The following is a 57671-nucleotide window of genomic DNA, read 5'->3' on the forward strand; positions in this document are numbered from 1 at the left end:
CGCCCGGGTCCGCGAGCTCGACAAGATGCTGGGCACCGCGGGACGCGGCCAGTACGGCATCAAGGGGGCCCAGATCATCGCCATAGGAGCGGCCCAGGGCTTCTCCTGGACGGTCACCATCGACCTCGGCAGCAACGACGGCATCAAGCGCGACATGACCGTCCTCAACGGCGACGGCCTCGTCGGCCGCGTCACCACCGTCGGCCCGTCCACCGCGACCGTCCTGCTCCTCACCGACCCCAAGTTCACCGTCGGCACCCGCCTGGAGAAGACCGGCGAGATCGGCTTCGCGGGCGGGCAGGGCGACAGCACCCTGCGCGTCGAACTCCTCAACGGCAAGGCCGCCGTCCGCAAGGGCGACCGCCTCGTCACCTTCGGCTCCAGCAAGGACAAGCCCTTCGTCCCCGGCGTCCCCGTCGGCGAGGTCGTCCGCGTCGAGCCCTCCGGCGGCCGGCTCACCCGCACCCTCCAGGTGCGCCCGTTCGTCGGCTTCAGCAAGCTCGACCTCGTCGGCGTCGTCGTCCAGCCGCCCCGGACGGACCCGCGCGACAGCGTGCTGCCGCCCAAGCCGGAGGCCCCCAAGCCCACGCCCACGGTGACCGTCACGGCCACCCCGACCGCGAGCGCCGACCCCAGGGACTGACCCCATGCCCATGCGCCTGAACCGGATCCTGCTCTCGACCGCGCTGGTGGTGGTGGCCCTCGTCCTCCAGGTGAGCGTCTTCGCCCGGCTCCACCTCCCCGGTGCCGTCCCCGACCTGCTGCTCCTTGTCGTCGTGGCCCTCGCCCTGGTCTACGGACACACGGGCGGCGCCCTCGTCGGCTTCGGCGCGGGCCTCCTCGCCGACCTCGCCCCGCCCGCCGACCACGCCACCGGCCGCTACGCGCTGGTGCTCTGCGTCGTCGGCTACCTGGTCGGTCTCGCCAGACCCGAGACCGGACGGCTCCGTTCCGCCACCGTCCCGATGCTCGTCGTCCTGGGCGCAGCCGTCGTCTCCACCCTGCTGTACGCGGGCGTCGGCGCCCTCGTCGGGGACACCGCCGCCCGGCACGTCGGCCTGACCGGCCTGCTGCTCACCGCCGCCCTCTACGACCTGCTGCTCGCCCCCTTCACCGTGCCGCTGATCATGGCGCTGGCCCGGCGCGGCGAGAACGACCCGCTCACCGGCGAGGGCTCCGCGGCCGTCGCGGGCGCCGACGGCTCGTACGGCCGGGTGTCCGGTATGAGCCTGCGCGGCCGGGGCAAGGGCCTGGGCGGACAGCGGGGCGGCCTGCTGTCGCGGGGGACGACGCGGAGCGCCTGGCGCAAGGGAGGCAAGCGACTGTGAGCCGCCACCTGACGGACCGGCCGCGGGAGGCGGCGCGGTGAGCAACATCCCCGAGACCGGGCGCACGTCCCGGATCACCATCCGGCTGATCGTCATTCAGATCCTCGTCGTCTCCCTGCTGCTCACCCTCGGCGGCCGCCTCTGGTACCTCCAGATCCGCAACGGCGACGAGTACACCGCCGAGGCCGCCGACAACCACATCCAGCAGGTCATCGTCCCCGCCACCCGCGGCTCGATCCTGGACGCGCGCGGCATCCCGCTCGCCGACAACCAGACGCGGCTCGTCGTCTCGGCCGACCGCACCGACCTGATGAAGATGAAGGACAAGGGCAAGCGGGTCCTCACCCGGCTGGCCGGGGTGCTCGGGCTCAAGCCGGAGGACGTGGCCGCCAAGGTGCGGCTGTGCGACGCGAAGACGCCCAAGCCCTGCTGGGCCGGCTCGCCGTACCAGCCCATCCCCATCACCGACGAGGCCACCACCCAGCAGGCCCTGCAGATCCGCGAGCGCGCCGAGGACTTCCCCGGCATCACGGCCGAGCCGATGGCCGTCCGCCGCTACCCCGCGCCCGGCGGCTCCAACACCGCCCAGGTGCTGGGCTATCTGTCGCCCGTCACCGACGACGAGATCACCAAGGCCAAGGACTCCCGCACCCCGCTGATGCGCTCCGACGAGATCGGCCGCAACGGCCTGGAGCGGCAGTACGACAGCGCGCTGCGCGGCCGGGCCGGCGTCACCCGCTACGAGGTCGACAACCTCGGCCGTGTCATCGGCAAGGCCAAAAGCGACCGGGCGGAACCCGGCTCCAACGTCGTCACCAGCATCGACGCCCGGGTGCAGGCCATAGCGGAACGGGAGCTCGACCAGGCGATGAAGGACGCCCGCCAGGAGGTCGACCGGAACACCGGCACCACCTACAAGGCCGACGCGGGCGCCGTCGTCGTCATGGAGTCGAAGACCGGCCGCGTCGTGGCCATGGCCTCCAACCCCACCTACGACCCCAACGTCTGGGTGGGCGGCATCTCCGCCAAGGACTACCAGGCCCTCACCGGCAAGGACTCCGACTACCCGCTGCTCAACCGGGCGATCCAGGGCCAGGCGGCCCCCGGCTCGGTGTTCAAGGTCATCTCCGCCACGGCATCCGTCAACGCGGGCTACTCCTTCCGCGACAAGTACAACTGTTCCAGCTCGTACAGCATCGGCCACCAGGTCTTCAAGAACTTCGAGTCCAAGGGGTACGGCCCCATCGACCTGGGCCGGGCGCTGGAGGTCTCCTGCGACACCGTCTTCTACGACCTGGCCTACCGGCAGTGGCAGAAGGACGGCGGCAACAACCCCAAGAACCCCAAGGACTGGTTCTACCGGACCGCCCACCAGTTCGGCCTCGGCAAGCCCACCGGGGTCGACCTCCCCAACGAGGTCCGCGGCCGGGTCCCGGACCGGGACTGGAAGAAGCGGTACTGGGAGGCCAACAAGGACACCTGGTGCAAGCAGGGCCGCGCGGCCGACAAGGGGGACTACGCGGCCCAGATCGCCAAGGAGAACTGCGAGTCCTTCGCCCGGATGCGCGCCGGTGACTCCGTCAACTACTCGATCGGACAGGGCGACACCCTCGTCACCCCGATCCAGATGGCCACCATCTACTCCGCCATCAGCAACGGCGGCACCCTGTACGACCCGACCGTCGGCAAGGCGGTCATCAGCCCCGACGGCAAGCGGATCCGGGAGATCGCGCCCAAGGCGCACGGCAAGCTGCCCTTCGACGGGAAGACCCGCGACCAGCTCGACTCCGCCCTGGCCGGCGTCGCCACCCAGGGCAGCGCGGCCTGGCGCTTCCAGGGCTGGCCGCAGAACGAGATCCCCATGCACGCCAAGACCGGTACCGCGGAGGTCGCCGGCAAGCAGACGACGTCCTGGTTCGCCACGTACACCAAGGACTTCACGATCGTCATGACGATCTCCCAGGGCGGTACCGGCTCCGGTGCCTCGGGACCGGCCGTCCGGAAGATCTACAACGCCCTGTACGGCGTGGACGACAAGGGCAAGGTCGACGCCAGGAAGGCGCTGCTGCCCCGGCCCGAGGCCGGCCTGCCGAAGATCGACAAGGACGGCAGCATCGTCGCCCCGCACATCGACCCGCCGCCGTCCGCACCGGCACGCAAGGAAGAGGCGCAGGAAGAATGAGCGGAATGAGCGCCGACGGCTTCCGCATCCGCCGCTTCGCCCCCCAGCGCTCGGCCTGGGCCAGGCTCCTCGACCGCGACTCGGTCGTCCGGCGCCTCGACTGGGTGATGCTGCTGGCCGCGCTGGCCCTGTCCGGCATCAGCACCCTGCTCGTCTACTCGGCCACCCGCGGCCGCACCGAGCTCACCCACGGCGACCCCTACTACTTCCTGCTCCGCAACATCCTCAACACCGGCATAGGGCTCGCCCTCGCCGCCGGGGCCGTCTGGGCGGGCCACCGGGCGCTGCGCGGCGCGGTCCCCGTGCTCTACGTGGTGTCCGTGCTCGGCACGCTGTCCGTGCTCACCCCGCTCGGCGCGACCATCAACGGTGCCCGGTCCTGGATCCAGCTCGGCGGCGGATTCTCCATCCAGCCCTCCGAGTTCACCAAGATCACCATCACTCTGGGCATGGCGATGCTGCTGGCCCAGGCGGTGGACGCGGGCGACCGGCCGCACCCCGACCACCGCACCGTCCTCCAGGCGCTGGGCATCGCCGCCCTGCCGACCCTGGTCATCCTGCTGATGCCGGACCTCGGCTCGGTGATGGTCCTCGTCGTCATCGTGCTCGCCGTGCTGCTCGCCTCCGGCGCCTCCAACCGCTGGATCGCCGGCCTGCTGGGCGCGGGCCTCCTCGGCTGCGTCCTGGTCTGGCAGCTCGGGATACTGGACGAGTACCAGATCAACCGCTTCGCCGCGTTCGCCAACCCCGCCTTCGACCCCGCGGGCGTCGGCTACAACACCAAGCAGGCCCGGATCGCGATCGGCTCCGGCGGGCTGACCGGCTCCGGCCTCTTCCACGGCTCCCAGACCACCGGCCAGTTCGTCCCCGAACAGCAGACGGACTTCATCTTCACCGTCGCCGGCGAGGAGCTGGGCTTCGTGGGCGCGGGCACGATCATCTTCCTGATCGGCGTCATCCTCTGGCGCGCCTGCCGCATCGCCCGCGAGACCACCGAGCTGTACGGGACGATCGTGGCGGCCGGGATCATCGCCTGGTTCGCCTTCCAGTCCTTCGAGAACATCGGTATGACGCTGGGCATCATGCCCGTGACCGGACTGCCGCTGCCCTTCGTCTCCTACGGCGGCTCCTCGATGTTCGCCGCCTGGATCGCCGTGGGACTCCTCCAGTCGATCAAGGTGCAACGGCCGCTGGCGTCCGCCTGACGTCTGCCCGGCGTCTGCCGGATGTCCGCCCGGCGACTGCCTGACGTCTGCCCGGCATCTGTCGCCCGGTCCGTCCGCCGACTAGATTCGTGGTATGGACCGGGACCTGGGCGTCACCGTGCGGGAGATCGAACGGAAGTACGAGGCCGCGGATCCGGCGAGAACGGCCGGCCTCCCCGACCTGAGCCGCGCCGCACCCGTCGCCCGCGTCGTCGACCGGGGCACCGCCGGACTCGACGCGATCTACTACGACACGGCCGACCGCCGGCTCCACGCCGCCGGCATCACCCTGCGCCGCCGCACCGGCGGCCACGACGCCGGCTGGCACCTCAAGCTGCCGGTCGCCCCCGGGGTACGGGACGAGGTCCGAGCCCCGCTGACCGTCGGCATCCCGCGCCCGATCGCCGCCCTCGTCCGCTCCCGCACCCGCGGCGCCCGCCTCGTACCGCTGATGCGCATCACCTCGCAGCGCGAGACGCGCCACCTCCTCGACGCCGACGGCACCCTGCTGGCCGAGGTCAGCGCCGACTCCGTCACCGCCGACCGGCCGGGCGCCGCCCGCGCCGCCACGGCCGCCTGGACCGAGGTCGAGGTCGAACTCGCCGACGGCGCCGACCCCGGCCTGCTCGACGCCCTCGAACCCCACCTCCACGAGGCCGGGCTGCGGCCCTCGACGGCGAAGAGCAAGCTGGCGCGGGCGCTCGCCGAGACCGGGCACGACGGGGACGCCCCCGCCGCACCGGAACCCGCCCCCGCGCCGGCCGACTCCGGCGGACACGTCCTCGCCCACCTGCGGGAACAGGTCGAGGCCATCGTCACCCTCGACCCCGGCGCCCGCCGCGGCACGGAGGACGCCGTCCACCGGATGCGCGTCGCCACCCGACGCCTCCGCAGCGCCTTCCGCACGTACCGGAAGGTCCTCGACCGGCGGGTCACCGACCCCCTCGGCGACGAACTCAAGTGGCTCGCCGCCGAACTGGGCGTCGAACGCGACCGCGAGGTCCTCACCGACCGGCTCCGCGAACGCCTCGACGAACTGCCGCGCCCCCTCGTCCGCGGCCCCGTCCGCGCCCGGCTGCGCATCTGGTCCAACCGCAACCGCGTCGAGGCCCGGCGCCGCCTGGCCACCGTCCTCGACAGCAGGCGCTACCTGACGCTCCTCGACCGCCTCGACGCCCTCGTCACCGACCCGCCGCTCCGCCCCGCGGCCGCCCGGCCCCCGGACAAGGTCCTGGCCCAGGCGGTGCGCCGGGACTACGAACGGCTGGCCGCCCGCGTCCGGCACGCCCTGGACACCGAGCCGGGCGCCGCCCGCGACACCGCCCTCCACGACGCCCGCAAGGCCGCCAAACGGGCCCGCTACGCGGCCGAGGCGGCCGAACCCGCCCTGGGCAAGGCCGCCAAGCGCCTCGCCAAGCGCATGAAGGCCGTGCAGACCGTGCTCGGCGACCACCAGGACAGCGTCCTCCTCCGGGACACCCTGCGCACGATCACCGCCCAGGCGGAGGGCGCGGGGGAGGCCACGTTCACGTACGGCCTGCTGTACGGGCGCGAGGAGGCCCGGGCGGCGGAGGACGAGCGGGCGCTGGAGGGGGCGTGGGAGCGGGCCGCCGGGGTCGGGGCGGGGGTGTGAGGACGGCCTCCCGGGAGGAGGCCGGGGCGGCACCGTTCCTGGCACGTTACTCTTGAGGGTCACCCCTGCCCGCTCATGAGAGACATCGTGATGCCTGTCGAGTCGGTCTTCCCGCGCCTGGAAGCGCTTCTCCCGCACGTCCAGAAGCCCATCCAGTACGTCGGTGGGGAACTCAACTCCACCGTCAAGCCTTGGGACGAATGCGACGTCCGCTGGGCGCTCATGTACCCCGACGCCTACGAGGTCGGGCTGCCCAACCAGGGCGTCATGATCCTGTACGAGGTCCTCAACGAGCGCGAGGGCGTTCTCGCCGAGCGCACGTACAGCGTCTGGCCGGACCTCGAAGCGCTTATGCGCGAGCACGGCGTGCCGCAGTTCACCGTGGACGGCCACCGGCCCGTGGGCGCCTTCGACCTCTACGGCCTGAGCTTCTCGACCGAGCTCGGCTACACGAACATGCTCACCGCGCTGGACCTCGCGGGCATCCCGCTGGAGGCCGCGGACCGTACGGTGGACCACCCGATCGTCGTCGCGGGCGGGCACGCCGCCTTCAACCCCGAGCCGATCGCCGAGTTCATCGACTGCGCCGTCATCGGCGACGGCGAGCAGGCCGTCCTGGAGATGACGGAGATCGTCCGGGCGTGGAAGGCCGAGGGCCGCCCCGGCGGGCGCGACGAGGTGCTGTTCCGCCTGGCGAGGACGGGCGGCGTGTACGTCCCCAGGTTCTACGACGTCGAGTACCTGCCCGACGGCCGTATCGCCCGCGTCGTCCCCAACCGCTCCGGCGTGCCGTGGCGCGTGTCCAAGCACACCGTCATGGACCTCGACGAGTGGCCGTACCCGAAGAAGCCGCTGGTCCCGCTGGCCGAGACCGTGCACGAGCGGATGTCCGTCGAGATCTTCCGCGGCTGTACGCGCGGCTGCCGCTTCTGCCAGGCCGGCATGATCACGCGTCCCGTGCGGGAGCGGTCGATCACCGGCATCGGCGAGATGGTGGACCAGGGCCTGAAGGCGACCGGTTTCGAGGAGGTCGGCCTGCTCTCGCTGTCCTCCGCCGACCACACCGAGATCGGTGACATCGCCAAGGGCCTCGCCGACCGCTACGAAGAGGACAAGATCGGCCTCTCGCTGCCGTCGACCCGCGTGGACGCCTTCAACGTCGACCTCGCGAACGAGCTGACCCGCAACGGCCGCCGTTCCGGTCTGACCTTCGCCCCCGAGGGCGGCTCCGAGCGCATGCGCAAGGTCATCAACAAGATGGTCTCGGAGGAGGACCTGATCCGGACCGTTGCCACCGCCTACGGCAACGGCTGGCGCCAGGTGAAGCTGTACTTCATGTGCGGCCTGCCGACGGAGACGGACGACGACGTGCTCCAGATCGGCGACATGGCGGTCAACGTGATCGCCAAGGGCCGCGAGGTCTCCGGCTCCAACGACATCCGCTGCACCGTCTCCATCGGCGGGTTCGTGCCCAAGCCGCACACCCCGTTCCAGTGGGCCCCGCAGCTGTCCGCCGAGGACACCGACGCCCGCCTGGCGAAGCTCCGCGACAAGATCCGCGGCGACAAGAAGTACGGCCGCTCCATCGGCTTCCGCTACCACGATGGCAAGCCCGGCATCGTCGAGGGCCTGCTCTCCCGCGGCGACCGCCGCGTCGGCGCCGTGATCCGCGCCGTCTACGAGTCCGGCGGCCGCTTCGACGGCTGGCGCGAACACTTCAGCTACGACCAGTGGATGAAGTGCGCCGAGGAGACGCTGCCCCCGCAGGGCGTGGACGTCGACTGGTACACCACGCGCGAGCGCACCTACGAGGAGGTCCTGCCCTGGGACCACCTGGACTCCGGTCTCGACAAGGACTGGCTCTGGGAGGACTGGCAGGACGCGCTCGACGAGACCGAGGTCGAGGACTGCCGCTGGACGCCGTGCTTCGACTGCGGGGTGTGTCCGCAAATGGACACGAGTATCCAAATCGGGCCGACGGGCAAGAAGCTGCTGCCGCTGTCCGTCAAGAATTAGGGTCTGACTGGGTTGATACAGCCCACCGACGCGAGAGGGCGTCTGCCGGTGACCGGCAGACGCCCTCTCGCGTCCGGGCCTGGGGCTCCCTCGCGGTCGCGCCGTACGGTCGGGGCGGTCGCCCGGCACCTGCGCCGACCGGGGTCAGGTGCCGCAGCACGCGGCCGGGGCTCCTTCGGTGCTTCCGCCGAGGCTGTCGGCGTCGGCCTTGACGACGTACACCTCCCAGGGCTCGCTGCCGGGGCCGTGGACCCAGACCTTGTCCTGGAGCGCGTAGCAGCAGGAGGTGTCGTTCTCCTCGAAGGTGGCCAGACCGGCCGCCTTCAGGCGCCCGGCGGTGGCCGCGACCACCTCGGTGCTCCCGACCTCGACGCCCAGGTGGTCCAGGCGGGTTTCCTGGCCGGGCTCGCCCTCAATGAGGACGAGCTTCAGCGGCGGCTCGGCGATGGCGAAGTTCGCGTAGCCGGGCCGGCGCTTGGCCGGCTCGACGCCGAAGAGCTTGGAGTAGAAGGTCACCGACGCTTCGAGGTCGGCGACGTTGAGGGCCAGCTGAACACGGGACATGGCGATCTCCTCGGTCTCCCTGATCTCTTGGAGCTTCTTGTATCGATTGACTTCGATACAAGGTTGCGCCTTGAATCGACAGACGTCAACATAGAGGCATGTCGAATCAAGGATTCGTGGTGCTCGGACAGGACGGCCCCGACGGCTGCTGCCCCGGCCTGCTGACCGCACCGCTCGCCGAGGACCAGGCCGTTGAGCTGGCGAAGGTCTTCAAGGCGCTGGGCGACCCGGTGCGGCTGCGGCTGCTGTCGATGATCGCCTCGCGGGCGGGCGGCGAGGTGTGCGTCTGCGATCTGACGCCCGCGTTCGACCTGTCGCAGCCGACGATCTCCCACCACCTCAAGCTCCTGCGCGAAGCCGGCTTGATCGCCTCCGAGCGGCGCGGGACGTGGGTGTACTACCGGCTGTTGCCGGAGATGACCGACCGCCTCGCCGGCATCCTCACCCGCCCTGCCGGGCAGCCCCTTCCCGAGCCCGCCGAGGCCCCTTCGTGACGCGCCCGGCCACTGCCCCGGTGGCGGCCCGGCTGTCCTTCCTCGACCGCTGCCTCGCGGTGTGGATCCTCGCCGCGATGGGTATCGGCCTCGGCCTGGGCCGCCTCGTCCCCGGACTGGGGGACGCGCTGGCGAAGGTCACCGTCACCGGCGTCTCCCTGCCGATCGCGCTCGGCCTGCTGGTGATGATGTACCCGGTCCTGGCCAAGGTCCGCTACGACCGCCTCGACACCGTCACCCGCGACCGCCGCCTCCTGATCCCGTCGCTGGTGATCAACTGGGTGCTCGGCCCGGCGGTGATGTTCGCGCTCGCCTGGCTGTTCCTGCCGGACCTGCCCGAGTACCGCACGGGCCTGATCATCGTGGGCCTCGCCCGGTGCATCGCCATGGTGATCATCTGGAACGACCTGGCCTGCGGCGACCGTGAGGCCGCCGCCGTCCTGGTGGCGCTGAACAGCGTCTTCCAGGTGATCGCGTTCTCCGCGCTCGGCTGGTTCTACCTCTCCGTCCTGCCCGGCCTGCTGGGCCTGGAGACCACCGGCCTGAACGTGTCCGTAGGGGAGATCGCCCGCAGTGTGCTGATCTTCCTCGGCATTCCGCTCGCCGCCGGGTTCCTCACCCGCCGCCTGGGCGAGAAGGCCAAGGGCCGCGCCTGGTACGAGGCGAAGCTGATCCCGCGCATCGGGCCGTTCGCCCTGTACGGCCTACTGTTCACGATCGTCGTGCTGTTCGCCCTCCAGGGTGAGGCGATCACCTCCCGCCCGTTCGACGTCGCCCGGATCGCGCTGCCGCTGCTGGTCTACTTCGCCCTCATGTGGGCCGGGTCCATGGCCCTCGGCCGCGCCGTCGGCCTGGACTACCCGCGCACGACGACGCTCGCCTTCACCGCCGCGGGCAACAACTTCGAACTCGCCATCGCGGTCGCCATCGCCACTTTCGGAGCCTCCTCCGGGCAGGCCCTCGCCGGAGTCGTCGGCCCCCTCATCGAAGTCCCCGTCCTCATCGGCCTCGTCCACGTCGCCCTGGCCGCCCGCCGCTACTTCCCCTCACCCACCGCCGGCCCGCCGGCCACCGCCCCGGAAGGCTCCGCCCATGTCTGAGACCAAGCCCTCCGTCCTGTTCGTATGCGTCCACAACGCCGGACGCTCCCAGATGGGCGCCGCCTTCCTGGCCCACCTCGGCGGCGACCGTGTCGAAGTCCGCTCCGCCGGCTCCGCCCCGGCCGGGACGGTCAACCCGGCCGTCGTCGAGGCCATGCGGGAGATCGGCGTCGACATCTCCGCCGAGACCCCGAAGATCCTCACGACGGAGGCGGTGCAGTCCTCGGACGTGGTGATCACCATGGGCTGCGGAGACGCCTGCCCCGTCCTCCCCGGCAAGCGATACCTCGACTGGAAGCTGAACGACCCCGCCGGTCAGGACGTCGCCGCCGTCCGCACGACCCGTGACGAGATCGAACGACGCGTCCGCGGCCTGCTCGCCGATCTCGGCGTCGAAGTGCGCGCGTGAAGACGGTCGTTGCCGCCCGCGCCGACGGATCGCGCGCGACCGGGGGGGGCGTCGGATCCGCGTCGCGGGGACGTGGTGACGCACCGCAGCAGATCGCGAGCGCGAGACGCCGTCGTCCCGGCGTGAGCTCTTGTCCACGAGTCCGTTCGGTCATGCCCGGCCACCCGTGGTCGCGGTTCGTCGGAGAACGGACCGAGGGTCGGCACTTCCGCGGGAGGCGGCCGTTGCGTCCGGAGCGGCCGGGTTCCCGTCGACGAGCCAGGTCGGCGCCGGTGCCCTCATCGACGAAGAGTCCCGACCCCGGGGCGCGCCCCCGGGTGGGGCACGTACTCTAGGTAGCAGTACGACCGCTCTCACGAAGGAACAGACCACTGGGCAAGCGACAGCCCGAAGGCCCGCCGCCCGCACCCGCGGTGCAGCGCATTCGCCTGCGTTACACCAAGCGCGGCCGCCTCCGGTTCACCAGCCACCGCGATTTCCAGCGCGCCTTCGAGCGGGCGCTGCGCCGGGCCGAGGTGCCGATGGCGTACTCGGCCGGTTTCACCCCGCACCCCAAGGTGTCGTACGCCAATGCCGCACCCACCGGCACGGGCAGCGAGGCCGAATACCTGGAGATCCAGCTCGCGGAGGCGCGCGAACCCGCGCGGCTGCGCGAACTGCTCGACGAGTCGCTGCCCGCAGGGCTGGACATCGTCGACGCGGTGGAGGCGCGGACGTCCTCGTTCGCGGACCGGCTGGAGGCTTCCGTGTGGGAGCTGCGGCTGGACGGCGTGGAGGTCGCCGAGGCCGAGCGGGCCGTGGCGGCGTTCCTGGCGGCGGAGACCGTGGAGGTCGAGCGCCGTACCAAGAACGGCGTGCGGGCCTTCGACGCGCGCGGCGCCGTGTGCCGACTCGAGGCCTCGGCCGTTCCGGCCGATAGGCCCGGTGTCGGTGCCTGTGCGATACTGCGGCTGGTTGTTCGGCATTCGACACCTGCCGTTCGACCCGACGACGTCCTGTCCGGGCTCCGCGCCACGGCCGACCTGGCGCCGCCGGTCCCCGCAGCGGTGACCAGGCTGGCGCAGGGGCTGCTCGACGCTGGGACCGGAACGGTGACCGACCCGCTCGCGCCCGATCGCGACGCTGCCACGGCCGTCTCATCAACGACCGCCGGCGCGGCGATGGCGCCGGGCGGACCAGCGTAAGGACGCGTCGCGCGCCGCCGGTGCACCAGGGAGCCACCCCGGTCCGGCAGGCGCACTGACCAGGAGACTTTCGCCGGTGCCACCCATTGGACCCGGCGAGCGAGACGACAGCTCCCGTGCGGCGACCGCGCCCCGGACGACGGTACCGCGCTCATCACGCGGACCGACGGGCCGGAATCCGGCGCGGCGCCCGGGAGCGTGACGGGAGAACCGCCCGCATGCTCGAACCCATTGAGCCCACGGAATCCGGGACCGCGCACGACGCGCCCGGCAACAACGCAGACACTTCCCCCGCCGCCGGCGGGGACAACTCGGGCCCCGGCGACACGCTGCCGCCGCGCCGCCGCCGCCGGGTGGCCTCGCGTCCGGCGGGACCGCCGGTGGCACCGGCCGCGGAGCCCTCGGTGGCCTCCGCCGACGCCCTGACGGCGCCCGATGTGGTGCCGCCCGTCGCGCACGAGCCGCTGGAGGAGCCCGTCGTCGAGGGCGCCCCGCCGGTCGTGGCGGCTGAGACCGCCGGAGCCGCGGCCCCGGCGCGTCCGCGCCGCCGTGCGACACGCTCCGTGACGGCGCCCGCCGCCGACACCGCCGCCGAGGCGGCCGCGGAGACCACCCCCGCCGCCGAAGAGGCCCCCGCCACCCCGGCGCGTCCGCGCCGCCGCGCGGTCCGCAAGGCCGGCGGTCCGGCGGAGACCGCCGCGCGGCCCTCCGGGGCCGAGGTGGCCGCCGAGGAGCCCGCGGAGGCGCCTGCGGAGACCGAGGCCGCCGCCCCGGCACGTTCGCGCCGCCGTGCCACGCGCAAGGTGGCCACGCCCGTCGCCGAGGCCGTCGAGCCGTCCGCGGAGACCACCCCTGCCGTCGAGGAGACGGCCCCCGAGGAGCCCGTGGAGCCCGCGGAGGCCGAGGCCGCCGCTCCGGCGCGGTCGCGTCGTCGTGCGGTCCGCCGGGCCGGTGCTCCGACCGGTGCCCCGCGGGCGGCGGCCGAGGCCGAGGCGGCCGTGACCGCCGAGCCCGCCGCTGTCGCCGCCGAGCCGGTCGTGGCCGACGAGGACGAGAGCCCGGCGCCCGCCGCCCCGGCGCGGTCGCGCCGTCGTGCGACCCGGCAGGCGGCCGCCCCGGCCGCCGAGGCCCCGGCCGAGGCCGCCCCGAGTGCTGAGGCCGCTCCGAGTGCCGAGGCCGCCGAGGTCGTCGAGGCCGAGGAGGAGCCGGCGAAGCCCGCGCGGACCCGTCGCCGGGTCACCCGCAAGGCCGGCAGTGCCGCCGCCGAGGAGCGGGCCGGGCAGCCGGAGACGGATGGGCCCGCCCGCGCGGAGGAGCCCGCCGCAGCCGAGGCCGCGGCCGAGGAGCCCCGTGCCCGTCGCGGCCGCCGTCGTGCGGTGAGCGCCGAGGCCGAGCAGCAGCCTGCCGCCGAGGCCGCGCCCGCCGAGGAGCCCGCGGGCCCCGGGCGCACGCGGCGCCGGGCGGTGCGTCCGCCGACGGCCGTGTTCCAGGCGCCGGTGTTCACCGAGCCGATGTTCCAGACGCCGGAGTCCGCTGCCGCCGCCTACGCGGCCGTGGAGCAGCCGGCCGCCCCCGAGGCCGCCGCCGAGGAGACCGAGCAGCCCGCCGGCCGCCGTCGTCGCCGCCGTCGCGGTGAGCCCGCCGAGCCGGTCGTGGCCGTTGAGCCGGTTGTGACCGCCGAGGTGCCGGAGGCCGAGGAGCCCGAGGAGACCGAGGAGCCGGAGGCCGCCGAGGGTGCCCTGGCGGAGGACGAGGAGCAGGGCGAGCGCCCGTCCCGTCGCCGCCGCCGGGGTGGCCGCCGTCGCCGTCGCGGCGAGACCGCGGAGTCCGAGGACGAGGGTGCCGAGGAGGCCGAAGAGGCCGAGGAAGCCGAGGCCGAAGCCGAGGACGAGGGTGCCCTGGAGACCGAGGGCGAGGAGGACCGCGGTTCCACCGCGGGCAGCCGTCGTCGCCGTCGCCGTCGCCGCCGGTCCGGCGAGGCGATGGAGGACGGGCAGGCCGCCGTCGACGACCCGGAGCGCACCGTCGTCAAGGTCCGCGAGCCGCGCGACCGGCTCAAGGAGGGCGGCACCGGCTTCGACGAGGTTCAGTCCATCAAGGGCTCGACCCGTATGGAGGCCAAGAAGCAGCGCCGCCGCGAGGGGCGCGAGCAGGGCCGCCGCCGGGTGCCGATCATCACCGAGGCCGAGTTCCTGGCGCGCCGCGAGGCCGTCGAGCGCGTGATGGTCGTCCGCCAGAACGGCGACCGGACGCAGATCGGCGTGCTGGAGGACAACGTCCTCGTCGAGCACTTCGTCAACAAGGAGCAGGCGACCAGCTACGTCGGCAACGTCTACCTGGGCAAGGTCCAGAACGTGCTGCCGTCGATGGAGGCCGCGTTCGTCGACATCGGCAAGGGCCGCAACGCCGTGCTCTACGCCGGTGAGGTCAACTTCGACGCGCTCGGCATGGGCAACGGCCCGCGCCGCATCGAGAGCGCGCTGAAGTCCGGCCAGTCCGTGCTCGTGCAGGTCACCAAGGACCCGATCGGCCACAAGGGCGCCCGCCTGACCAGCCAGGTCTCGCTGCCCGGCCGCTACCTGGTCTATGTGCCCGAGGGCTCGATGACCGGCATCAGCCGCAAGCTGCCCGACACCGAGCGGGCGCGTCTGAAGCAGATCCTCAAGAAGATCGTCCCCGAGGACGCGGGCGTCATCGTGCGCACCGCGGCGGAGGGCGCGAGCGAGGACGAGCTGCGTCGTGACGTCGAGCGGCTGCAGGCGCAGTGGGAGGACATCCAGAAGAAGTCCAAGATGATCTCCACCAGCTCGCCGAGCCTGCTGTACGGCGAGCCGGACATGACCGTCCGGGTCGTCCGCGACATCTTCAACGAGGACTTCTCCAAGGTCATCGTCAGCGGCGAGGGCGCCTGGGAGACCATCCACGGCTACGTCTCGCACGTCGCCCCCGACCTGGTGGACCGGCTGCAGAAGTGGACGTCGGACGTCGACGTCTTCGCCACGTACCGGATCGACGAGCAGCTGATGAAGGCGCTGGACCGCAAGGTCTGGCTGCCGAGCGGCGGTTCGCTCGTCATCGACCGGACCGAGGCGATGGTCGTCGTCGACGTCAACACCGGCAAGTTCACCGGCCAGGGCGGCAACCTGGAGGAGACGGTCACCAGGAACAACCTGGAGGCGGCCGAGGAGATCGTGCGCCAGCTGCGGCTGCGCGACCTCGGCGGCATCATCGTGATCGACTTCATCGACATGGTGCTGGAGTCCAACCGGGACCTGGTGCTGCGGCGCCTGCTGGAGTGCCTGGGCCGGGACCGGACGAAGCACCAGGTCGCCGAGGTGACCTCGCTGGGTCTGGTCCAGATGACCCGCAAGCGGGTCGGCCAGGGCCTGCTGGAGTCCTTCTCCGAGTCCTGTGTGCACTGCAACGGCCGCGGTGTCATCGTCCACATGGACCAGCCGTCCACGGTCGGCGGTGGCGGTGGCGGCGGTGGCAAGCGCGGCAAGAAGCGCGGGGGTGGCAAGGCGGCGGCCGAGGCTGTCGAGACGGCTGCGGCTGTCGAGCCGGCCGAGGAGACGCTGGAGGCTCCTGAGGCCCCCGAGGCTCCTGAGCTGGAGCCCGTCGCGACGACCGAGGCGGAGCTGGTGCCGTCGGTCGGCGGGGGCGAGGACGAGTGGTTCTCCAGCCCCGCCGAGGCGGAGGCGGCGGCCCGCGCGGCCGGCCGCGGTGGCCGTACGCGGCGCCGGGCGACCCGCAAGGCGACGGCTCCCGCCGGTGCGCCGAAGGCGGCGGAGCCGGAGGTGCCGGAGGTCGTGGTCGAGGCGGCTCCGGTCGCGGAGCCCGTGGTCGAGCCGGAGCCCGAGCCCGCGCCTGCGCCGGTTGTCGAGGCCGCTCCGGTGGCGGAGCCCGTCGCGGAGGCCGAGCCGGCCGTGGAGCCGGCCCCGGCCGCTCCCGCCCGTCCGCGCCGCCGCGTGACCCGGAAGGCGACCGCTCCGGCGGGCTCGCCCGCGGGTGCGGAGGAGGCCGCCGTGGTCGTCGTCAGTGCGCCGCCGGTCGCGGAGGCTCCGGCTGCCGAGGTCCCGGCTGCCGAGGCTCCGGCCGTCGAGGCGGAGGAGCAGCCCGCGGAGGCTGCTCCGGCCAAGAAGACGGCCCGTAAGACGGCCGCCAAGAAGGCCCCGGCCAAGAAGACGGCGACTGCCAAGAAGGCGACGACCGCGAAGAAGGCGGCGGCGAAGAAGACGACGACCGCCAAGAAGGCGACGACGGCGAAGAAGGCTGCCGGGTCGGCGACGAAGAAGGTGGCGGCCAAGAAGGTGGCCAAGAAGGCCGCGGCTTCTTCGGAGGAGTAAGGGTCCGCCCTGCGGGGGCGGGGCCGGGGACCCGCCCTGCGGGGGCGGGGCCGGGGAGTTTCTGCCCCGGCCCCGCCCTTTCACCGTTTCTTGCGGGGGTGGGCCCCGCGCCCCCCGAGCCGCGCTGCGCGCGGCGTCCTCAAACGCCGGACGGGCTGGGTGCGGCCCGGTTTGACCCCCCGGGCCACGCCCCGTAACCTTGCCATTCGGCGTCTGTACGCCTACCCCTGAGCAAATCCCTCCCGGCCCGCCGGGAGAGGCCGCTCGTCCACTCGGACAGCACGGGCTGCGCCCGTCTGAGCGGCTGGCATCAGAGGTCCCGATTACTAGCGAGAGTGAGATCCGCGTGTACGCAGTCGTGCGTAGCGGTGGTCGTCAGCACAAGGTTGCTGTCGGCGACATCGTCGAGGTTGACAAGGTTTCCGACGGCAAGGTGGGCGACGCGGTCGAGCTCTCGACGCTGCTCGTCGTCGACGGCGAGTCCGTCACCAGCGACCCGTGGGTCCTGGCGGGCATCAAGGTTCAGGCCGAGATCGTGGACCACCACAAGGGTGCCAAGATCGACATCCTGAAGTACAAGAACAAGACCGGTTACCGCAAGCGGATTGGTCACCGCCAGCAGTACACCGCGCTGAAGATCACCGGCATCCCGACGGCCGCGAAGTAAGGGACTGAGGAGACATGGCACACAAGAAGGGCGCATCGTCCACCCGGAACGGTCGCGACTCCAACGCTCAGCGGCTCGGCGTGAAGCGCTTCGGCGGTCAGCTCGTCAACGCCGGTGAGATCCTGGTCCGCCAGCGCGGCACCCACTTCCACCCGGGCGCCGGTGTCGGCCGCGGTGGCGACGACACCCTGTTCGCGCTGAACGCCGGTGCGGTGCAGTTCGGCACCCACCGTGGCCGCAAGGTCGTCAACATCGTTCCGGTCGCCTGATCTTCTGATCACGGTTCCGTAGAGCGATAAACGAGGGCGGACCTCCCTTCCCCTGCGGGGAAGCGGGTCCGCCCTCGCTGCGTTACAACAGAGACACCCCCACCTACGTATCGGAGGCACCCCGCTATGACCACCTTCGTGGACCGCGTCGAGCTGCATGTCGCCGCGGGTAACGGAGGCCATGGCTGCGCCTCCGTGCACCGTGAGAAGTTCAAGCCGCTCGGCGGCCCGGACGGCGGCAACGGCGGCCGCGGCGGTGATGTGATCCTGGTCGTCGACCAGTCCGTCACCACGCTCCTCGACTACCACCACAGCCCGCACCGCAAGGCGACGAACGGCAAGCCCGGCGAGGGCGGCAACCGCTCCGGCAAGGACGGCCAGGACCTCGTCCTGCCCGTGCCGGACGGCACCGTCGTCCTCGACGGGAAGGGGAACGTCCTCGCCGACCTCGTCGGCCAGGGCACCACCTACATCGCCGCCCAGGGCGGCCGCGGCGGCCTCGGCAACGCGGCGCTGGCCTCGGCCCGCCGCAAGGCGCCCGGCTTCGCGCTGCTCGGTGTGCCCGGGGACCTCCAGGACATCGTCCTGGAGCTCAAGACCGTCGCCGACGTGGCGCTGGTCGGCTACCCGAGCGCCGGCAAGTCCTCGCTGATCTCCGTGCTCTCCGCCGCGAAGCCGAAGATCGCCGACTACCCGTTCACCACGCTCGTCCCCAACCTCGGCGTCGTGACGGCCGGTTCGACCGTCTACACCATCGCCGACGTGCCCGGCCTGATCCCCGGCGCCAGCCAGGGCAAGGGCCTCGGCCTGGAGTTCCTGCGGCACGTCGAGCGCTGCTCGGTGCTGGTGCATGTGCTGGACACCGCGACGCTGGAGTCCGAGCGCGACCCGCTGACCGACCTCGACGTCATCGAGGCGGAGCTGAGGGAGTACGGCGGCCTGGAAGACCGGCCGCGCATCGTCGTCCTCAACAAGGTCGACATCCCCGACGGCCAGGACCTCGCCGACATGATCCGCCCCGACCTGGAGGCCCGCGGCTACCGCGTCCTGGAGGTCTCGGCCGTCTCCCGGCAGGGGCTCAAGGAGCTCTCCTTCGCCCTGGCGGGCATCGTCGCCGAGGCGCGTGCCGCCAAGCCGAAGGAGGAGGCGACCCGCATCGTCATCCGGCCCAAGGCCGTGGACGACGCCGGCTTCACCGTCACCCTGGAGGAGGACGGCATGTACCGGGTGCGCGGCGAGAAGCCGGAGCGCTGGGTGCGGCAGACCGACTTCAACAACGACGAGGCCGTCGGCTACCTCGCCGACCGCCTCAACCGTCTCGGTGTCGAGGACGAGCTCCTCAAGGCGGGTGCCCGGGGTGGCGACGGCGTCGCGATCGGGCCCGAGGAGAACGCCGTCGTCTTCGACTGGGAGCCGTCGATGGCCGCCGGTGCGGAGATGCTCGGGCGTCGTGGTGAGGACCATCGGATGGACGCGCCGCGGCCGGCGGCTCAGCGGCGGCGGGACCGGCAGGCGGAGCGGGACGAGGCGGAGCAGGAGTATCAGGGGTTCGATCCGTTCGCGTGACGGTGCGGCGGGGGCGCCTGCGGCGGGCGGTGCCCCCTCGGGGAGTTTGAGGACAGCGCGCGCAGCGCGCTTCGGGGCCCCCACACACGACGAAGGCCCGGGAGGCGAACCTCCCGGGCCTTCGTCACACCCGCGCTCCGCGCGGAAACCGCCTCAGCGGCCCTGTGCGGGGCTGAACCAGTCGCCCCCACCCCCGGCGGCGGGAGCGGCCTCGTCGCCCGGGAGAACGGCGGCAGCCTCGCGCTGGCCGGGGATCTCGGACGCGGCGGCCCGGGCGGCGGCGCGGGCGGCGCGCTCGTCGGCCTCGTGGGCCAGGTCGAGGGCGGCCTGGTTGAAGCGGACGAGGGACGGCGGGTCGGAGGGGCCGAGGAGCTGGACCTTGAGCTCGGAGCGGGCCTGGGCGAGGCGGTCCAGGCGCGGGTCGCGGACCGAGGCGAGGAGGCCGGCGACGCCGGACCCGTCGGGGGTCAGGATGGTGGCGGCGGTGACGGTGGGGAAGTTCGCGAGGAACTCCTCCTCGGTCATGCCGCTGGTGTTGGCGACGGCGTACGGCTTCTCGCTGATCAGGTAGTCGGAGACGACGCTGGACACGTCGCTGATCAGCACGTCCGCCAGGTTGAAGCAGGCGTAGAGGGCCGGCCGCGGGCCGGTGACGATCTGGTGCTCCCACTCGGGCAGGGAGGCCCAGTAGGCGGCCTCCCAGGCGGCGGTGGCGGCCTCGACGGCGGCGGCGCGGCCGGGCTCCGGGGCGGTCTGGAGCAGCATGCGCTCGGCCTCGTCCACGCTGGGACGGAAGGTGCTGGTGGTGAGCGCCTGGAGCTCGGCGGTGCGGCGCTCCAGCTCGGCGGCGGCCTCGGGGCCGGGGCGTTGGCCGTCGCGCCGGGCGTTGGCCGCGACGATCATTTCCTTGATGCGCCGGTTCGCCTCGCCCGCGCGGGGGTCGACGGAGCCGGTCATCGGGTGCGGCTTGTAGAGCAGCCGGACGGCGGGGTCGGCGAGCAGTTCGCGGACGATGTTCTCGCCGGCGAGCATGACCGAGGTGTTGCCCGGGTTGCCGTCCCAGCCCTCCCAGGTGGGGGCGTAGAGCACGGTGGTGAACGGACGGGCCGGCGGGCCCGCGTACGGCTGGATCGGGGCCAGCTGCGGACGGCCGACCTCGACGACGTCCTTGTCCTCGACGCCGATGTCGGCGAGCTGGTAGCGCTCGCGCGCGGCCGGACCGGCGACCCAGATCTCGTCGTACGCCTTGGAGTACGGGTTGCAGCTGGAGAGCTTGTCGCTCTCGCCGTGGTTGATGAACGCGTGCTTGATCGACGGCATGCGCAGGACCTGCGAGGTCTTGCCGGAGTTCGACGGGTGCAGCAGCACCTTGAGGGTGGACTGCTCCAGGGCCATCAGGTGGTGGACCTTGGGGATGCAGACGATCGGGACGTCCGTGGCGTCGATCTTCTTCACCATGAAGCGCTCGCGCAGCACGATGACCGGGTTGCCGTCGAGCCGGGCGAGGGTGGAGAGCCACATGTTCGCCTGGTACGCGGAGCTGGTGCCGCCGGAGAAGTACATGCCGACGGTCGGCTTGTAGTCGGCCAGCCAGCGGTCGAGCCACTCTATGGCCTGCTGCTCGTTCGCGATCCGCTTGGCCGGGCGCAGCCAGCTCGCCAGGTACAGGGCGCCGCCGAGGGCCAGGATCAGGGCGATGCCGACGCCGGCCATGGCGCCCGCGGCCTTTCCGGAGCCCACGGTGATCAGGAGGCCGGCTGTCGCCGGGACGGCGAAGCGGACCAGGCGGCGGCCGTGCTGGCGGGCCAGGATGCGCGGCGGCGCGGCGGTCAGGTGCAGCCCCGACGCGTCGATGTTGCGCGTCACGAACGGGAGGGTCCGCGAGCGGCGGACGAGGATGGCGACGGCCTGGCAGCCGAGGTGGGCCGCGTAGAAGAGGACGACGCCGACGAAGACCGGCGCGTAGTCGCGCAGCGAGCCGTCGTCGTGCAGCCGCAGCAGCCCCAGCATGATCACCATGTCGCGCAGCAGCTGCCGCACCATGACGTCGAACCGGACCTTGCCGAGCAGGGCGAGCAGACCGGGGTCGCGGTGCTGCAGATAGAGATCGAGCGCGAGGCCCGCCGCCGAGGTGGCGATCAAGAGCGGCACGTTGGGCAGCAGCGCGCCCACGAGCTGGAGTACGAAGGACACCAGCATCGTGAGTAGCGCCGCGGCCTGTACGGCTCGGCGGGGGACTGTTCCGGCAGGCACTGGGCGGGCTCCTGGCAGGAGGGCTGAAGGATCGGGATGGACCGGGTCGGACACGTCATGGGGCAACGGTCGGGACAACGGTCGCAACCGACCGTATGACGGCCGCTGGGCCAGGAGCAATCTTCGGTCACGGCAACCATCACAAAATAGGGTCGAACGACCACAATCGTCAGACGGTAGATTGGCCGGTCCGGGCAGGTGCGCGGCACGAGGGCGCGCGAGGGCGAAGGGGCGGAGATCACGGTGCGGGCAGGTACGGCGCGGGAAACGACGGCCGCGACGGGCGGAGGGATCCGGCCGGAGGTCACCGGGGCCCGCCGGATCGTGGTCAAGGTGGGCTCGTCCTCTCTCACCACCGCGGGCGGGGGACTGGACGCCGACCGGGTTGACGCGCTCGTCGACGTCCTGGCCCGCGTCCTCGGCGACACGACGGGCGCGGAGGAAGGCGCCCAGGAGATCGTCCTCGTCTCCTCCGGCGCCATCGCCGCCGGCCTGGCCCCGCTGGGGCTCGACCGGCGCCCGAAGGACCTGGCCCGGCAGCAGGCCGCGGCCAGCGTGGGCCAGGGCCTGCTGGTCGCCCGCTACACCGCCTCCTTCGCGCGCTACGGCCGCCGCGTCGGCCAGGTGCTGCTGACCACCGACGACACCAGCCGCCGCGCGCACTACCGCAACGCCCGCCGCACCCTGGACCAGCTCCTGGCCATGGGCGCGGTCCCGGTCGTCAACGAGAACGACACAGTCGCCACGGACGAGATCCGCTTCGGCGACAACGACCGGCTGGCCGCCCTCGTCGCCCACCTCGTCCGCGCCGACCTGCTCGTCCTCCTCTCCGACGTGGACGGCCTCTACGACGGGGACCCCAGCACCCCGGGCACCTCGCGGATCGCCGAGGTCACCGGGCCGAAGGACCTGGCGGGCATCTCCATCGGCAGCGCGGGCAAGGCCGGCGTCGGCACCGGCGGCATGGTGACCAAGGTCGAGGCGGCCCGGATCGCCGCCGCCGCCGGGATCCCCGTCGTCCTCACCTCCGCCAGCCACGCCGCCGACGCCCTCCTCGGCCGCCCCACCGGCACCCTCTTCCACCGCACCGGGCGGCGCTCCGCCGACCGGCTGCTGTGGCTGGCGCACGCCTCCACCCCGCGCGGCGCGCTGACGCTGGACGACGGCGCCGTCCACGCCGTGGTCCGGGGCACCGGCTCGCTGCTGCCGGCGGGCATCGCCGCCGTCGAGGGCGAGTTCAGCGCGGGCGACCCGGTCGAGCTGCGCGACGGCACCGGCCGGGCGGTGGCCCGGGGGCTGGTCGCCTACGACGCGGGGGAGATCCCCCAGCTGCTCGGCCGCTCCACCCGGGACCTGGCCCGCGATCTCGGGCCGGGCTACGAGCGCGAGGTCGTGCACCGCGACGATCTCGTCGTGCTGCACTCCTCCTGACGGCTCCCGGGGCCGCTCGGCGGTCCTCGGCGGGCGGGCCGTCGATCCGGCTTGACGAAGGAAAGCCCTGGACGGGGCAAGTGACGAGGTAAGTCCAGCCTTTCCTTGGACCTTTCGGCAAAACCGCCCCGCGTCCGTCCTCGGGCTGGTCAACTCTTAAGGGCCGGGTCCTCGCGGACCGGGGCCGTCGCGGGCGGGCGGCGCTCCGGGCGGGGGACCGGCACGCGGGAGAACCAGCACGACACGGCTCCGCGCACGCGCGCGCACGGGGCCGGCCAGACAGGGAGGCCGCCGGTGAGACGAGGGCGCCCAGGGGCCCCGCCCCGAGGCGGGGGAGGCGTCTCCCGCATCCCGAGGGCTGCGGGGGAGGAACGCACCCTGACGAGCGTCGGGGCACGCGGTACGGGGGAGGACACCGGGGCGGACGGGCCCGAGGGCTCCGACGGCGGGGGCGGGAACGGCTCCCGCCTGTGGCACATCACCCTCAGCGTCTCGGGGGCCGAGGCGCCGCTGGGCGAGGTGCGGCGGGCGCTGGAGCAGCTCGCGCACGACCACCCCTTCCTCCTGACCAGCCGCTACGCCAACGACCACGCGGAGATCCGCTATTGGGAGGAGGCGCGCGACCTGCACGACGCGGCGGCCGTCGCGCTGCGGCTGTGGGGCGAGCACCGCTCGACGGCCAGGCTGCCGCCGTGGGAGATCGTGGGGCTGGAGGTCATCGACCGTGAGACGTACCACCAGCGGGTGGCGGAGGGCCATGGACCGCTGCCGGCGACGCCGGTGGGGGTGCACCCCTTCTGAAGCCGCGGATTCCGAAGCCGCGGAGCAGCAGAGAATCCGGGACGCCCTTCCGGCCGCGCGCAACTAAGCTGCGTCCCCATGAGCAGCGAAACCCCCACCACCAGCCCCGAGTCCCCCGTGCTCCGCGCGGCGGCCCGCGCCCGTACCGCCGCCTCCGCCCTGGCGCCGCTGCCACGCGCGAAGAAGGACGAGGCGCTGCTCGCCGTCGCCGACGCGCTGGAGGCCCGCACCGGGGACATCGTCGTGGCCAACGCCGAGGACGTCGCCAGGGCCCGGGCCGCCGGCACCGACGAGGGCATCGTCGACCGGCTGACCCTCACCCCGGAGCGGGTCCGGGCCATCGCGTCGGACGTCCGCGACGTGGCGGGGCTGCCCGACCCGGTGGGCGAGGTGGTGCGCGGCTCCACGCTGCCCAACGGCATCGACCTGCGCCAGGTCCGGGTGCCGCTCGGCGTCGTCGGGATCATCTACGAGGCCCGGCCGAACGTGACGGTGGACGCCGCCGCGCTCTGCCTGAAGTCCGGCAACGCGGTCCTGCTGCGCGGCTCCTCCTCGGCGTACGCGTCGAACACCGCGCTGGTGGGCGTCCTGCGCGACGCCGTGGCCGCCGCGGGGCTGCCCGCGGACGCCGTGCAGCTGGTGCCGGGGGAGAGCCGGGACTCCGTCCGCGAACTGATGCGCGCCCGCGGCCTGGTGGACGTGCTCATCCCGCGCGGCGGCGCCTCGCTGATCCGCACCGTCGTCGAGGAGTCCACGGTTCCCGTCATCGAGACGGGCACCGGCAACTGCCATGTGTACGTGGACGCCGACGCCGACCTCGACACGGCCGTCCGGGTGCTCGTCAACTCCAAGGCGCAGCGCCCCAGCGTGTGCAACGCCGCCGAGACCCTCCTCGTCCACCGGGACATCGCGCCGCGCCTGCTGCCGGCCGCGCTGGACGCCCTGGCGGAGGCCGGGGTGACGGTCCACGGCGACGAGCGGGTCCTGGCGCTGGCCGGGGGGACGAAGGCGACCGTGGTGCCCGCGACGGAGACGGACTGGGAGACCGAGTACCTCTCCTACGACATCGCGGCCGCGGTGGTGGACTCGCTGGACGACGCCGTGGGGCACATCCGGCGGTGGTCCTCCGGACACACCGAGGCGATCGTCACCACCTCGCAGCAGGCCGCCCGCCGCTTCACGCAGCTGGTGGACTCCACGACGGTCGCGGTCAACGCCTCGACGCGGTTCACCGACGGCAGCCAGTTCGGCTTCGGCGCCGAGATCGGCATCTCGACGCAGAAGCTGCACGCGCGCGGTCCGATGGGGCTGCCGGAGCTCACCTCGACCAAGTACATCGTCACGGGCGACGGGCACGTGCGGGGCTAGCGGCCCGGCCGGAGGTCCGTTTCGGGGTCCGGCTCGGGGTCCGGCTCCGGGTTTTCCCCGGCGGTACCCCGAATTCCCGTACCGCCCGCGCGGATTGGCCGCTTCGGGTCTACGCTGGACGCGTGCCGGACGACGTGGGGGGCAGGCCGTTCCCGGACGGCGAGGAGCCCGACAACCGCGGCCACGGAGGCGAGGACGAGTTCGCCGCCGTGGTCTTCGACGAGGAGTTCGTGCGGGCCGCCGTGGTGCACGAGCCCAGCGCGGCGGAACGGATGCTCGCCGCGCGGACCCGGTCGGGCGGCGGACCCGGCGAGGACGACGGATACGAGGCGGCCGACGGGTACGACTCCGCCCGCGGGGGCCGGCGCACGAGCGGCCCGGGCGCGTGGCGGACGCTCACGCACGACCTGGACCCGGACGACGCCTACGGGCCGTACGGCCGCTACGGCAGCCGGCGCAGGCCCTACCGGGGCCGGCCGCGCTGGTACCGGCCGGTGGCCTGGGTGCTCTGCGTGCTGCTGGGCGTGGGCGCGGTGGCCCTGGCCTTCGCCGCCGTCTACCGGGGGGCGTCCTCCGGCGACCGCCGGGACCCGGCGCCGCCGACCGCCACGACCGGGGTGGACGCCCCGGCCCCGGGGCGGCAGGGGGCCCTGCCGCCCGGCGCCCGGCCCAGCGTCTCGGCGGATTCCCAGGCGCCCGTGGCCTCGGCCGTGCCCCGCCGTGGCTGACCGGGATCGCTCATCACGCAGAGTGATCAAGGCCGGGGTGACCTGCGAGGACACCATGGGCCAGAGCATTGCGCGCTCCGCCGGTGATCCCATGGGATTCCGCCACAAGTTGTCGTGTACCAGCGCGTTTACGGATGCGCCCGGCGACCTACCCTTGAGGTATGGAAGGGCCTGGAGACCCGCCTGAGGGGACGCCCGAGGGTGCCCCGGGAGGTGGTGACGAAGAGTACCGGTCGGTCGTCTTCGACGAATCGTTCGTCCGGGCTGCCCGCCTCCAGGAGTACTCGGCCCGGGAGCGGATGGCCGACCACGCGCCCGCCGTGCGCACCCGGCACGCCTGGACCCGCCTCGGGGCCTCCCGGCAGCTGCTGCTCCTCGTGGTGCTGATCGCCCTGGCCTTCGGCACGGCCGTCTACATGGGCCTGCGCCACCCCTACAAGGACCCGCGGCCGCCCGCGGCCGAGCCGCTGCAGACCACCGTCGTGCCGCTCGCCCCGCGCGGCCCGGTGCCGGGCGGGCCCGCCGACCGGCTCTTCGCCCACAGCCCGGCCGCCCGGTTCGGGCAGGGCGTGGACGGCATCAGCCTGCCCGACGTACGGCGCACCCAGAACTTCTCCGAGGGGCTGGTGATGGCCGCCCTCGCCACCGCCAAGGAGTACACCGTCCGCTCCGCGCTGGACCGTGCGGTGATCACCGGCGGTGACGACCGGGCCCTCCGCGTGCTGCTCGCCCCCTCGCAGGTGGAGCAGTACGAGCGCAGCCTCGACCGGCCCGTCGCCGACGGACAGCACGCGGCCACCGGCTGGCTGGTCCGCTTCGACCCCGCCCAGGTGGCTCTCGACGACGCGCCCGTCCGGGCCGAGGGCGCCTTCTCCCTCACCGAGGTCTCGCCCGCCGCGCTGGAGGTCTCCGCCGACCACACCTTCGTCTACGCGGTCCGCCCGGCGAAGGCGGCCGAGGCGAAGGCGGGCACGGCGGACACCTCGCTGTTCACCGTCCGCCGCGTCCTGCGCTTCCGCTTCGACCGCGACGACCTCCAGAACCACCATGTGCAGATACTGCAGAGCACGGTGCAGGCGGGACCGGAGTCCTGCGGGACCGACGACGCGGCCTACCTGCGGCCGATCCTGGCCGGGCGGTCGGCGGACAACAGCAGGCAGCCCGTCACCGACCCGTTCGCCACGGGCAGGCCGGTCGCCGGGGTGTGCGGCGTCCTGGCCCCCTCGGCCCAGCCGGCCCCGCCGGGGCGCTGAGCCCCGCACGGCGTGCCGGCCGGGCGCGCGTCAGCCCTTGGGGCTCTCGTCCCCCGGGGTGTCCCGCGGCTCGTCCTTGGGCCGCCCGGCGCCGCCCGTCCGCCCGGTGAAGGTGTCCCGCAGCCGGCTGCCGAGGTCGTTCGCCCCGCCCGCGATGTCCCGCACCAGCCCCATCAGCGGATCCTTGCCGTTCCGCACCGACTCGGCGTAGTGGTTCGCGGACTCCCGGAAGGAGCCGGACACCGAGGCGTCCTTGTCCTCGGCGCGGCGCGGGTAGTGGCCGTCCATGACCCGCTGGTAGTCCCGGCTCTCCGCCCACCGCTTCAGCTCGGCGGCGCGCACGGTGGCGAACGGGTGGCTGCGCGGCAGCACGTTCAGGATCTTCAGCACGGAGTCCCGCAGGTCGCCGCCCGCCTCGTACTCCGCGGCCTGGGCCAGGAAGGCGTCCACGTTCATCTCGTGCAGGTGGTTGCCGCCCGCCAGCTTCATCAGACCGCGCAGCGACGCCTGGAGGTCCTGGCCCACCAGCAGCCCCGCCCGGTCCGCCGACAGCTCCGACTTGCGGAACCACTCGCGCAGCGCCGTCACGATCGCCGTGATCGCTATGCCGCCGAGCGGGATCCAGGCCACCTTGACGGCGAAGTTGGTCAGGAACAGCAGTATCGTCCGGTAGACCGCGTGGCCCGACAGCGCGTGGCCCACCTCGTGGCCCACGACCGCCCGCATCTCCTCCTCGTCCAGCAGCTCGACCAGGCCCGTCGTCACCACGATGACCGGCTCGTCCAGGCCGACGCACATGGCGTTGGGCTGCGGGTCCTGCGTGACGTACATCGGCGGGACCTTCGGCAGGTCCAGGATGTAACAGGCGTCCAGGAGCATCGTGTGCAGGTGGGGGAACTGCTGCTCGCCCACCCGTACGGAGTCCGAAAGGAACAGCAGCCGCAGGCTGCGCTCCGGCAGCAGACCGCTCAGGGCCTTGAAGACGGTGTCGAAACCGCTCAGCTTGCGCAGGGCGACCAGGGCCGAACGGTCCGCGGGGTGCTCGTACGCCCGGGACGAGATGTCCGGAAACCGCCTCCGGTCGCGGCCCGGCACGCTTCCGTCCCCGCCCCCGGCCGCACGGCCGGAGCCGTTCGCGGCGTTGCTGTCACTCATGGCGACCCCCTCAACTGGGCTCGATCGTGGCCCGTCCCCCGGCTGACGGACCCCACCCTAGGCGCTGGCACCGACATGGCTACCGTGGAGGCATGTCCGCACTCCAGGGTTTCACCCACCTCGCAGCGTCCCCGGCCGTGGGCCAGGTGCTGGCCGTCTCCGCGAAGGACACGGGCCCGGGGCCGGTGCTGCGCACGGTTTTCCTCGTCGCCCTGATCGGCGTGCCGCTCACCGCGTGGCTGCTCCTGCGCGGTTACCGCAACAAGGACTGACCGCCCGGCCGGGACGCCCGTACGGGCCCTCCCGCGGAGTCGGCGTGAGCCCGGCCACCGTGCCCGCATACGATGTGGCAGAAGTCTCCAGCCGTTCGTCCCCGGAGAGGTCCTGCCGACGATGTCCCTCACCTCAGCCCACTCGGCCCTGGTCACGTTCGCTTCCGAGAGCGAGCACGTCGACACCCACGAGAGCATCAGCCCCTACGTCACCGGTGGCGCCGCCCTGCTGATCCTGCTCCTCCTGCTCTACGTCACCACGCGCTTCAACCGCGACCGCTGACCCGGCCGCCGGGCGGACCTCCCCGAAGGGCCGGCGCACCGCCGTGCCCAGTAGGGTCTGCACGCATGGGAGAGCAGAAAGAGCCCGCGAAGCGGCGGCTCGGCGTCATGGGCGGGACGTTCGATCCTGTCCACCACGGCCACCTGGTCGCCGCGAGTGAGGTCGCCTCGCAGTTCCACCTGGACGAGGTGGTCTTCGTCCCGACCGGTCACCCGTGGCAGAAGACCCACAAGACGGTGTCGCCGGCCGAGGACCGCTACCTGATGACGGTCATCGCCACGGCGTCCAACCCGCAGTTCTCGGTCAGCCGGATCGACATCGACCGCGGGGGGCCGACGTACACCGTCGACACGCTCCGGGACCTGCGCGCCCTCAACGACGACGCGGACCTGTTCTTCATCACCGGCGCCGACGCGCTCGCGCAGATCCTGACGTGGCACAACACGGACGAGCTGTTCTCGCTCGCCCACTTCATCGGCGTCACCCGCCCCGGTCACATACTGGCCAACCCGGGACTCCCGGACGACCGGGTCTCGTTCGTCGAGGTCCCGGCCCTCGCGATCTCCTCCTCCGACTGCCGTGCGCGCGTGGCCGAGGGCGAACCCGTGTGGTACCTGGTGCCCGACGGTGTCGTGCGCTACATCGCCAAGCGCAAGCTGTACCGTCACGACGGCTGACATCACGACGGCCGGCACACCGGCCGATCCCGGCTCATGGGCCATCGAGGGGCACCGTTGAACGACCGCCAGGACCCGTACGCGTACGACCCGTACGGGCAGCAGCCGCAGGTGTACGGCTACGACGTCCACGGCAGCCCGGTCTACCGGCCGGACGACCCGCAGCGGGTGTACGACGCGTACGGCCGGCCGCTCACCGGGGCCGACGGCGGCCAGCAGGGCGGGTACCCCCAGCAGGAGCCGCAGCCTCAGGCGTACGGCTACGACCCGTACGCCTCCCAGGAGCCCGGCTTCCAGCAGCAGCCGTACCAGGAGTACCCGCAGCAGCCGTACGACGCGGCGGCGTACCGCGAACCCGCCGCGGCCGAGCCCCAGGCCCAGGTCGTGGAGCAGCAGGCGCGTCCGCAGGAGTGGATCCCCCGGCAGGCGGACCGCGCCGGCCGCGAGGAGACCCCGGCGGGCCCGGAGGCCGGGCCGGGCACGGTCCCCGAGCCCCGGCAGGCCCCGGACGACCTGGAGCGGGGCGCGGGCGCCCCGGACTACCGCACCGAGCAGTTCTCCTTCGTCGAGACGCCGGACGAGGACTCCGAGGACGTCATCGACTGGCTGAAGTTCAGCGAGAGCCGCACCGAGCGCCGCGACGAGCGCAAGCGCCGGGGCCGCAACCGGTACGTCGCCCTCGCCGTGGCGTTCGTGCTGGTCCTGGGCGGGGTCCTCGGCTACCTCCTCCTGAGCGGGGGCGACGGCAAGGACGGCGGCGCCGCGGCCGGTACGGGCCAGAAGCGCGACGTCATCGTGGTGCACCTGCGGCAGACGAAGGGCGGCGGCAGTTCGACGGCCCTGCTCGTCGACAACGCGACGACCAGGAAGGCGACCGCGGTCCTGCTGCCCAACTCCCTCTCCGTGGGCAGGGAGGGCGGCGGGGCCACGACCCTCGGCAAGTCCGTCCAGGAGGCGGGCACCGGGGGCACCCGCGACGCCCTCAACACCCTGCTCGGCTCGCAGATCAAGGGCAGTTGGCGGCTGGACACCCCCTACCTGGAGAACCTGGTCCAACTGGTGGGCGGCATCCCCGTCGACGCCGACACCGACGTCCCCGCCGCCAAGGCCGGTGACAACCCGCTGGTGCGCCGGGGCGGCGGCCAGACCCTCAACGGCCAGTCGGCCGTGGCCTACGCCACCTACCGGGCGCCCGGCGAGGCCCCCGACAAGCAGCTCGCACGGTTCGGACAGGTCATGCGGGCCGTCCTGAAGAAGATGTCCACCGACCCGAAGGCGGCCACCACCACTGTCGAGTCGCTCGCCCAGATCCCCGACCCCTCGCTCTCCGTCCAGCAGCTCGGCGCCTCCCTGGCCCAGCTGGCGGCCCGCGTCAAGGCGGACGCGTACCGCACCACCGTGCTGCCCGTACGGCAGGACGGGACCCTCGGCGGGCAGGAGGCCGACGGCGTGGTCAAGGAGGTGCTCGGCGGTGCCGTCAGGAGCGCCGGCGGGGACACCACGCCGCGGGTCAGCGTGAAGAACGCCACAGGGGCCGGCGCGGGCGCCGGAGCGGCACGGGTCGCCCTGGTCAACGGCGGCTACACCTACCTCGACGCGGGCACGGCGGCCGCGGCGTCCGGTTCGTCCGTGTACTACACGGACGACAAGCGGGCGGCGGACGCCAAGGAGGTCGCCAAGACCCTGGGCCTCCCGGCCGGCGCGGTGCGGAAGGGCCGGCCCTCGGACGTCGCGGCGAACGCGGACGTCACCGTGGTGCTGGGCAAGGACTACAAGGGCTGAGGGCCGGGGCGGCCGCGGAGAAAAGCCAGGGAGGGCCGGTAGTGGGTCGTGAGACCCTTGAGGGCGTACCGACCTTCTACCGAAAGCATGGCCAGTGACCGCCACGGACCGCTCCTCGAAGCTCATCCAGGCCGCCGCGCAGGCGGCCGCCGACAAGCTCGCCCACGACATCGTCGCGTACGACGTCAGCGACGTGCTGTCGATCACCGACGCCTTCCTGCTGGCCTCGGCCCCCAACGACCGCCAGGTCAAGTCGATCGTCGACGAGATCGAGGAGCGGCTGCTCAAGGAGCTGGGCGCCAAGCCGGTCCGGCGCGAGGGCGACCGTGACGCGCGCTGGGTGCTCCTCGACTACGTGGACATCGTCGTGCACGTCCAGCACAGCGAGGAGCGCGTCTTCTACGCCCTGGAGCGGCTGTGGAAGGACTGCCCGGAGATGGAGCTGCCCGCCGACGCGGTGGCCACCCGGGGCAAGGCCGCGGAGCACACCCGCGCCGAGGAGGCCCGCGACGGGCTGGACGGTGAGCTGAGCTGAACGGCAGCAAGGGAGGCGGCCGGGGCCGCCGCATCGTCCTGTGGCGGCACGGCCAGACGGCCTGGAACGTGGAACGCCGCTTCCAGGGCACCACGGACATCGAGCTGACCGGCACCGGCGTCGCCCAGGCGCGCCGGGCGGCCCGGCTGCTGGCCGCGATGAAGCCCGACGCCATCATCGCCTCCGACCTCCGGCGCGCCGCCGACACCGCCGCGGAGCTGGCGGCGCTCACCGGCCTGGAGGTCACCGGGAACCCCGGGCTGCGCGAGACGTACGCCGGGTCCTGGCAGGGCCTCACCCACGACGAGATCATGGAGCGCCACGGCGAGCAGTACGCGGCGTGGAAGCGCGGCGAGCCCGTGCGGCGCGGCGGGGGCGAGCTGGAGACCGAGGTCGCCGACCGGGCCGCCCCGGTGGTGCTGTCCCACGCCGAGAAGCTGCCCGACGGCGGCACGCTCGTCGTCGTCAGTCACGGCGGCACCATCCGCACCACGATCGGGCGGCTGCTCGGTCTGGAGTCCCACTCCTGGGAGGCCCTGGGCGGGCTGACCAACTGCTGCTGGTCCGTCCTCGGCGAGGGCGCGCGCGGCTGGCGCCTGCTGGAACACAACGCGGGCACGCTGCCCGAGCCGGTCCTCGGCGACGACGACTGAACCGCGGCCGGACCCCGTGCGGGGCCCGTCGGCCCCGCACCGGCCCGATTTCCCATTCGGGCAGGTGGCAGGCTAAAGTTCTTCTTGTTCGCGGGGAACGCGGGGGAAAACCTCCGGGGAAACCGGGAACAGCGGGGCTATAGCTCAGTTGGTAGAGCGCCTGCATGGCATGCAGGAGGTCAGGAGTTCAATTCTCCTTAGCTCCACAGAAAGAAGATCCCGTCCGGTCGCTTCGACCGGGCGGGATCTCTGCTTTTCCCGGCGATGTCTCCCGACAGTGTCCTTCCCGGCGGTGTCATTCCGGCAGCGTCGCCGAAGCGGCCGGGGGCGGGCGCCCCAGCCCCGGGAGGGACGGGTGCCCGCCGCGGCCGGCGTCGGGTCACGCGATCCGCTGCGGCTCCTTCTCCGCCAGTCGCTCCCGTATCTCCGACAGCTTCATGCCGTGCTCGGGGCAGCCGACCAGCGGATCCTCCAGGGTGGCCAGCGGGCCGAGCAGGCGGGCGGTCTCGTCGTCCTGCGGCGTGTAGACCACGATGCGCGACTCGGGGGCCTCGGTCACCGCGAGCGAGGTGGAGATCAGCCGGAGTTCGCCCACCGAGGCATGGCGCATGACCTTCACCCGGTGGCCCGGCGGGATGACGTCACCGGCCTCCCACAGCACGCGGAACTCCTCGCTGGACGTCATCAGCAGATGGAGGAAGGACTCCCACGCGGGCTCGCCGACGTGCCGCCCGTACGCCCCGCGGAACGTCGCCACCAGCAGGGGCAGTTCCTCCTCGCGGTTGACGATCGGGCTGCAGCACTCCGGGCGGGTGAAGATCTGCCACAGGACGTTGGCCTTCCAGTCCGCCGTGAGGTAGACGAGCGGGAAGAGGGCGCGGTAGGACGCGTTGGTGGCCAGGACGTCGTAACGGGCGTTGTAGACGACGGCCGGGTTCGGGTCGAGGGCGTCGATGATGGCCTGCACCTCGGGACCGACCGTGTCCGCGTCGGCCACGCGCCTTGGCGCGTACGGCACTTCGGCGAGCTGGTAGAGGTGCTCGCGCTCGGCCGCGTCCAGGCGCAGCGTCCGGGCGATCGCGTCCAGCACCTGCACGCTGGCGTTGATGGGGCGGCCCTGTTCCAGCCAGGTGTACCAGGTGATGCCCACACCGGAGAGCTGCGCCACCTCCTCGCGCCGTAGGCCTGGGGTGCGCCGCCGCAGGCCCTCCGGTATGCCCACGTCGGCCGGTGTCACCCGGGCCCGCCGTCCGCGCAGGAACGCGGCCAGCTCGGTTCGCCTGCGTCCGTTCAGCGTCGCCATCGTCGTCACATCCCCCATCGTCACCGCGTCGGCCGAGTGCTGCCAGGTGCTGTTGGTAATAGCAGGACCGGGCTCTCACCACTTGTACCCCGCCGAACACAGTCTGTGTGGCATGTCCACGATCCCGTCCCCCAGGACGACCTCCTCCTCGGGTCCCAGTGAACCGGACCCCACTGACAACGGCACCTCCGCCCGTTCCGTCCGCTCCCCATGGCCGGGCTGGCTGCTGCTGATCGTGCTGCTCGGCCAGTTCATGGCCATCCTGGACTCGTTCGTGGTCAACGTCGCCACCGCGACCATCCGGACCGAGCTGGACGCCTCCGGTTCGGGCCTCCAGCTGGTGGTCGCGGGCTACACGATCACCTACGCCGTGCTGCTGATCACCGGCGCGCGGCTCGGCGCCCGCCACGGCCACCGGCGGGTCTTCCTCCTCGGGCTCGGGCTGTTCACCCTGGCCTCGCTGCTCTGCGGAATCGCCTCGGGCACCGAGCAGCTGATCGCCTTCCGGTTCGTCCAGGGCGCCGGCGCCGCGGTGATGCTGCCGCAGGTGCTGAGCCTCATCCAGCGCACCTACGACGGGCCCGCGCGGGTGCGGGCGCTCGGCTTCTTCTCGGCGGTGATCGCCTCCGGTGCGGCGATCGGGATGATCGTCGGCGGGCTGCTGATCAGCGCGGACCTGTTCGGCTGGAGCTGGCGGCCGGTCTTCCTGGTGAACGTCCCGATCGGGCTGCTGCTGCTCGTCCTCGGCCCCCGGCTGATGCCGCGCGACGCACCGCACGCGGGGGAGCGCGGCCGGCCGCTCGACCTGCCGGGCATGGTGCTCCTCGCGGCGTCGGTCATGTGCTTCACGGTGCCGATGGTGCTGGGGGAGGAGCAGGGCTGGCCGCTGTGGACCTGGATCTCGTTCGCGCTCTGCGCGGTGCTGGCGGCGGCCTTCGCCGGGTACGAGTCGCGACTGGCCCGCCGCGGCGGGGCGCCGCTGATCGCCCCCGGTGTGCTGAGGGCGCCGGGAGTGCCGCAGGCGGTGGCGCGGATCGGGCTCGCCATGGCGATGAACGCCGGGGTCCTGCTGTCGCTCTCGCTGCACCTGCAGAGCGGGCTCCACTTCAGCCCGATGCGCACGGGACTGACCTTCCTGCCCACCGCGGTGGCCTTCGGCGGCGTCGGCCTCAACTGGCGGAAACTTCCCCAGCGTTGGCACGGCGCGCTGCCCACGGTCGGTCTGCTGCTGGCGGCGGTCTCCTTCGCGGGCACCGGGTACGTCCTGCGGGACGGCGGCGACGGCGGTCTGTGGCTGTACCTGGTGCTGTTCGGCGGCGGCGGTGGTCTGGGCCTCACCTTCAGCCCGACGCTCGGCCGCACCCTGGCCGGCGTCCGGCCGGAGCACGCCGCGGACGCCAGTGGGCTGTTGACCACGACCAGCCAGCTCGGACTGCTCACCGGGGTGGCCGTCTACGGTGCCGTCTACCTCGCGGAGGCGAGCGGCGGGGCGTTGTCCTCCTCGGCCCACGGGACGTGGATCACCTCTCTGGCGCTGGCGGGGACGGCGGTGGCCGCCCTGGGGACGGCCCTGATGCGCCGGGGGCGCTGACCTGGCGCCCGTCCCGTGGCAGAATCGGACAGCCGGGCGCGGACGGGGTGAAGGTGACGGGGAGGGATGGTGACATGCCGGTGTGCATGCTCGCGACGACCGACGGCCTCCCCGGGGTGACCGCCCTCCAGTGTCCGGCTTGTGGATCCGCTCACGTGGCCCAGGTGCTCGGCGACAACGGCGGTGTTTCGTACATCTGCACGGCCTGCGGCCACAGCTGGAGCTGAGTGAATGGGTGCACACAGCCGGAAATGCGACTGGTGCGGCAGCGGGACGCCCATCGTTCGCGACATGGAGCCGATCAACGCCGACTACCAGTACTGGTGCGTCGAGTGCGCCCGGGCGCTGATCATAAAAGGCGACCCCATCGAGACCTATCGGGAGCTCGAGGGGGAACCGATCTACGGGCGGCTGCTCGACGAGCACTGCGCGCTGAAGCGGTTCTATTCGTTCGCCACGGCGTGAGTCGCCGGGCCCTCCGCGACCGTCATCCGGCAAATCGGGCGAAGTTGATCACCCGGTCAACCGATTTGGCAGAGGGCAGGGGGGTCCGTGTAATGTAGTCGATGTCGCCAGGGGGAACCGGCCGGAAACGGCGGGGAAGCCCGGCGGACAACAGAACAAGGGGCTATAGCTCAGTTGGTAGAGCGCCTGCATGGCATGCAGGAGGTCAGGAGTTCAATTCTCCTTAGCTCCACAGGAGATGAACGGGTCGTCCGAAAGGGCGGCCCGTTCTTCGTCGTGCGCTCTTCCCGCGTCTTCTTCGTCGCGATCTCGCCCGTTCTTGCATGTCCATGACCCTTCCTTGTCCGCTTGTTGGCGAACGTATGCCCCCTACATGAACAGTTCACCGCAAGAGTGACGTTCCGTGCAGGCGACCTTTCGTATCGCAGGGGGTTTGATGAGATCACGCCGTTCCGGAGCGCGCGCGGGCCTGGCCCTGGCCACCGCGCTGCCCCTGGTGGCGGGGGTGCCGGCGCTCGGGGCGCCCACTGCCGGCGCCGACATACGTCAAGGACGGCCGCACGTACCACGCGCCGTCCACGACCGCCTCCGTCCCCGCCTCCCTGGACGGCGCCGTCCTTACCGTCGTGGGCCTCAACGACGCCCCGCGGCGGGCCCACCGCGACGAGGCCCTGCCCGGCCCGAGCGCCGCCTTCGCCAACTCCGGTCTCTTCTCCACCGGGATTGATTCGCAGTGCTCCGGCGTTTACGCCGGGGGTGAAGCGAATCTGAGAGTGGTGGCGCGGAGCGGCACAGCGTCCGGTAGGGACGGCCAGAATCCTCGTCCTTCAGGGCGAGGAGCATGTCAAGGCACCGCCGCCTACCACGACGTCACCGACCACCCGCTCGGCAAGGGCCGTGGCATCGGCGACGTGCGCGTCGACTTCGTCAACGGCGTCGACGCCAAGGACGGCACCACGGTGTCGCTGCGCGGCCTGGGCGACGACGGGTCGCTCTCCGCGACCGTGGGGTACGACGACGTGACCGGCGTCGGCTCGCCGGCCCGCGACTACGTCACGTCGTACGCACCCGGCCACCGCCGCTGACCCGACGCGCTCCCCCGCACCACGGGCCCGGCCCGCCGGGGCGGGGGAGCGCCGGACGGCCCACGCCGCCGGTGAACCTCGGTGCGGGCCCCGGTGCCCCTGCGGTAACCTGACCGCATGCGTGCCGTACGCCTCCTGCTTAGCGAGCCGCGCTGATCAATCCCGACCGGTCAGGTCGGCATCGGCGCGGCGTCCCCTCCTGTGCGAGGGGATTTTTCGTTTCCGGACCCGCGGTATCCCCGTCAGGGCCCCGGAACGCGGCGCGACCCGCAGGCAGAGACGACGATCGATGGAGCTTTGAGGACGATGAGCGAGACCACTGCCGCCGCCGAGGTGGCTGCCCCGCACCGCTACACGGCCGCGCTGGCCGCCGACATCGAGGCACGCTGGCAGGACTTCTGGGACGCCGACGGGACGTACGCGGCGCCCAACCCGGACGGCGACCTGGCCGGGGACGCCGACGTCGTGGCGCGCCCCCACAAGTTCATCATGGACATGTTCCCGTACCCGTCGGGCGCGGGCCTGCACGTCGGTCACCCGCTGGGTTACATCGCCACCGACGTCACGGCGCGCTACTACCGCATGACCGGCCACAACGTCCTGCACACCCTGGGCTTCGACGCCTTCGGCCTGCCCGCCGAGCAGTACGCGGTGCAGACCGGCACCCATCCGCGGGTGTCCACCGAGGCCAACATGGAGAACATGAAGGCGCAGCTGCGCCGGCTGGGCCTGGGGCACGACAAGCGGCGGTCGTTCGCGACGATCGACCCCGAGTACTACAAGTGGACGCAGTGGATCTTCCTGCAGATCTTCAACTCGTGGTTCGACGAGGACGCGCGGAAGGCGCGGCCGATCGACGAGCTGGTGGCGCAGTTCGAGAGCGGTGAGCGGGCCCTGTCCGGGGGGCGCTCCTGGGGCGCTCTGAGCGCCGCCGAGCGCGCCGACGTGCTGGGCGAGTACCGCCTGGCGTACGCCTCCGACGCGCCGGTCAACTGGTGCCCGGGTCTGGGCACCGTGCTGGCCAACGAGGAGGTCACCGCCGACGGCCGTTCCGAGCGCGGCAACTTCCCCGTCTTCAAGTCCAAGCTGCGCCAGTGGAACATGCGGATCACCGCCTACGCCGACCGTCTGCTGGACGACCTGGACGCGCTGGACTGGCCCGAGGCCATCAAGCTGCAGCAGCGCAACTGGATCGGCCGCAGCGAGGGCGCCCACGTCGACTTCGCGATCGACGGCCGTCCGGAGGCGAAGGCCACCGTCTTCACCACCCGCCACGACACCCTGTTCGGCGCCACCTACCTGGTCCTGGCGCCCGAGCACCCGCTGGTCACCGGGGACGGCGACGCATCGGTCGTCCCGGCCGCCTGGCCCGAGGGCACCCACGAGGACTGGACCGGCGGGCACGCCACCCCGGCCGAGGCCGTCGCCGCCTACCGCAAGGAGGCCGCCGCCAAGTCCGATGTCGAGCGGCAGGCCGACGCCAAGGAGAAGACCGGCGTCTTCACCGGCGCGTACGCCGTCAACCCGGTGAGCGGCGACCGGATCCCCGTCTTCGTCGCCGACTACGTCCTGATGGGCTACGGCACCGGCGCCATCATGGCCGTCCCGGCCCACGACAGCCGCGACTTCGCCTTCGCCCGCGCCTTCGACCTGCCGATGCGCTGCGTCGTCCGGCCGTCGGACGACCGTGGCACCGACCCGGCGGAGTGGGCGGACTCCTTCGACTCCTACGACGCCGAGATCATCAACTCGGCCGGTCCCGAGGTCTCCCTGGACGGCCTGTTCGTCCCCGAGGCCAAGACCCGCATGGCCGCCTGGCTGACCGAGCGCGGCATCGGCGAGGGCACCGTCAACTTCCGCCTGCGCGACTGGCTGTTCAGCCGCCAGCGCTACTGGGGCGAGCCCTTCCCGATCGTCTACGATGAGGACGGCGTCGCCCACGCGCTGCCCGAGTCGATGCTGCCGCTGGAGCTGCCCGAGGTCGAGGACTACGCCCCGCGCACCTTCGAGCCGGACGACGCCGACACCGAGCCGGAGACCCCGCTGTCCCGCAACGCGGACTGGGTGAACGTCGAGCTGGACCTGGGCGACGGTGTGAAGCGCTACCGGCGCGAGACCAACACCATGCCCAACTGGGCCGGTTCCTGCTGGTACGAGCTGCGCTACCTGGACCCGCACAACGACGAGCGGCTGGTCTCGCCCGAGGCCGAGCGCTACTGGATGGGCCCGCGCGAGGGCAAGCCGCACGGCGGCGTCGACCTGTACGTCGGCGGCGCCGAGCACGCCGTGCTGCACCTGCTGTACGCGCGCTTCTGGTCCAAGGTGCTGTTCGACCTGGGCCACATCTCCTCGGCCGAGCCGTTCCACAAGCTCTTCAACCAGGGCATGATCCAGGCGTACGTCTACCGTGACGCGCGCGGCATCGCGGTGCCCGCGGCCGAGGTGGAGGAGCGCGACGGCGCCTACTGGTACCAGGGCGAGAAGGTCTCCCGGCTGCTGGGCAAGATGGGCAAGTCCCTGAAGAACGCCGTCACGCCGGACGAGATCTGCGCCGAGTACGGCGCGGACACCCTGCGCCTGTACGAGATGGCGATGGGCCCCCTGGACGTCTCCCGCCCATGGGACACCCGGGCCGTCATCGGCCAGTACCGGCTGCTGCAGCGCCTGTGGCGCAACGTGGTGGACGAGAACACCGGCGCGGTCACCGTCGTCGACGCCGAGCCGGACGAGGCGACGCTGCGCGTCCTGCACAAGACCATCGACGGCGTCGGCCAGGACATGGCCAACCTGCGCTTCAACACGGCCATCGCCAAGATCACCGAGCTGAACAACCACGTCACCAAGCTGGCCGAGGTGCCCCGGTCCGTGGCCGAGCGGCTGGTGCTGCTGGTCGCGCCGCTGGCTCCGCACATCGGTGAGGAGCTGTGGAGCAGGCTGGGCCACACCGGCTCCGTGGTGCACCGGGACTTCCCGGTCGCCGACCCCGCCTACCTGGTCGACGAGGCCGTGACCTGCGTCGTTCAGATCAAGGGCAAGGTCAAGGCGCGGCTGGAGGTCGCCCCGTCGATCTCCGAGGAGGAGCTGGAGCGGCTGGCGCTGGCCGACCCGGCGGTCGTCGCGGCCCTGGGCGGCGGGGGCATCCGCAAGGTCATCGTGCGGGCGCCGAAGCTGGTGAACATCGTTCCGGCGTGACCGGTTCCGGCGTGACCGGTTCTCGGGGGAGCGGTTCCCCGGGGAGCGGGTGACCGGCCGGGGTTTTCCCCTACGGGCAGGTTGGGGGTTCCGATGGAACCCACGGCCTGCCCGCGCCGTTTACGGTGGAGACGTGCGTCATGAATTCGTGAACCGGCCGGTCCGCCGGTCCGACCGAGAGCCCTTCGAGGAGCGCCCATGGAAGCCGCGGCCGTGATCATCGCGCTGATCTTCGCGGTCCTCGTCGCGCTCGCCGTGGTCGCGACCGTCCGCACGGTGAAGGCCGTCAAGCGCGGCGTGGACCGCACGGTGACCCAGGCCCGGCGCACGGTGGAGGACACCCGCCTCAAGGCCAGGCAGTACACCTCGCCGGGCTCCGTCGGCGAGGTGGCCCAGCTGCGGCTCTCCCTGCGCACGACGATGCGCGCCACCCAGGAGGCGCTGCGCCTGCGCGCCCCCGACGACCCGTCGCTCTCCGAGTCCCTGGCCCTCTTCGAGCGCCTCAGCGCCCACGGCCGCGAGCTGGACGACGACCTGCGACGGCTGGAGACCGAGCCCAACCAGAGCCGCGTCGTCGCCAGCATGCCCGAGATGCGCGAGCGCACCGAGCGCATCAAGCACGCGGCGGACTCGCTGCGCTGGGCGGCACAGGACCGGGCCCGGCAGTTCGCGGACGACGACCTGGCCGACCTCAGCGAACAGATCCGGATGGAGGCGGGGGCGCTGCGCCACTGGGCACCGGTGGACGAGGAGGGGACGGACGCGGCTCCGGCAGCTCCGGTCTCCTCCGGCACGACACCGGCTTCCGGACCTGGACCCGGACCCGAACCGGAGGCCGAGCGGCCCGCGATCGCGGGACAGGACGCGTGGCGGAAGGACGCCCGCCCCTGGGAGAAGTGGCAGAAGAACGGACACCGCGAGGGCACGAGCTGACCGTCGGCCGCTCCCGCGGCCACCCCGGCGGTCCGAAACGATCACCTTCCGGCCCGGGCTGCTTGTCCCGCCGCCGGGCGGGTAACCTCCGGTTCATGTCCCGCCATGTCGCGATCGTCACCGATTCCACGGCCTACCTGCCACGCCGGGCGATGGAGCGGCACGGCATCACGTCCGTGCCGCTGACGGTGGTCCTGGGCGACACGGCCCTCGAAGAGGGCACCGAGATCTCCGCCCGCTCGGTCGCCCACGCCCTGCAGAAGCGCAGGCCGGTGACGACCTCCCGGCCCACCCCCGAGGTCTTCGCCGCCGCCTATCGTGCGGCGGCGGAGTCCGGCGCCGAAGGCGTCGTCTCCCTCCACCTGTCCGCCGAGTTCTCCGGCACCTACGACGCCGCGGTGCTCGCGGCCCGGGAGGCGCCCGTCCCCGTCCGGGTCGTCGACACCGGCATGGTCGCGATGGCCCTCGGCTTCTGCGCCCTCGCCGCCGCCGACACGGCCGCCGCCGGCGGCACGCTCGACGAGGCCGTGGCCGCCGCCGAGAAGCGCGCGGAGGGCACCGCCGCCTTCTTCTACGTCGACACCCTCGACTACCTGCGCCGCGGCGGCCGCATCGGCGCCGCCCAGGCCCTCCTCGGCTCCGCCCTGGCCGTCAAGCCCCTCCTCCAGCTCGCCGACGGCCGCATCGAACTCCGCGAAAAGGTCCGCACCGCCTCCCGCGCCGTCGCCCGCCTCGAAGAAATCGCCCTCGAACACGCCGGCACCGCCCCCGTCGACCTCGCCGTCCACCACCTCGCCTCCCCCGACCGCGCCACCCTCCTGGCGGACCGACTGCGGGAACGGGTGCCGGGGCTGGGGGAGTTGCATGTGAGCGAGGTGGGAGCGGTGATCGGGGCGCATACGGGGCCGGGGTTGCTGGGGGTGGTGGTGTCGGCGCGGTAGGTCGGCTATTCAGCCCGTCCGGCGTTTGAGGACGCGCGCCGCAGGCGCGCTCGGGGGTGCGGGGGCGCAGCCCCTGCAGGAAACGGTGAAATGGGGGGTGCCCCCTCTGGGGGAGGGGCCGGGGCTACTCCCACCCCCCCCGCACCACCCACCCGGGTGACGAAGTTATCCACAACTTCCCGGTCCTCCACCGGATTTGACCTTGATCCACAAAGGCGGCCCGGCCGCCCCTACCGTCACTCCCCATGACGACCCCCTCGCTCACCGAAGCCGACCGCCCAATCGTCCCCACCCCCCATGAGCGCGCATCCGCCCTGATGGGAGGCGACCCCGCCACCAGGAAAGCCGCACCTCGCCCTCACCCGGACCGCCCCCCAGGCCGCTCCCGCGGCCCTCGCGGCCCCCGCGGCGGATACCGAGCAGGCACCGGCCCAGGCCGAGGAACAAGCCCCACACCGCCAAGAACGCGGAAACCGGCAGGAGAAAGCACCCGGGACGACCGCGACGGAACCGCGGTCAGAAGAGCGGAGGGCAGGCCGCAGCCAGACCCCACCCCCCTGCCGGCCACGACCCGCCGCCGCCTCGCCCTCCAGGACCGCCTCCCCCTATGGGTCCAACTCCGCTGCGGCATCGAACCGAAGACCCTCGCGGCCCTGGCCATCGCCCTGATCGCCGCGAGCCTCTTCGCGGCCTGGCACTTCTGGACGGGCAGCCCCCGCACCGTCCCCGCCCCCGCCCGCCAGGCCCCGGTGGCGGCACCCCTCCCGTCACCGTTCCCGCCACCACGCGCCGGACCGGGCACGGCACAGCCACCGGCCGGGGCGGCCGCGACGGCCGTCCCGGGAGCCGGCGCCGGGGGAGTGGTCGTGGATGTCTCCGGCAAGGTGCGCCGGCCGGGGATCCAGCGGCTGCCAACGGGATCGAGGGTCGTGGACGCGCTCGAAGCGGCCGGAGGAGCGAGTCCGGGCGTCGACATGACCGGGCTCAACCGTGCGCGGGTGCTCGCGGACGGCGAGCAGATCGTGGTCGGCGCACCGCCGGGCGCCGGACCGCCGCCGCCCAACGCTCCGGCGAGGACGCCCGGACCGGGGCCCTCGGGAGGCCCGACGGCCGGACCGCTCAGCCTCAACACCGCGACGGTGGAACAGCTGGACGCGCTCCCGGGCGTGGGCCCGGTCCTGGCGCAGCACATCGTCGACTACCGCACCGAACACGGCGGTTTCCGTTCCGTGTCCGACCTCCGCCAGGTCAACGGGATCGGCGCCCGCCGCTTCGCCGACCTCCGGCCCATGGTCCAGCCATGAGGCGAGGAGGCAGCGACCGGCCCCCGCGTGAACTCCCCGCGGACTTGCGCCTGGTGGCCCCCGCGCTCGCCGCGTGGGCGGGAGCCGCCGCCGCGCTGACGGCGGACGGCGGCACGGTGGCCGTGGCCTGCGTGGTGGCGCTGGCCCTCGCGGGCCTGGCGGCGCTGATCGCCGCGCGGGCGCGGGACCGCGGGAGACCGGACCGCCGGCCGACTGCCGCCCGCCCGGAGGACGACACCGGCCCCGAACCCCTCACCCGGACACGGCCCGTCACCCCCCTGCGGACCACCCTCCCCGCATGGGCCCGGGCCGCCGCCGCGGCCACCGCCGCCGCGCTGCTCTGCGGAGCCGCCGGTGCCGCGGCCGGCGCGCTGCGGACGGCCGACACCCGGCGCGGGCCGGTGCCGGGGCTGGCGGCCCGGTACGCGGAGGCCACGCTGGACGTCACGGTGACCAAGGACCCGCGGGCCGTCCGGCCGCACGTGCGTGGGGCGGCCCGCGCCGTTCCGACCGTCGTGGTCGAGGGGGAGGCGACCCGCGTGATGGTCACTCACCGGGGAGCCACGACCGCGACAGCCACCCGGACCCCCGTCCTGCTCGTCGCCCGGCCCGACTGGCTCGGGCTGCTGCCCTCCACCCGGCTGAGGGTCGCCGGGCGGCTGGCGCCGCCCTCGCACGACGGCGACCGGATCGCGGCCGTCGTCCGCGTCCCGCACGGGCCGCCGCACGTCGTCGGGCGGCCGACGGCGCTCCAGCAGGCCGCCGCCCGGCTCCGCGCGGGGCTGCGGTCGGCCACCGACGGGCTCGCCCCGGACGCGCGGGCGCTGCTGCCCGGCCTGGTCGTAGGGGACACCTCCCGCATTCCGCCCGATCTCGAAGAGGCCTTCCGGACCACGGACCTCACCCACCTGCTGGCGGTTTCCGGCAGCAACCTGACGATCTTGATGGCTCTACTGATCGGACCCGCCCATCTGGCGGCACGGGCCGAACGCCGGGGCCTGGCAGGCCGGCTGGGCATCCCCCTGCGGCCGACGGCGGTGGTGGGCGGACTGCTCGTGCTGGGGTTCGTGGTGGTGTGCCGGCCCGAGCCGAGCGTGCTCCGGGCCGCGGTCTGCGGGCTGGTCGCCCTGCTCGCCCTCGCCACAGGCCGTCGTCGCGGCCTGCTGCCCGCCCTGGCGGCCGCGGTGCTGGTCCTGGTCCTCTACGACCCCTGGCTGGCGCGCAGTTACGGATTCCTGCTCTCCGTCCTGGCCACCGGCGCCCTCCTGACGCTCGCCCCGCGCTGGAGCGCGTCCCTGCGCCGGCGCGGTGTGCCGGGCAGGCTCGCCGAGGCCCTCGCGGCGACGGCCGCGGCCCAGGCGGTCTGCGCACCGGTGATCGTCGTGCTGTCGTCCCGAGTGAGCCTGGTCGCCGTCCCCTGCAACCTCCTCGCCGAGCTCGCGGTCGCCCCCGCGACGGTGCTCGGCTTCGCCGCACTCGTCGTCGCCCCGTTCGGCCTTCCCCCGGCCCACGCCCTCGCCTGGCTCGCCGGCTGGCCCGCTTCCTGGACCGCCGCCGTCGCACGGACCGGAGCGGCCCTTCCCGGAGCGGAGCTGGGCTGGCCGGACGGCCTGCCGGGCGCGCTGCTGATGGTGACGGCCGTCGCGGCCGGCGTATGCGCGGCCCGCCTGGTGTTCCGGCACCCCGGCCGGCATCCCGACCGGCACTTCGACCGGACCCCCGACCGGCACTCCGACGGGCATCCCGGCCGGAACCCCGACGCGCACCCCGACCGGCACCCGGACCGGCACCCTGACCCCCGTCGGCACCGCCGCAACCGACGGCGGTGGTTCTGCGCGCTGTGCGCGCTCCTCCTTGTCGCCGCGGCGGTCCTCCGGCCGGCTCCCCTGACCCGGATCGTCACCGGCTGGCCGCCGCCCGGCTGGCGGTTCGCGGCCTGCGATGTGGGGCAGGGCGACGCCCTGGCGCTCGCGGCGGGCGACGGCACGGCCGTCGTCGTGGACGCCGGCCCCGAGCCGCGGGCCGTGGACCGGTGCCTGCGCGCGCTGGGCGTACGGGCGGTACCGCTCCTGCTGCTGACGCACTATCACGCGGACCACGTGGACGGGCTGCCCGGCGTGCTGCGCGGCCGGTCGGTCGGGACGATCGAGAGCACCCCGTTCGAGGAACCGCCCGGGCAGGCGGCGTTCGTCCGGCGCGAGGCCCGGCGCGCGGGCGTCCCGGTCGTCACCGCCGCCCCCGGTGAACGCGGACGCCTCGGCACGCTGTCCTGGGAGGTGCTGTGGCCCCCGCTCCCGGGTGGGGCGCCCGAGGCGGAGAGCGGCCCCAACGACGCCAGCGTCACCCTGCTCGTGCGCTCTCCGGGGCTGACCCTGCTCCTGCTCGGCGACCTCGAACCGCCCGCCCAGCACGCCCTCCTGGAGCACCACCCCGAGCTGCCCCCGGTGGACGTCCTGAAGGTCGCCCACCACGGCTCCGCCCACCAGGACCCCGAGCTGCTGCACCGGGTACGGCCCCGGCTGGCCGTGGTGTCCGCGGGCGTAGGCAATCCGTACGGCCATCCCGCGCCCCGTACGGTCGCCGCACTGCGGGCGGAAGGCGCCGCGGTCCTCCGGACCGACACCGACGGACCGGTGGCGGTGACGGACACGGTCACCGCGGTGATGGCCGGCCCGGATCAGGCGGCCCGGCCCCCGGAGCGGGGATCCGGACGGTTCAGTCCGCCTCGACCCAGCCCTCGTGCTCCTCGGCGAGCGCGCGCAGCTCGGCGAGGTCCAGGATGCCGTCCGGGTCCTCCATCACGACCAGCCACTGCGCGTCCTCCGCGTCGTCCTCGCCGGCCAGTGCCTCGCGGACGATCTGCGGCGGCCCGTCCATGGGGTAGCGGGAATTGGACACCCTGGCCACTTCCTCCGCTACCTCCCGGTCCGGGAGCACCAGCAGGTAGCGGGAGGGGCGCGGAGACTCGGACGGGGACTCGGAGGGGGTCTCGGAGGGGGTCTCGGAGGAGGAAGGGGGAACGCTGCTCACCCGCTCATTGTGCGCCATGCCCGCACCGCGGCGGAGGGGAGTGTCCGACCCGCATGGGATGCTGGACGCGATGGCCAGGAACACCGCGGGCAAAGCCGCGAACGACGACCCGCTCGCCCCCGTCACGCTCGCCGTGGGGCAGGAGGACCTCCTCCTCGACCGCGCCGTGCAGGAGGTGGTGGCGGCCGCCCGCGCGGCCGACGCGGACACCGACGTCCGCGACCTCACCCCGGACGCGCTCCAGCCCGGCACCCTCGCCGAGCTGACCAGCCCGTCGCTGTTCGCCGAGCGCAAGGTCGTGGTCGTGCGCAACGCGCAGGACCTCTCGGCGGACACGATCAAGGACGTCAAGGGCTATCTGGGTGCTCCCGCCGAGGAGATCACCCTCGTCCTGCTGCACGCCGGCGGCGCGAAGGGCAAGGGGCTGCTCGACGCCGCCCGGAAGTCCGGGGCCCGTGAGGTCGCCTGCCCGAAGATGACCAAGCCGGCCGACCGCCTCGCGTTCGTCCGGTCCGAGTTCCGCTCGACGGGCCGGTCCGCGACGCCGGAGGCGTGCCAGGCCCTGGTCGACGCCATCGGCAGCGACCTGCGCGAGCTGGCGAGCGCCTGCGCGCAGCTCGTCGCCGACATCGAGGGTGTGATCGACGAGGCGGTCGTGGCCCGCTACTACACGGGCCGTGCCGAGGCGTCCAGCTTCACCGTGGCCGACCGGGCCGTGGAAGGCAGGGCCGCCGAGGCCCTGGAGGCGCTGCGCTGGGCCATGGCCACCGGTGTGGCCCCGGTGCTGATCACCAGCGCGCTCGCCCAGGGCGTCCGCTCGATCGGCAAGCTCGCCTCGGCCCCGCGCGGCGCCCGCCCGGGCGATCTGGCCCGTGAGCTCGGCATGCCGCCGTGGAAGATCGACCGGGTACGTCAGCAGATGCGCGGCTGGTCGGCGGACGGCGTCGCCACCGCGCTGCGCGCCGTCGCGGAGGCGGACGCCGGGGTCAAGGGCGGCGGGGACGACCCGGAGTACGCCCTGGAGAAGGCCGTCGTCGCGGTGGCCCGGGCGGCCCGCAGCCGTTCCTGAGAGACCGGGAGCAGGGGCGGCGGGCAAGCCGAAGGCCCCGGTCCGTCCTGGGGAAGGACGGGACCGGGGCCCCGGTTTCGTTCATCGAGCCGGAAGGCTCATGCCGCGCCCGCGTGGCGAACGACCGAGCGCGGCGGGGGTGCCGGACCGGAGCGGTAGAGGGGCCGCTGATTCCGATACCGGCGAGGACCGGGGCTCACGCCCCGGAGGGACTTCAGCCCTTGAGGGAGGCAACCTGCTTGGCCAGCGCCGACTTCTTGTTGGCGGCGGCGTTCTTGTGCAGGACACCCTTGCTGGCGGCCTTGTCGAGCTTCTTGCCGGCGAGGGCGACGGCGGCGGTGGCCTTGGCGGCGTCACCGGCGACGATGGCCTCGCGGGCCGCGCGGACAGCGGTCTTGACCGAGGACTTGACGGCCTTGTTGCGCAGGCGCGCCTTCTCGTTGGTCTTGTTCCGCTTGATCTGGGACTTGATGTTCGCCACGAAAGAGCCTTTTCAGGTTCGTTGGATTTCGAGAGTGCGCTCCGCGCGTGAGAGGGTCGCGAAGCACAGTGGACCAGGCTACCAGCCCGGTCCTGGCCCTCCCAAACCGGACGGCGGCCGCCGCTCATGGGACCATGGAGTGGTCGTATACCCGACTCCCGCCGAGACTGGCGTGCAAACGCCGAAGTCACCGAATGGATCCTGCGTGCCCGCGACCCCTACCAACGTGCCCGAGCCGAGCCGTACCGACCCGGCTCTGATCCGTAACTTCTGCATCATCGCGCACATCGACCACGGCAAGTCGACGCTCGCCGACCGGATGCTTCAGCTGACCGGCGTGGTCGACTCGCGGCAGATGCGCGCGCAGTACCTCGACCGGATGGACATCGAGCGCGAGCGCGGCATCACGATCAAGTCGCAGGCGGTCCGGCTCCCCTGGGCGCCCTCCGAGGACGAGTCGAGGACGACCCACATCCTCAACATGATCGACACCCCCGGGCACGTCGACTTCACCTACGAGGTCTCCCGCTCCCTCGCCGCGTGCGAGGGCTGCATCCTCCTGGTGGACGCGGCCCAGGGCATCGAGGCCCAGACCCTCGCCAACCTCTACCTGGCGATGGAGAACGACCTCACGATCATCCCGGTCCTCAACAAGATCGACCTGCCGGCCGCCCAGCCCGAGAAGTTCGCCGCCGAGCTGGCCAACCTCGTCGGCTGCGACCCGTCGGACGTCCTCAAGGTGTCCGCCAAGACCGGCGTCGGCGTCCCCGAGCTGCTGGACCGCGTCGTCCGCGACGTCCCGGCCCCGGTCGGCGTCAAGGACGCCCCGGCCCGCGCGATGATCTTCGACTCGGTCTACGACGCCTACCGGGGCGTCGTGACCTACGTCAAGGTCGTCGACGGCACGCTCCGCAAGCGCGAGCGGATCAGGATGATGTCCACGGGCGCCGCCCACGAGCTGCTGGAGATCGGCACCAACTCGCCGGAGATGCTCCCGGCCGACGGCCTGTCCGTCGGCGAGGTGGGCTACCTGATCACCGGTGTGAAGGACGTCCGCCAGTCGAAGGTCGGCGACACGATCACCCAGTACCAGCACGGGGCCACCCAGGCGCTGGGCGGCTACAAGGACCCCAAGCCGATGGTGTTCTCCGGCCTGTACCCGCTGGACGGCTCGGACTACCCGGAGCTGCGCGAGGCCCTCGACAAGCTCCAGCTCAACGACGCCGCGCTGGTCTACGAGCCGGAGACCTCCGCCGCGCTCGGCTTCGGCTTCCGCGTGGGCTTCCTGGGCCTGCTCCACCTCGAGGTCATCCGTGAGCGCCTGGAGCGCGAGTTCGGTCTCGACCTGATCGCCACCGCGCCGAACGTGGTCTACAACGTCCTCATGGAGGACGGCACCGAGTCCGAGGTGACCAACCCCAGCGAGTTCCCCACCGGCAAGATCGCCGAGGTGCACGAGCCGGTGGTGCGGGCCACGATCCTGGCCCCCAGCGAGTTCATCGGCGCGATCATGGAGCTGTGCCAGACCCGCCGCGGTGTCCTGATGGGCATGGACTACCTGTCCGAGGACCGCGTCGAGATCCGCTACACGCTGCCGCTCGCCGAGGTCGTCTTCGACTTCTTCGACCAGCTCAAGTCCAAGACCCGCGGCTACGCCTCGCTGGACTACGAGCCCACCGGCGAGCAGATCTCCGACCTGGTCAAGGTCGACATCCTGCTGCACGGCGACAAGGTCGACGCCTTCTCCGCGATCACGCACAAGGACAAGGCGTACGCCTACGGCGTCCGGCTCGTCGCCAAGCTGCGCGAGCTCATCCCCCGGCAGAACTTCGAGGTGCCCATCCAGGCCGCCATCGGCTCCCGCGTCATCGCCCGCGAGACCGTCCGCGCCATTCGCAAGGACGTGCTCGCCAAGTGCTACGGCGGTGACATCTCCCGGAAGCGGAAGCTGCTGGAGAAGCAGAAGGAGGGCAAGAAGCGGATGAAGATGGTCGGCAGCGTGGAAGTGCCGCAGGACGCCTTCATCGCGGTGCTCTCCACGGACGACAGCGGTGGCGAGAAGGGCAAGAAGTAGCCGGTCCGCCGCTGCGGCCCGCGCGATGCGCCCCGGCGCCCGCTTCCTTCGGGGAGCGGGCGCTTCCGTATACCGGATGGCCATCCCCGGCGGTACGTGTAAGTAGCACCAGTCACTTTCGGTCACAGGTTAAACAAGGCTTTGCGGGGCTCTTACGCGACGGCCCCCGGCGCCCTAGTCTGATCACTGCTTGAAGGTTACTCGCGAGTCACCCAGCAACGAGGCGGGCCCCGGAGGATGCCGTGACCGACAACCAGACTTTGATCGAGAACCGGCCGCCCTCCGTGGCGACGCTCTTCCTCGAACGCGTCGACGCCACCCCCGATGCCGAGGCCTACCGCCATCCCGTGGATCCGCCCTCCGGCCACGGCCCGTCCGGCTGGGCCTCGCTCACCTGGAGGCAGGCCGCCGACCGGGTCTTCGCGATCTCCGCCGGGCTCATCGGCCTCGGCGTCGCCCCCGAGGAGCGGGTCGCGCTCTCCTCCAGCACCCGTGTCGACTGGATCCTCGCCGACCTGGGCATCCTGTGCTCCGGCGCCGCCACCACCCCCGTCTACCCCAGCACCAACGCCGAGGAGTCGGCGTTCATGCTCGCCGACTCCGGGAGCAAGGTGCTCATCGCGGAGGACGCCGCCCAGCTGGCCAAGGCCCGCGAGCAGCGCGGCGAGCTCCCCGGCCTCGCCCATGTGGTGGTGATCGACGAGGCCGACGCGGTCCCCGCCGAGGGCGACCCGGACGGCTGGGTGCTCTCCCTCGCCGAACTGGAGCGGCGCGGCGCCGCACGGCTGGCGGAGACGCCGGACCTGGTCCGGGACCGGGTGGCCGCGCTCCGCTCCGACCAGCTCGCCACCCTCATCTACACCTCCGGCACCACCGGGCGTCCCAAGGGCGTCCGTCTGCGGCAGGACAGCTGGTCGTACATGGCCCGCGCCATCCAGGCCACCGGCCTGCTGCACGAGGACGATGTGCAGTACCTCTGGCTGCCGCTCGCGCACGTCTTCGGCAAGGTGCTGACGGCGGGGCACATCGCCATCGGGAACGTCACCGCCGTGGACGGCCGGGCCGACAAGATCATCGAGAATCTGCCGGTCGTCCGGCCGACCTACATGGCCGCCGTCCCCCGCGTCTTCGAGAAGGTCTACAACGGTGTCGCCGCCAAGGCCCGGGAAGGCGGCGGGGCCAAGTACAAGATCTTCCAGTGGGCCGCCGAGGTGGCCCGCGAATACGCCAGAACCTCCCAGGACAACTACCGCCGCACCGGGAGCCGTTCCGTGCCCCTCGGGCTCGCGGTCAAGCACCGGGCGGCCGACGCGCTCGTCTACTCCAAGATCCGCCAGGCGTTCGGCGGCCGGCTGCGCGCCTGTATCTCCGGCGCCTCCGCCCTCGCCCCGGACATCGGCCTCTTCTTCTCCGGCGCCGGCATCCACATCCTGGAGGGCTACGGCCTCACCGAGACCAGCGCCGCCAACTTCGTCAACCCGGGCGAGGCCTACCGCACCGGCACCGTCGGCAAGCCGCTGCCCGGCACCGAGGTCCGTATAGCGGACGATGGGGAGGTGCTGCTCCGCAGCCCCGGGATCATGGAGGGCTATCACGGCCTGCCCGAGCGCACGGCCGAGGTCCTGGAGCCGGACGGCTGGTTCCACACCGGGGACATCGGGGAGCTGTCGCCCGACGGCTTCCTGCGCATCACCGACCGCAAGAAGGACCTGATCAAGACGTCGGGCGGGAAGTACATCGCGCCCGCCGAGGTCGAGGGCCGCTTCAAGGGCATCTGCCCGTTCGTCTCCAACATCCTGGTGCACGGCGCCGACCGCAACTACTGCACCGCCCTCATCGCCCTGGACGAGCCCGGCATCATGAAGTGGGCGGCCGGCCACGGCCTCGGCGGCCGGTCGTACGCCGACGTGGTCGCCGCGCCGCAGACCGAGGAGATGATCGGCGAGTATGTGCGACGGCTCAACGACGGCCTCCAGCGCTGGCAGACGATCAAGAAGTTCCGGCTGCTGCCCCGCGACCTGGACGTCGAGCACGGCGAGCTCACCCCCAGCCTCAAGCTCAAGCGGCCCGTCGTGGAGCGCGAGTACAAGGACCTGATCGAGGAGATGTACGAGGGCGCCCGCGAGCGCTGATCCGGACCGGTCCGTTGTCCGGCGGCCATGCCGGACAATGGACCTATGCCTTCCGTACTGCCCGATGGTGAGCCCGTGCCCGAGGACGGGACCCTGCCCCGCCACGCCCTCGCGGACGCCGGGCGGCGGCCCCTCGGGTTCTATCTGCACGTCCCGTACTGCGCCACGCGCTGCGGCTACTGCGACTTCAACACCTACACCGCCAGTGAGCTGCGCGGTTCCGGTGGCGCCCTGGCCTCGCGGGACAACTACGCCGACACGGTCGCCGACGAGATCCGCCTGGCCCGGAAGGTGCTCGGCGACGACCCGCGGCCGGTCGAGACGGTCTTCGTCGGCGGCGGCACCCCCACCCTGCTGCCCGCCGCCGACCTGGGCCGCATGCTCGCCGCGATCCGCGACGAGTTCGGGCTCGCGCCGGACGCCGAGGTCACCACGGAGGCCAACCCGGAGTCCGTCGACCCCCGCTACCTGGAGGAACTGCGGGCCGCCGGCTTCAACCGGGTGTCGTTCGGCATGCAGAGCGCCCGGCAGCACGTCCTCAAGGTCCTCGACCGCACCCACACCCCCGGCCGCCCCGAGGCATGCGTGGCCGAGGCCCGCGCGGCCGGGTTCGACCACGTCAACCTCGACCTGATCTACGGCACCCCCGGCGAGAGCGACGACGACTGGCGCGCCTCCCTGGACGCCGCGATCACGGCGGGCCCGGACCACGTCTCGGCCTACGCCCTGATCGTCGAGGAGGGCACCCAGCTGGCCCGCCGCATCCGGCGCGGCGAGGTCCCCATGACCGACGACGACGTCCACGCCGACCGCTACCTGATCGCCGAGGACCTCCTCACCGCCGCCGGCTACCACTGGTACGAGGTCTCCAACTGGGCCACCACCGAAGCCGGCCGCTGCCGCCACAACGAGCTCTACTGGCGCGGCGCCGACTGGTGGGGCGCGGGCCCCGGCGCCCACTCCCACGTCGGCGGCGTCCGGTGGTGGAACGTCAAGCACCCCGGCGCCTACGCGCAGGCCCTCACCGAGGGCCGCTCCCCGGGCGCCGGCCGCGAGATCCTGCCCGACGAGGACCGCCGCGTCGAGCGCATCCTGCTGGAACTGCGCCTGCTGGACGGCTGCCCGCTGTCCCTGCTGAAGCCGGCGGGTCTCGCGGCGGCCGGGAAGGCCCTGGCCGACGGGCTGCTCCAGCCGGAGCCGTACGCGGCGGGGCGCGCGGTGCTGACGCTGCGGGGCCGGTTGCTGGCGGACGCGGTGGTGCGGGATCTGGTGGACTGATTACCTGATCGGGTGAACCGAGGCGTATGCCCCCCGAATGCGCCTAGCCTCTCCCTAGGCTGTCGCCCACAGCAGGAGCGGCGATGCGGAGGACCACGGAGATGATGGCTGTGGACGAACGACTGATCGCGCTCATCGACGAGCACCCCGAGGTCTTCGAGGGGTACAAGATCGAGTTGTTGCGGGGGGACATCGTGATGATGGCGGGGCCCGACTGGGTTCACAACGACATCGTCGAGCTTGTCCGGGACCGGATTCCCGGGGACCGGTGGCAGCGGAAGACGACCCAGGACATCGCCATTCCGGGCGAGAAAAGTGAACCGCAGCCGGATCTGCTGGTGATCGAGCGCGGAGCGTTCGAGGGCCCCGGACGGCTCGTTCCCGCCGAGGCCGCCACCCTGCTCGTGGAGGTCGTCTCCAAGACCAGCGCCCACCGTGACTACCACGAGAAGCGCTCGGTGTATGCGGCCGGCCGTGTTCCCGCCTACCTGATCATCGATCCGTTCGCCGCCAAGTGCGTCCTGCTGACCGAGCCTTTCGGTGTGGGAGAGGAGGCGGACTACCGGACGGAACGCACCAGCAAGTTCGGTGAACCCGTGCCGCTCGATCTGATCGGCACCATCCTGGACACGTCCAACTTCCGTACTCTGCCCGGCAACCCCCGCTAAACCCCCACCGTCACAAAGTCGATCAACTCCTCGACCCTCCCCAACAACTCCGGCTCCAGATCCTTGTACGACCGCACCGAGCCCAGAATCCGCTGCCAAGCGGCCCCCGTGTTCTCCGGCCAGCCCAGCGCCCGGCACACGCCCGTCTTCCAGTCCTGCCCGCGCGGCACCGACGGCCAGCCCGAAATTCCCACCGACGCCGGCTTCACGGCCTCCCACACGTCCACGTAGGGATGCCCGACGACGAGCACGTGCTCGCCCGTCACCTCCGCCGCGATCCGGGACTCCTTCGAACCCCGCACCAGGTGGTCGACGAGAACGCCCAGTCGCGCGTCCGGCCCGGGGCCGAAGTCGCGGACGATCGACGGCAGGTCGTCGACGCCCTCCAGGTACTCCACGACGACGCCCTCGATGCGCAGGTCGTCGCCCCACACCCGTTCCACGAGCTCCGCGTCGTGCCGTCCCTCGACGTAGATGCGCCCGGCCCGCGCGACCCGGGCCCGGGCGCCGGGGACGGCGATCGAGCCGGAGGCGGTACGGGCCGGGCCCCGCGGCGCGCGCGGCGGGGCGGCCGGGCGGACGAGGGTGACGACGCGGCCCTCCAGCAGGAAGCCGCGCGGCTCCAGCGGGAAGACGCGGTGTTTGCCGAAGCGGTCCTCCAGCGTCACCGTCGGCCCCTGGGCGGTCTTCTCGCAGCGGACCACCGCCCCGCAGAAGCCGGTCGTGACCTCCTCCACCACCAGGTCCGGCTCGGCCGGCACCTCGGGGACGGGGACGCTCCGCTTCCACGGAGGGGTCAGGTCGGGGCCGTACTGTCTGCTGCGCACGCGCAGACGATAGGAAAAACCGGCCCTCCCGGCCTACGACACGCCGAAGCGCCGTGCCAGCGCGTTGCGTTGCTCACGGACAAACCGGGCATCGACCACCGCGCCGTGCCCGGGGACGTACACCGCGTCGTCGCCCCCGAGGGCGAGCAGCCGGTCCAGCGCCGCCGGCCAGGCGTCCGGGGTCGCGTCCCGGCCGGCCTGCGGTTCGCCGGACTCCTCGACCAGGTCGCCGCAGAAGACGACGTCCGGCGACCCGTCCGGGCCCGTCACCAGGACGACCAGGTCGTACCGGCTGTGGGCGGCCCCGAGGGCGACGAGCCGGACCCGCCGCCCGCCGCCCAGGCCGAGGGCCAGCTCGCCGGAGACCTCGTGCCCCGGGGGCACGATCCGGGCGGTGGCCTCGGCGGCCTCCCGCGCGTCCACGCCCTGGCGCACCGCGCTCCCGCGCAGCTCCTCGGCCCCGGCCGCCAGACAGCCGGCGAGCCCGGCGGCCCCGTACACCGCGGCGCCCGGGAACGCGGCGGTGCCCAGGACATGGTCGAAGTGGTCGTGAGTCAGTGCGATATGCGTCACGGGCAGCCCGAAGAGCTCCGTCACCTCGCGGTGGATCTCCGCGCCCTCACCGAGCGTCGCCCCCGTGTCCACCACCAGGACGCCCGCCTCCCCGGCGACGGCCCCGGCCGTCGCGTCCCAGCCCGGCAGCCTCCGCCGCGCCACCCCCGGCGCGAGCCGTTCCCAGCGCGCCCCCGCGTGCTGCTCCTGGTGTTCCCCTCCGTGGTTCGTCATGGCAGGAACCTAACCGCCGCGCGGTACGGTGACCCGTCCGGAGGCGCACGCGGAGCGGGCACGGAGCGCGACTGCCTTGCCGTGGTCGCGGTGCGCCGCCGTACACTTGCGTGTGGGGTTTGGCACTCGTGACCTTTGAGTGCCAGGCACGAGTCCCGGGTAGGACCCCGGGAGGACCCCGCAAGACGGCTGGACCGCTGGACTGGAGGTGTGCGCGGATGCTGAGCGAACGCAGGCTCAAGGTCTTGCGTGCCATTGTCCAGGACTACGTGGGCACCGAGGAGCCCGTCGGCTCCAAGGCCCTCACCGAGCGTCACCACCTCGGCGTGTCCCCGGCGACGGTGCGCAACGACATGGCCGTGCTGGAGGAGGAGGGCTTCATCGCCCAGCCCCACACCAGCGCCGGCCGCATCCCGACCGACAAGGGCTACCGCCTCTTCGTCGACCGGCTGGCGGGCGTCAAGCCGCTGTCCGTCGCGGAGCGGCGCGCCATCCAGAACTTCCTGGACGGCGCGGTCGACCTCGACGACGTCGTCGCCCGTACGGTGCGGCTGCTGGCGCAGCTGACCCGGCAGGTGGCGGTCGTGCAGTACCCGTCGCTGACCCGGTCGACCGTCCGGCACGTGGAGCTGCTGCCGCTCGCCCCGGCCCGGGTGATGCTGGTGCTGATCACGGACACCGGGCGCGTCGAGCAGCGGATGGTCGACTGCCCGGCGCCGGTCGGCGAGATCGCCCTGGCGGATCTGCGGGCGCGGCTCAACAGCCGCGTCGTGGGGCGCCGGTTCACGGACGTCCCGCAGCTGGTGCAGGACCTCCCCGACTCCTTCGAGCAGGACGATCGCGGAACCGTTTCTACGGTCCTGGCCGTTCTCCTGGAGACACTGGTGGAGGAGACCGAGGAGCGGCTGATGATCGGCGGCACCGCCAATCTCACCCGTTTCGGTCATGACTTCCCGCTGACGATCCGGCCCGTGCTGGAGGCGTTGGAGGAGCAGGTCGTCCTGCTCAAGCTGCTCGGCGAGGCCACGGACTCGGGCATGACCGTCCGCATCGGTCATGAGAACGCCCACGAGGGCCTGAACTCCACATCCGTCGTCGCCGTCGGCTACGGTTCGGGCGACGAAGCCGTCGCCAAACTCGGCGTGGTCGGACCGACCCGCATGGATTACCCCGGAACGATGGGAGCGGTACGCGCAGTGGCACGTTACGTCGGACAGATCCTGGCGGAGTCGTAAGTGGCCACGGACTACTACGCGGTCCTGGGCGTACGGCGCGATGCCTCGCAGGACGAGATCAAGAAGGCCTTCCGCCGCCTCGCCCGCGAGCTGCACCCGGACGTGAATCCGGACCCCAAGACGCAGGAGCGGTTCAAGGAGATCAACGCCGCCTACGAGGTGCTCTCGGACCCGCAGAAGAAGCAGGTCTACGACCTCGGCGGCGACCCGCTCTCCGCGTCGGGCGGCGGTGCGGGAGCCGGTGGCTTCGGCGCCGGGTTCGGCAACTTCTCCGACATCATGGACGCGTTCTTCGGCCAGGCGTCCCAGCGTGGGCCCCGCTCGCGCACCCGCCGCGGCCAGGACGCGATGATCCGGCTGGAAGTCGACCTGGAAGAGGCGACGTTCGGCACGACCAAGGAGATCCAGGTCGACACCGCCGTCGTCTGCACCACGTGCAGCGGCGAGGGCGCGGCCCCCGGCACCTCCGCGCAGACCTGTGACATGTGCCGCGGCCGCGGCGAGGTCTCGCAGGTCACCCGCTCCTTCCTGGGCCAGGTCATGACCTCCCGCCCGTGCCCGCAGTGCCAGGGCTTCGGCACGGTCGTGCCGACCCCGTGCCCGGAGTGCGCCGGCGACGGCCGCGTCCGCTCGCGCCGGACGCTGACGGTCAAGATCCCCGCCGGTGTCGACAACGGCACCCGGATCCAGCTCGCCGGGGAGGGCGAGGTCGGCCCCGGCGGCGGCCCGGCCGGTGACCTGTACGTCGAGATCCACGAGAAGCCGCACCCGGTCTTCCAGCGGCGCGGCGACGACCTGCACTGCACCGTCACCATCCCGATGACCGCGGCGGCCCTCGGCACCAAGGTGCCGCTGGAGACGCTGGACGGCGTGGAGGAGATCGACATCCGGCCCGGTACCCAGTCCGGTCAGTCGATCCCGCTGCACCAGCGCGGCGTCACGCACCTGCGCGGCGGCGGGCGCGGCGACCTCGTCGTGCACGTCGAGGTGACGACCCCGGTCAAGCTCGACCCGCAGCAGGAGGACCTGCTCCGCCAGCTGGCGAAGATCCGCGGCGAGGAGCGCCCGACGGGCGAGTTCAAGCCCGGTCAGCAGGGCCTGTTCTCGCGGCTGAAGGACGCGT

48 protein-coding genes and 2 tRNA genes (2 of these 50 cut by a window edge) are annotated in these 57671 nt (G+C 72.7%); 43 read left to right on the top strand and 7 right to left on the bottom strand.

The features are described 5' to 3' along the window. From mreC to HN013_RS00265, 6 genes are all read left to right on the top strand, one after another. Nucleotides 1-643, top strand: the 3' portion of a protein-coding gene (mreC, locus tag HN013_RS00240) for a rod shape-determining protein MreC (RefSeq protein WP_171161620.1). The gene continues 290 nt to the left of window position 1, outside the view; only the last 643 of its 933 coding nucleotides appear in the window; its start codon lies beyond the left edge, outside the window; the stop codon is at nucleotides 641-643. Between the two features lie 10 nt (nucleotides 644-653). Next, entirely contained in the window at nucleotides 654-1328 is a 675-nt protein-coding gene (gene mreD / locus HN013_RS00245) for a rod shape-determining protein MreD (RefSeq protein ID WP_171162204.1), read from the top strand. 37 nt (nucleotides 1329-1365) lie between these two features. Next, nucleotides 1366-3510: a penicillin-binding protein 2 gene (mrdA, locus tag HN013_RS00250; RefSeq protein WP_171161621.1), complete on the top strand. Its 2145-nt coding sequence runs from the start codon at nucleotides 1366-1368 to the stop codon at nucleotides 3508-3510. 5 nt (nucleotides 3511-3515) lie between these two features. Next, nucleotides 3516-4715: a rod shape-determining protein RodA gene (gene rodA / locus HN013_RS00255; protein WP_398977753.1), complete on the top strand. Its 1200-nt coding sequence runs from the start codon at nucleotides 3516-3518 to the stop codon at nucleotides 4713-4715. A gap of 94 nt (nucleotides 4716-4809) precedes the next feature. Then, entirely contained in the window at nucleotides 4810-6348 is a 1539-nt protein-coding gene (locus tag HN013_RS00260; protein WP_398977756.1) for a CHAD domain-containing protein, read from the top strand. Nucleotides 6349-6438: 90 nt separating this feature from the next. After that, the gene (locus HN013_RS00265; RefSeq protein WP_171161623.1) at nucleotides 6439-8364 is read left to right on the top strand and encodes a TIGR03960 family B12-binding radical SAM protein; all 1926 of its coding nucleotides are present in this window, start codon (nucleotides 6439-6441) and stop codon (nucleotides 8362-8364) included. A 144-nt stretch (nucleotides 8365-8508) separates the two neighbouring features. Here the strand turns inward: HN013_RS00265 and HN013_RS00270 are convergent, their stop codons facing one another. Then, nucleotides 8509-8928, bottom strand: a complete 420-nt coding sequence (locus HN013_RS00270) for an ArsI/CadI family heavy metal resistance metalloenzyme (RefSeq protein ID WP_171161625.1) — start codon at nucleotides 8926-8928, stop codon at nucleotides 8509-8511. 98 nt (nucleotides 8929-9026) lie between these two features. Here HN013_RS00270 and HN013_RS00275 point away from each other — a divergent pair, with 98 nt between their 5' ends. The 8 genes from HN013_RS00275 to obgE all read left to right on the top strand — a co-directional run bounded on the left by HN013_RS00275 (nucleotide 9027) and on the right by obgE (nucleotide 18963). Then, nucleotides 9027-9422 (top strand): helix-turn-helix transcriptional regulator, encoded by a 396-nt coding sequence (locus HN013_RS00275; protein ID WP_171161627.1) that lies wholly within the window; start codon nucleotides 9027-9029, stop codon nucleotides 9420-9422. Further along, nucleotides 9419-10522, top strand: a complete 1104-nt coding sequence (gene arsB, locus HN013_RS00280; protein ID WP_171161630.1) for an ACR3 family arsenite efflux transporter — start codon at nucleotides 9419-9421, stop codon at nucleotides 10520-10522. The genes HN013_RS00275 and arsB overlap by 4 nt, the downstream gene beginning before the upstream one ends. After that, nucleotides 10515-10931 carry an arsenate reductase ArsC gene (locus tag HN013_RS00285; protein WP_171161631.1) on the top strand — a complete coding sequence of 139 codons (417 nt, stop codon included), beginning with the start codon at nucleotides 10515-10517 and terminating at the stop codon, nucleotides 10929-10931. The genes arsB and HN013_RS00285 overlap by 8 nt, the downstream gene beginning before the upstream one ends. A gap of 413 nt (nucleotides 10932-11344) precedes the next feature. Continuing rightward, on the top strand, nucleotides 11345-12115 hold the full coding sequence (locus tag HN013_RS00290; protein WP_171161633.1) for a TIGR03936 family radical SAM-associated protein: 771 nt from the start codon (nucleotides 11345-11347) through the stop codon (nucleotides 12113-12115). Nucleotides 12116-12333: 218 nt separating this feature from the next. Continuing rightward, on the top strand, nucleotides 12334-16461 hold the full coding sequence (locus HN013_RS00295) for an Rne/Rng family ribonuclease (RefSeq protein WP_171161635.1): 4128 nt from the start codon (nucleotides 12334-12336) through the stop codon (nucleotides 16459-16461). A gap of 346 nt (nucleotides 16462-16807) precedes the next feature. Then, nucleotides 16808-17128 (top strand): 50S ribosomal protein L21, encoded by a 321-nt coding sequence (gene rplU / locus HN013_RS00300; protein WP_171161637.1) that lies wholly within the window; start codon nucleotides 16808-16810, stop codon nucleotides 17126-17128. Nucleotides 17129-17142: 14 nt separating this feature from the next. Further along, nucleotides 17143-17397 carry a 50S ribosomal protein L27 gene (gene rpmA, locus HN013_RS00305; protein ID WP_126914116.1) on the top strand — a complete coding sequence of 85 codons (255 nt, stop codon included), beginning with the start codon at nucleotides 17143-17145 and terminating at the stop codon, nucleotides 17395-17397. A 126-nt stretch (nucleotides 17398-17523) separates the two neighbouring features. Further along, entirely contained in the window at nucleotides 17524-18963 is a 1440-nt protein-coding gene (gene obgE / locus HN013_RS00310; RefSeq protein ID WP_171161639.1) for a GTPase ObgE, read from the top strand. A gap of 153 nt (nucleotides 18964-19116) precedes the next feature. Here the strand turns inward: obgE and HN013_RS00315 are convergent, their stop codons facing one another. Further along, entirely contained in the window at nucleotides 19117-21162 is a 2046-nt protein-coding gene (locus tag HN013_RS00315; protein ID WP_171162208.1) for a hypothetical protein, read from the bottom strand. Nucleotides 21163-21540: 378 nt separating this feature from the next. On the opposite strand from HN013_RS00315, the gene proB reads away from it, so the two are divergent. The 5 genes from proB to HN013_RS00340 all read left to right on the top strand — a co-directional run bounded on the left by proB (nucleotide 21541) and on the right by HN013_RS00340 (nucleotide 26797). After that, entirely contained in the window at nucleotides 21541-22647 is a 1107-nt protein-coding gene (gene proB / locus HN013_RS00320) for a glutamate 5-kinase (protein WP_312018464.1), read from the top strand. A gap of 294 nt (nucleotides 22648-22941) precedes the next feature. After that, the gene (locus HN013_RS00325; RefSeq protein WP_398977765.1) at nucleotides 22942-23448 is read left to right on the top strand and encodes a hypothetical protein; all 507 of its coding nucleotides are present in this window, start codon (nucleotides 22942-22944) and stop codon (nucleotides 23446-23448) included. A gap of 78 nt (nucleotides 23449-23526) precedes the next feature. Beyond that, the gene (locus HN013_RS00330) at nucleotides 23527-24816 is read left to right on the top strand and encodes a glutamate-5-semialdehyde dehydrogenase (protein ID WP_171161641.1); all 1290 of its coding nucleotides are present in this window, start codon (nucleotides 23527-23529) and stop codon (nucleotides 24814-24816) included. A gap of 122 nt (nucleotides 24817-24938) precedes the next feature. Next, nucleotides 24939-25544: a hypothetical protein gene (locus HN013_RS00335; protein ID WP_171161643.1), complete on the top strand. Its 606-nt coding sequence runs from the start codon at nucleotides 24939-24941 to the stop codon at nucleotides 25542-25544. 161 nt (nucleotides 25545-25705) lie between these two features. After that, nucleotides 25706-26797: a hypothetical protein gene (locus tag HN013_RS00340; protein ID WP_171161645.1), complete on the top strand. Its 1092-nt coding sequence runs from the start codon at nucleotides 25706-25708 to the stop codon at nucleotides 26795-26797. Between the two features lie 30 nt (nucleotides 26798-26827). On the opposite strand, the gene HN013_RS00345 is transcribed toward HN013_RS00340, so the two are convergent. Further along, complete coding sequence (locus tag HN013_RS00345; RefSeq protein ID WP_171161647.1) at nucleotides 26828-27952, bottom strand: M48 family metallopeptidase; 1125 nt, start codon at nucleotides 27950-27952, stop codon at nucleotides 26828-26830. Between the two features lie 92 nt (nucleotides 27953-28044). Here HN013_RS00345 and HN013_RS00350 point away from each other — a divergent pair, with 92 nt between their 5' ends. The 7 genes from HN013_RS00350 to HN013_RS00380 all read left to right on the top strand — a co-directional run bounded on the left by HN013_RS00350 (nucleotide 28045) and on the right by HN013_RS00380 (nucleotide 32360). Continuing rightward, nucleotides 28045-28224 carry a hypothetical protein gene (locus HN013_RS00350; protein WP_171161649.1) on the top strand — a complete coding sequence of 60 codons (180 nt, stop codon included), beginning with the start codon at nucleotides 28045-28047 and terminating at the stop codon, nucleotides 28222-28224. 121 nt (nucleotides 28225-28345) lie between these two features. Then, entirely contained in the window at nucleotides 28346-28507 is a 162-nt protein-coding gene (locus HN013_RS00355; RefSeq protein ID WP_171161651.1) for a hypothetical protein, read from the top strand. Nucleotides 28508-28572: 65 nt separating this feature from the next. Further along, on the top strand, nucleotides 28573-29184 hold the full coding sequence (gene nadD, locus HN013_RS00360) for a nicotinate-nucleotide adenylyltransferase (protein ID WP_171161653.1): 612 nt from the start codon (nucleotides 28573-28575) through the stop codon (nucleotides 29182-29184). Between the two features lie 57 nt (nucleotides 29185-29241). Then, complete coding sequence (locus HN013_RS00365) at nucleotides 29242-30966, top strand: LCP family protein (RefSeq protein WP_171161654.1); 1725 nt, start codon at nucleotides 29242-29244, stop codon at nucleotides 30964-30966. 94 nt (nucleotides 30967-31060) lie between these two features. Further along, nucleotides 31061-31501 (top strand): ribosome silencing factor, encoded by a 441-nt coding sequence (rsfS, locus tag HN013_RS00370; RefSeq protein ID WP_171161656.1) that lies wholly within the window; start codon nucleotides 31061-31063, stop codon nucleotides 31499-31501. After that, the gene (locus HN013_RS00375) at nucleotides 31498-32154 is read left to right on the top strand and encodes a histidine phosphatase family protein (RefSeq protein ID WP_171162213.1); all 657 of its coding nucleotides are present in this window, start codon (nucleotides 31498-31500) and stop codon (nucleotides 32152-32154) included. The genes rsfS and HN013_RS00375 overlap by 4 nt, the downstream gene beginning before the upstream one ends. Before the next feature lie 133 nt (nucleotides 32155-32287). Continuing rightward, a tRNA-Ala gene (locus HN013_RS00380) sits at nucleotides 32288-32360 on the top strand. Nucleotides 32361-32533: 173 nt separating this feature from the next. On the opposite strand, the gene HN013_RS00385 is transcribed toward HN013_RS00380, so the two are convergent. Further along, nucleotides 32534-33475 (bottom strand): helix-turn-helix transcriptional regulator, encoded by a 942-nt coding sequence (locus tag HN013_RS00385; protein WP_171161658.1) that lies wholly within the window; start codon nucleotides 33473-33475, stop codon nucleotides 32534-32536. 94 nt (nucleotides 33476-33569) lie between these two features. On the opposite strand from HN013_RS00385, the gene HN013_RS00390 reads away from it, so the two are divergent. The 11 genes from HN013_RS00390 (at nucleotide 33570) to holA (ending at nucleotide 47067) form a co-directional block, all read left to right on the top strand. Beyond that, the gene (locus tag HN013_RS00390) at nucleotides 33570-35048 is read left to right on the top strand and encodes an MFS transporter (protein ID WP_171161660.1); all 1479 of its coding nucleotides are present in this window, start codon (nucleotides 33570-33572) and stop codon (nucleotides 35046-35048) included. An 86-nt stretch (nucleotides 35049-35134) separates the two neighbouring features. After that, nucleotides 35135-35275, top strand: coding sequence for a hypothetical protein (locus tag HN013_RS00395; RefSeq protein WP_171161557.1), 141 nt, complete (start codon nucleotides 35135-35137; stop codon nucleotides 35273-35275). Nucleotides 35276-35279: 4 nt separating this feature from the next. Continuing rightward, nucleotides 35280-35513, top strand: coding sequence for a hypothetical protein (locus HN013_RS00400; protein WP_004944425.1), 234 nt, complete (start codon nucleotides 35280-35282; stop codon nucleotides 35511-35513). Between the two features lie 159 nt (nucleotides 35514-35672). Continuing rightward, nucleotides 35673-35745, top strand: a tRNA-Ala gene (locus tag HN013_RS00405). A gap of 394 nt (nucleotides 35746-36139) precedes the next feature. Further along, the gene (locus HN013_RS34060; protein WP_398977775.1) at nucleotides 36140-36598 is read left to right on the top strand and encodes a hypothetical protein; all 459 of its coding nucleotides are present in this window, start codon (nucleotides 36140-36142) and stop codon (nucleotides 36596-36598) included. Nucleotides 36599-36904: 306 nt separating this feature from the next. Continuing rightward, a complete protein-coding gene (leuS, locus tag HN013_RS00415) occupies nucleotides 36905-39790 on the top strand; it encodes a leucine--tRNA ligase (protein ID WP_171161662.1) in 2886 nt (961 codons plus the stop codon). A gap of 198 nt (nucleotides 39791-39988) precedes the next feature. Next, entirely contained in the window at nucleotides 39989-40723 is a 735-nt protein-coding gene (locus HN013_RS00420) for a hypothetical protein (RefSeq protein ID WP_171161664.1), read from the top strand. 95 nt (nucleotides 40724-40818) lie between these two features. Continuing rightward, complete coding sequence (locus HN013_RS00425) at nucleotides 40819-41664, top strand: DegV family protein (protein WP_171161666.1); 846 nt, start codon at nucleotides 40819-40821, stop codon at nucleotides 41662-41664. A gap of 866 nt (nucleotides 41665-42530) precedes the next feature. After that, nucleotides 42531-42968, top strand: a complete 438-nt coding sequence (locus HN013_RS33835; protein ID WP_312018443.1) for a ComEA family DNA-binding protein — start codon at nucleotides 42531-42533, stop codon at nucleotides 42966-42968. Further along, nucleotides 42965-46264 (top strand): ComEC/Rec2 family competence protein, encoded by a 3300-nt coding sequence (locus HN013_RS00435; RefSeq protein ID WP_249374629.1) that lies wholly within the window; start codon nucleotides 42965-42967, stop codon nucleotides 46262-46264. The genes HN013_RS33835 and HN013_RS00435 overlap by 4 nt, the downstream gene beginning before the upstream one ends. After that, complete coding sequence (holA, locus tag HN013_RS00440; protein ID WP_398977992.1) at nucleotides 46177-47067, top strand: DNA polymerase III subunit delta; 891 nt, start codon at nucleotides 46177-46179, stop codon at nucleotides 47065-47067. The genes HN013_RS00435 and holA overlap by 88 nt, the downstream gene beginning before the upstream one ends. 214 nt (nucleotides 47068-47281) lie before the next feature. Here the strand turns inward: holA and rpsT are convergent, their stop codons facing one another. Next, nucleotides 47282-47548, bottom strand: a complete 267-nt coding sequence (rpsT, locus tag HN013_RS32545; protein WP_171161669.1) for a 30S ribosomal protein S20 — start codon at nucleotides 47546-47548, stop codon at nucleotides 47282-47284. 205 nt (nucleotides 47549-47753) lie between these two features. Between rpsT and lepA the strand changes: the two genes are divergently transcribed. From lepA to HN013_RS00465, 4 genes are all read left to right on the top strand, one after another. Further along, the gene (gene lepA / locus HN013_RS00450; RefSeq protein ID WP_171161670.1) at nucleotides 47754-49622 is read left to right on the top strand and encodes a translation elongation factor 4; all 1869 of its coding nucleotides are present in this window, start codon (nucleotides 47754-47756) and stop codon (nucleotides 49620-49622) included. Nucleotides 49623-49864: 242 nt separating this feature from the next. Further along, nucleotides 49865-51754, top strand: coding sequence for a long-chain fatty acid--CoA ligase (locus HN013_RS00455; RefSeq protein ID WP_171161671.1), 1890 nt, complete (start codon nucleotides 49865-49867; stop codon nucleotides 51752-51754). Between the two features lie 45 nt (nucleotides 51755-51799). Next, the gene (hemW, locus tag HN013_RS00460; protein WP_171161672.1) at nucleotides 51800-53032 is read left to right on the top strand and encodes a radical SAM family heme chaperone HemW; all 1233 of its coding nucleotides are present in this window, start codon (nucleotides 51800-51802) and stop codon (nucleotides 53030-53032) included. Between the two features lie 83 nt (nucleotides 53033-53115). Next, on the top strand, nucleotides 53116-53700 hold the full coding sequence (locus HN013_RS00465) for a Uma2 family endonuclease (RefSeq protein WP_398977785.1): 585 nt from the start codon (nucleotides 53116-53118) through the stop codon (nucleotides 53698-53700). On the opposite strand, the gene HN013_RS00470 is transcribed toward HN013_RS00465, so the two are convergent. Both HN013_RS00470 and HN013_RS00475 read right to left on the bottom strand, forming a co-directional pair. Continuing rightward, entirely contained in the window at nucleotides 53697-54527 is an 831-nt protein-coding gene (locus tag HN013_RS00470; protein WP_171161673.1) for a DUF3097 domain-containing protein, read from the bottom strand. The two genes, HN013_RS00465 and HN013_RS00470, sit on opposite strands and share 4 nt — an antisense overlap. 33 nt (nucleotides 54528-54560) lie before the next feature. Continuing rightward, nucleotides 54561-55313 (bottom strand): MBL fold metallo-hydrolase, encoded by a 753-nt coding sequence (locus tag HN013_RS00475; protein WP_171161674.1) that lies wholly within the window; start codon nucleotides 55311-55313, stop codon nucleotides 54561-54563. A gap of 218 nt (nucleotides 55314-55531) precedes the next feature. On the opposite strand from HN013_RS00475, the gene hrcA reads away from it, so the two are divergent. Next, nucleotides 55532-56548: a heat-inducible transcriptional repressor HrcA gene (hrcA, locus tag HN013_RS00480; RefSeq protein WP_171161676.1), complete on the top strand. Its 1017-nt coding sequence runs from the start codon at nucleotides 55532-55534 to the stop codon at nucleotides 56546-56548. After that, nucleotides 56549-57671: the 5' portion of a molecular chaperone DnaJ gene (dnaJ, locus tag HN013_RS00485; RefSeq protein ID WP_171161678.1), read on the top strand. It continues 14 nt past the right edge of the window; 1123 of the gene's 1137 nt are visible here — the first part of the coding sequence; the start codon lies at nucleotides 56549-56551; its stop codon lies off the right edge, out of view.

This window comes from Streptomyces sp. I05A-00742 (genome assembly GCF_013055795.1).
In the GTDB taxonomy this organism is placed as follows: domain Bacteria; phylum Actinomycetota; class Actinomycetes; order Streptomycetales; family Streptomycetaceae; genus Streptomyces.

Bases quoted from the DNA above. Each gene is read 5' to 3' on its own strand.
- HN013_RS00420 (WP_171161664.1), top strand. From the start codon at position 39,989: ATGGAAGCCGCGGCCGTGATCATCGCGCTGATCTTCGCGGTCCTCGTC.
- HN013_RS00275 (WP_171161627.1), top strand. From the start codon at position 9,027: ATGTCGAATCAAGGATTCGTGGTGCTCGGACAGGACGGCCCCGACGGC.
- HN013_RS00285 (WP_171161631.1), top strand. From the start codon at position 10,515: ATGTCTGAGACCAAGCCCTCCGTCCTGTTCGTATGCGTCCACAACGCC.
- HN013_RS00260 (WP_398977756.1), top strand. From the start codon at position 4,810: ATGGACCGGGACCTGGGCGTCACCGTGCGGGAGATCGAACGGAAGTAC.
- leuS (WP_171161662.1), top strand. From the start codon at position 36,905: ATGAGCGAGACCACTGCCGCCGCCGAGGTGGCTGCCCCGCACCGCTAC.
- HN013_RS00465 (WP_398977785.1), top strand. From the start codon at position 53,116: ATGCGGAGGACCACGGAGATGATGGCTGTGGACGAACGACTGATCGCG.
- HN013_RS00295 (WP_171161635.1), top strand. From the start codon at position 12,334: ATGCTCGAACCCATTGAGCCCACGGAATCCGGGACCGCGCACGACGCG.
- rpmA (WP_126914116.1), top strand. From the start codon at position 17,143: ATGGCACACAAGAAGGGCGCATCGTCCACCCGGAACGGTCGCGACTCC.
- HN013_RS00355 (WP_171161651.1), top strand. From the start codon at position 28,346: ATGTCCCTCACCTCAGCCCACTCGGCCCTGGTCACGTTCGCTTCCGAG.
- hemW (WP_171161672.1), top strand. From the start codon at position 51,800: ATGCCTTCCGTACTGCCCGATGGTGAGCCCGTGCCCGAGGACGGGACC.
- HN013_RS00400 (WP_004944425.1), top strand. From the start codon at position 35,280: ATGGGTGCACACAGCCGGAAATGCGACTGGTGCGGCAGCGGGACGCCC.
- hrcA (WP_171161676.1), top strand. From the start codon at position 55,532: ATGCTGAGCGAACGCAGGCTCAAGGTCTTGCGTGCCATTGTCCAGGAC.
- HN013_RS00270 (WP_171161625.1), bottom strand. From the start codon at position 8,928: ATGTCCCGTGTTCAGCTGGCCCTCAACGTCGCCGACCTCGAAGCGTCG.
- HN013_RS00345 (WP_171161647.1), bottom strand. From the start codon at position 27,952: ATGAGTGACAGCAACGCCGCGAACGGCTCCGGCCGTGCGGCCGGGGGC.
- obgE (WP_171161639.1), top strand. From the start codon at position 17,524: ATGACCACCTTCGTGGACCGCGTCGAGCTGCATGTCGCCGCGGGTAAC.
- HN013_RS00350 (WP_171161649.1), top strand. From the start codon at position 28,045: ATGTCCGCACTCCAGGGTTTCACCCACCTCGCAGCGTCCCCGGCCGTG.
- HN013_RS00265 (WP_171161623.1), top strand. From the start codon at position 6,439: ATGCCTGTCGAGTCGGTCTTCCCGCGCCTGGAAGCGCTTCTCCCGCAC.
- HN013_RS00435 (WP_249374629.1), top strand. From the start codon at position 42,965: ATGAGGCGAGGAGGCAGCGACCGGCCCCCGCGTGAACTCCCCGCGGAC.
- HN013_RS00315 (WP_171162208.1), bottom strand. From the start codon at position 21,162: ATGCTGGTGTCCTTCGTACTCCAGCTCGTGGGCGCGCTGCTGCCCAAC.
- HN013_RS00475 (WP_171161674.1), bottom strand. From the start codon at position 55,313: ATGACGAACCACGGAGGGGAACACCAGGAGCAGCACGCGGGGGCGCGC.
- nadD (WP_171161653.1), top strand. From the start codon at position 28,573: ATGGGAGAGCAGAAAGAGCCCGCGAAGCGGCGGCTCGGCGTCATGGGC.
- HN013_RS00425 (WP_171161666.1), top strand. From the start codon at position 40,819: ATGTCCCGCCATGTCGCGATCGTCACCGATTCCACGGCCTACCTGCCA.
- HN013_RS00340 (WP_171161645.1), top strand. From the start codon at position 25,706: ATGGAAGGGCCTGGAGACCCGCCTGAGGGGACGCCCGAGGGTGCCCCG.
- rodA (WP_398977753.1), top strand. From the start codon at position 3,516: ATGAGCGCCGACGGCTTCCGCATCCGCCGCTTCGCCCCCCAGCGCTCG.
- HN013_RS00395 (WP_171161557.1), top strand. From the start codon at position 35,135: ATGCTCGCGACGACCGACGGCCTCCCCGGGGTGACCGCCCTCCAGTGT.
- HN013_RS00390 (WP_171161660.1), top strand. From the start codon at position 33,570: ATGTCCACGATCCCGTCCCCCAGGACGACCTCCTCCTCGGGTCCCAGT.
- HN013_RS00385 (WP_171161658.1), bottom strand. From the start codon at position 33,475: ATGGGGGATGTGACGACGATGGCGACGCTGAACGGACGCAGGCGAACC.
- HN013_RS00330 (WP_171161641.1), top strand. From the start codon at position 23,527: ATGAGCAGCGAAACCCCCACCACCAGCCCCGAGTCCCCCGTGCTCCGC.
- mreD (WP_171162204.1), top strand. From the start codon at position 654: ATGCGCCTGAACCGGATCCTGCTCTCGACCGCGCTGGTGGTGGTGGCC.